General features: G+C 68.1%; 54 protein-coding genes and 1 pseudogene (1 of these 55 running past the window's edge). 24 read left to right on the forward strand and 31 right to left on the reverse strand.

The annotated features are described in order from the left end of the window. Positions 1 to 413 precede the first annotated feature (413 nt). The 3 genes from tyrS to ACYVN4_RS44510 form a co-directional block, all read right to left on the reverse strand. Positions 414 to 1694, reverse strand: coding sequence for a tyrosine--tRNA ligase (gene tyrS, locus ACYVN4_RS44500; RefSeq protein WP_460730256.1), 1281 nt, complete (start codon positions 1692 to 1694; stop codon positions 414 to 416). Between the two features lie 188 nt (positions 1695 to 1882). Continuing rightward, the gene (locus tag ACYVN4_RS44505) at positions 1883 to 2311 is read right to left on the reverse strand and encodes a DoxX family protein (protein ID WP_460730258.1); all 429 of its coding nucleotides are present in this window, start codon (positions 2309 to 2311) and stop codon (positions 1883 to 1885) included. Between the two features lie 103 nt (positions 2312 to 2414). Beyond that, the gene (locus ACYVN4_RS44510) at positions 2415 to 3086 is read right to left on the reverse strand and encodes a FadR/GntR family transcriptional regulator (protein WP_460730260.1); all 672 of its coding nucleotides are present in this window, start codon (positions 3084 to 3086) and stop codon (positions 2415 to 2417) included. Between the two features lie 217 nt (positions 3087 to 3303). Here ACYVN4_RS44510 and ACYVN4_RS44515 point away from each other — a divergent pair, with 217 nt between their 5' ends. Further along, positions 3304 to 4923, forward strand: a complete 1620-nt coding sequence (locus ACYVN4_RS44515) for a 2-isopropylmalate synthase (protein ID WP_460730419.1) — start codon at positions 3304 to 3306, stop codon at positions 4921 to 4923. Between the two features lie 240 nt (positions 4924 to 5163). Here the strand turns inward: ACYVN4_RS44515 and ACYVN4_RS44520 are convergent. From ACYVN4_RS44520 to ACYVN4_RS44540, 5 genes and pseudogenes are all read right to left on the reverse strand, one after another. Continuing rightward, positions 5164 to 5592, reverse strand: a pseudogene (locus ACYVN4_RS44520) (Clp protease N-terminal domain-containing protein); the annotation flags it as partial. 96 nt (positions 5593 to 5688) lie between these two features. Further along, positions 5689 to 6312: a DNA-3-methyladenine glycosylase gene (locus ACYVN4_RS44525; RefSeq protein ID WP_460730262.1), complete on the reverse strand. Its 624-nt coding sequence runs from the start codon at positions 6310 to 6312 to the stop codon at positions 5689 to 5691. Positions 6313 to 6391: 79 nt separating this feature from the next. After that, a complete protein-coding gene (locus ACYVN4_RS44530; protein WP_460730264.1) occupies positions 6392 to 6664 on the reverse strand; it encodes a DUF3761 domain-containing protein in 273 nt (90 codons plus the stop codon). A 124-nt stretch (positions 6665 to 6788) separates the two neighbouring features. Continuing rightward, positions 6789 to 7694 carry an RNA polymerase sigma-70 factor gene (locus tag ACYVN4_RS44535; protein WP_460730266.1) on the reverse strand — a complete coding sequence of 302 codons (906 nt, stop codon included), beginning with the start codon at positions 7692 to 7694 and terminating at the stop codon, positions 6789 to 6791. Between the two features lie 91 nt (positions 7695 to 7785). Next, on the reverse strand, positions 7786 to 8970 hold the full coding sequence (locus ACYVN4_RS44540) for an NAD(P)/FAD-dependent oxidoreductase (RefSeq protein ID WP_460730268.1): 1185 nt from the start codon (positions 8968 to 8970) through the stop codon (positions 7786 to 7788). Between the two features lie 175 nt (positions 8971 to 9145). Between ACYVN4_RS44540 and ACYVN4_RS44545 the strand changes: the two genes are divergently transcribed. Then, positions 9146 to 9865 (forward strand): DsbA family oxidoreductase, encoded by a 720-nt coding sequence (locus ACYVN4_RS44545; protein WP_460730421.1) that lies wholly within the window; start codon positions 9146 to 9148, stop codon positions 9863 to 9865. A 3-nt stretch (positions 9866 to 9868) separates the two neighbouring features. Here ACYVN4_RS44545 and ACYVN4_RS44550 read toward each other — a convergent pair whose 3' ends face one another. Next, on the reverse strand, positions 9869 to 11080 hold the full coding sequence (locus tag ACYVN4_RS44550; RefSeq protein ID WP_460730270.1) for a low temperature requirement protein A: 1212 nt from the start codon (positions 11078 to 11080) through the stop codon (positions 9869 to 9871). Between the two features lie 55 nt (positions 11081 to 11135). Further along, entirely contained in the window at positions 11136 to 11774 is a 639-nt protein-coding gene (locus ACYVN4_RS44555) for a methyltransferase domain-containing protein (protein WP_460730272.1), read from the reverse strand. Between the two features lie 121 nt (positions 11775 to 11895). Here ACYVN4_RS44555 and ACYVN4_RS44560 point away from each other — a divergent pair, with 121 nt between their 5' ends. Together ACYVN4_RS44560 and ACYVN4_RS44565 are read left to right on the forward strand one after the other, a co-directional pair. After that, a complete protein-coding gene (locus ACYVN4_RS44560; protein WP_460730274.1) occupies positions 11896 to 12594 on the forward strand; it encodes a response regulator transcription factor in 699 nt (232 codons plus the stop codon). Further along, positions 12584 to 13618, forward strand: a complete 1035-nt coding sequence (locus ACYVN4_RS44565) for a sensor histidine kinase (protein ID WP_460730276.1) — start codon at positions 12584 to 12586, stop codon at positions 13616 to 13618. Before ACYVN4_RS44560 ends, ACYVN4_RS44565 begins: the two co-directional genes overlap by 11 nt. On the opposite strand, the gene ACYVN4_RS44570 is transcribed toward ACYVN4_RS44565, so the two are convergent. The 4 genes from ACYVN4_RS44570 to ACYVN4_RS44585 are packed head-to-tail and all read right to left on the reverse strand — an operon-like array spanning position 13542 to position 16938. Beyond that, positions 13542 to 13997, reverse strand: coding sequence for a hypothetical protein (locus ACYVN4_RS44570; protein ID WP_460730278.1), 456 nt, complete (start codon positions 13995 to 13997; stop codon positions 13542 to 13544). The genes ACYVN4_RS44565 and ACYVN4_RS44570 overlap by 77 nt on opposite strands. Further along, positions 13994 to 15505 (reverse strand): molybdopterin-dependent oxidoreductase, encoded by a 1512-nt coding sequence (locus tag ACYVN4_RS44575; RefSeq protein ID WP_460730279.1) that lies wholly within the window; start codon positions 15503 to 15505, stop codon positions 13994 to 13996. Before ACYVN4_RS44575 ends, ACYVN4_RS44570 begins: the two co-directional genes overlap by 4 nt. Before the next feature lie 24 nt (positions 15506 to 15529). Further along, complete coding sequence (locus ACYVN4_RS44580) at positions 15530 to 16279, reverse strand: TIGR04282 family arsenosugar biosynthesis glycosyltransferase (RefSeq protein ID WP_460730281.1); 750 nt, start codon at positions 16277 to 16279, stop codon at positions 15530 to 15532. Continuing rightward, positions 16276 to 16938 (reverse strand): glycosyltransferase family 2 protein, encoded by a 663-nt coding sequence (locus ACYVN4_RS44585; RefSeq protein ID WP_460730283.1) that lies wholly within the window; start codon positions 16936 to 16938, stop codon positions 16276 to 16278. Before ACYVN4_RS44585 ends, ACYVN4_RS44580 begins: the two co-directional genes overlap by 4 nt. 125 nt (positions 16939 to 17063) lie before the next feature. Between ACYVN4_RS44585 and ACYVN4_RS44590 the strand changes: the two genes are divergently transcribed. After that, entirely contained in the window at positions 17064 to 18449 is a 1386-nt protein-coding gene (locus ACYVN4_RS44590) for a hypothetical protein (protein WP_460730285.1), read from the forward strand. Position 18450: 1 nt separating this feature from the next. On the opposite strand, the gene ACYVN4_RS44595 is transcribed toward ACYVN4_RS44590, so the two are convergent. Continuing rightward, a complete protein-coding gene (locus ACYVN4_RS44595) occupies positions 18451 to 19962 on the reverse strand; it encodes an amidase (RefSeq protein ID WP_460730287.1) in 1512 nt (503 codons plus the stop codon). A 92-nt stretch (positions 19963 to 20054) separates the two neighbouring features. Here ACYVN4_RS44595 and ACYVN4_RS44600 point away from each other — a divergent pair, with 92 nt between their 5' ends. Further along, on the forward strand, positions 20055 to 20675 hold the full coding sequence (locus tag ACYVN4_RS44600; RefSeq protein WP_460730289.1) for a TetR/AcrR family transcriptional regulator: 621 nt from the start codon (positions 20055 to 20057) through the stop codon (positions 20673 to 20675). On the opposite strand, the gene ACYVN4_RS44605 is transcribed toward ACYVN4_RS44600, so the two are convergent. Further along, positions 20672 to 21730: an NAD-dependent epimerase/dehydratase family protein gene (locus tag ACYVN4_RS44605; protein ID WP_460730291.1), complete on the reverse strand. Its 1059-nt coding sequence runs from the start codon at positions 21728 to 21730 to the stop codon at positions 20672 to 20674. The two genes, ACYVN4_RS44600 and ACYVN4_RS44605, sit on opposite strands and share 4 nt — an antisense overlap. A 207-nt stretch (positions 21731 to 21937) precedes the next feature. Here ACYVN4_RS44605 and ACYVN4_RS44610 point away from each other — a divergent pair, with 207 nt between their 5' ends. The 3 genes from ACYVN4_RS44610 to ACYVN4_RS44620 are packed head-to-tail and all read left to right on the forward strand — an operon-like array spanning position 21938 to position 24071. Next, positions 21938 to 22672 (forward strand): ABC transporter ATP-binding protein, encoded by a 735-nt coding sequence (locus tag ACYVN4_RS44610; RefSeq protein WP_460730293.1) that lies wholly within the window; start codon positions 21938 to 21940, stop codon positions 22670 to 22672. Next, on the forward strand, positions 22669 to 23466 hold the full coding sequence (locus ACYVN4_RS44615) for an ABC transporter permease (protein WP_460730295.1): 798 nt from the start codon (positions 22669 to 22671) through the stop codon (positions 23464 to 23466). The genes ACYVN4_RS44610 and ACYVN4_RS44615 overlap by 4 nt, the downstream gene beginning before the upstream one ends. Further along, positions 23463 to 24071: a TetR/AcrR family transcriptional regulator gene (locus ACYVN4_RS44620; RefSeq protein ID WP_460730297.1), complete on the forward strand. Its 609-nt coding sequence runs from the start codon at positions 23463 to 23465 to the stop codon at positions 24069 to 24071. The genes ACYVN4_RS44615 and ACYVN4_RS44620 overlap by 4 nt, the downstream gene beginning before the upstream one ends. Positions 24072 to 24084: 13 nt before the next feature. Here ACYVN4_RS44620 and ACYVN4_RS44625 read toward each other — a convergent pair whose 3' ends face one another. From ACYVN4_RS44625 to ACYVN4_RS44645, 5 genes are all read right to left on the reverse strand, one after another. Beyond that, positions 24085 to 25242 (reverse strand): hypothetical protein, encoded by a 1158-nt coding sequence (locus ACYVN4_RS44625; protein WP_460730299.1) that lies wholly within the window; start codon positions 25240 to 25242, stop codon positions 24085 to 24087. A 136-nt stretch (positions 25243 to 25378) separates the two neighbouring features. Next, positions 25379 to 26563, reverse strand: coding sequence for a hypothetical protein (locus tag ACYVN4_RS44630; protein WP_460730301.1), 1185 nt, complete (start codon positions 26561 to 26563; stop codon positions 25379 to 25381). A 240-nt stretch (positions 26564 to 26803) separates the two neighbouring features. Then, complete coding sequence (locus tag ACYVN4_RS44635) at positions 26804 to 27025, reverse strand: Trm112 family protein (RefSeq protein WP_460730303.1); 222 nt, start codon at positions 27023 to 27025, stop codon at positions 26804 to 26806. 10 nt (positions 27026 to 27035) lie between these two features. Further along, positions 27036 to 27536: a GtrA family protein gene (locus ACYVN4_RS44640; RefSeq protein ID WP_460730305.1), complete on the reverse strand. Its 501-nt coding sequence runs from the start codon at positions 27534 to 27536 to the stop codon at positions 27036 to 27038. Continuing rightward, entirely contained in the window at positions 27533 to 29770 is a 2238-nt protein-coding gene (locus ACYVN4_RS44645; protein ID WP_460730422.1) for a hypothetical protein, read from the reverse strand. The genes ACYVN4_RS44640 and ACYVN4_RS44645 overlap by 4 nt, the downstream gene beginning before the upstream one ends. A gap of 437 nt (positions 29771 to 30207) precedes the next feature. On the opposite strand from ACYVN4_RS44645, the gene ACYVN4_RS44650 reads away from it, so the two are divergent. From ACYVN4_RS44650 to ACYVN4_RS44660, 3 genes are read left to right on the forward strand one after another with little or no spacing between them, the layout of a single operon-like run. Further along, a complete protein-coding gene (locus ACYVN4_RS44650; protein ID WP_379367253.1) occupies positions 30208 to 31233 on the forward strand; it encodes a glycosyltransferase family 2 protein in 1026 nt (341 codons plus the stop codon). Further along, positions 31230 to 32369: a dTDP-4-amino-4,6-dideoxygalactose transaminase gene (rffA, locus tag ACYVN4_RS44655; protein WP_460730307.1), complete on the forward strand. Its 1140-nt coding sequence runs from the start codon at positions 31230 to 31232 to the stop codon at positions 32367 to 32369. The genes ACYVN4_RS44650 and rffA overlap by 4 nt, the downstream gene beginning before the upstream one ends. A gap of 28 nt (positions 32370 to 32397) precedes the next feature. Further along, positions 32398 to 32877 carry a nuclear transport factor 2 family protein gene (locus ACYVN4_RS44660; RefSeq protein ID WP_460730310.1) on the forward strand — a complete coding sequence of 160 codons (480 nt, stop codon included), beginning with the start codon at positions 32398 to 32400 and terminating at the stop codon, positions 32875 to 32877. Here the strand turns inward: ACYVN4_RS44660 and ACYVN4_RS44665 are convergent. After that, complete coding sequence (locus tag ACYVN4_RS44665; protein WP_460730312.1) at positions 32844 to 33602, reverse strand: aquaporin; 759 nt, start codon at positions 33600 to 33602, stop codon at positions 32844 to 32846. The two genes, ACYVN4_RS44660 and ACYVN4_RS44665, sit on opposite strands and share 34 nt — an antisense overlap. Before the next feature lie 341 nt (positions 33603 to 33943). On the opposite strand from ACYVN4_RS44665, the gene ACYVN4_RS44670 reads away from it, so the two are divergent. After that, positions 33944 to 34477: a hypothetical protein gene (locus tag ACYVN4_RS44670; protein WP_460730314.1), complete on the forward strand. Its 534-nt coding sequence runs from the start codon at positions 33944 to 33946 to the stop codon at positions 34475 to 34477. Here ACYVN4_RS44670 and ACYVN4_RS44675 read toward each other — a convergent pair. After that, on the reverse strand, positions 34457 to 35071 hold the full coding sequence (locus ACYVN4_RS44675) for an acyltransferase (protein WP_460730316.1): 615 nt from the start codon (positions 35069 to 35071) through the stop codon (positions 34457 to 34459). The two genes, ACYVN4_RS44670 and ACYVN4_RS44675, sit on opposite strands and share 21 nt — an antisense overlap. Before the next feature lie 219 nt (positions 35072 to 35290). On the opposite strand from ACYVN4_RS44675, the gene ACYVN4_RS44680 reads away from it, so the two are divergent. Together ACYVN4_RS44680 and ACYVN4_RS44685 are read left to right on the forward strand one after the other, a co-directional pair. Beyond that, positions 35291 to 36160 (forward strand): LysR family transcriptional regulator, encoded by an 870-nt coding sequence (locus tag ACYVN4_RS44680; RefSeq protein ID WP_460730424.1) that lies wholly within the window; start codon positions 35291 to 35293, stop codon positions 36158 to 36160. A gap of 36 nt (positions 36161 to 36196) precedes the next feature. Beyond that, positions 36197 to 37414 (forward strand): SMI1/KNR4 family protein, encoded by a 1218-nt coding sequence (locus tag ACYVN4_RS44685; protein ID WP_460730318.1) that lies wholly within the window; start codon positions 36197 to 36199, stop codon positions 37412 to 37414. 10 nt (positions 37415 to 37424) lie between these two features. Here the strand turns inward: ACYVN4_RS44685 and ACYVN4_RS44690 are convergent, their stop codons facing one another. Then, positions 37425 to 37787, reverse strand: coding sequence for a hypothetical protein (locus tag ACYVN4_RS44690; RefSeq protein ID WP_460730320.1), 363 nt, complete (start codon positions 37785 to 37787; stop codon positions 37425 to 37427). 145 nt (positions 37788 to 37932) lie between these two features. Continuing rightward, positions 37933 to 40878 (reverse strand): AMP-binding protein, encoded by a 2946-nt coding sequence (locus tag ACYVN4_RS44695; protein ID WP_460730321.1) that lies wholly within the window; start codon positions 40876 to 40878, stop codon positions 37933 to 37935. Between the two features lie 404 nt (positions 40879 to 41282). On the opposite strand from ACYVN4_RS44695, the gene ACYVN4_RS44700 reads away from it, so the two are divergent. The 4 genes from ACYVN4_RS44700 to idi all read left to right on the forward strand — a co-directional run bounded on the left by ACYVN4_RS44700 (position 41283) and on the right by idi (position 45990). Beyond that, on the forward strand, positions 41283 to 42689 hold the full coding sequence (locus tag ACYVN4_RS44700) for a family 2B encapsulin nanocompartment shell protein (protein ID WP_460730323.1): 1407 nt from the start codon (positions 41283 to 41285) through the stop codon (positions 42687 to 42689). 15 nt (positions 42690 to 42704) lie between these two features. Next, positions 42705 to 44468 (forward strand): family 2 encapsulin nanocompartment cargo protein terpene cyclase, encoded by a 1764-nt coding sequence (locus ACYVN4_RS44705; protein WP_460730325.1) that lies wholly within the window; start codon positions 42705 to 42707, stop codon positions 44466 to 44468. 65 nt (positions 44469 to 44533) lie between these two features. Continuing rightward, complete coding sequence (locus ACYVN4_RS44710) at positions 44534 to 45406, forward strand: geranyl diphosphate 2-C-methyltransferase (RefSeq protein ID WP_460730327.1); 873 nt, start codon at positions 44534 to 44536, stop codon at positions 45404 to 45406. After that, a complete protein-coding gene (gene idi, locus ACYVN4_RS44715; protein WP_460730329.1) occupies positions 45403 to 45990 on the forward strand; it encodes an isopentenyl-diphosphate Delta-isomerase in 588 nt (195 codons plus the stop codon). The genes ACYVN4_RS44710 and idi overlap by 4 nt, the downstream gene beginning before the upstream one ends. Positions 45991 to 46037: 47 nt before the next feature. Here the strand turns inward: idi and ACYVN4_RS44720 are convergent, their stop codons facing one another. The 4 genes from ACYVN4_RS44720 to ACYVN4_RS44735 all read right to left on the reverse strand — a co-directional run bounded on the left by ACYVN4_RS44720 (position 46038) and on the right by ACYVN4_RS44735 (position 50053). Continuing rightward, positions 46038 to 47285: a globin domain-containing protein gene (locus tag ACYVN4_RS44720; RefSeq protein WP_460730331.1), complete on the reverse strand. Its 1248-nt coding sequence runs from the start codon at positions 47283 to 47285 to the stop codon at positions 46038 to 46040. Positions 47286 to 47293: 8 nt separating this feature from the next. Continuing rightward, the gene (locus tag ACYVN4_RS44725) at positions 47294 to 47752 is read right to left on the reverse strand and encodes an RrF2 family transcriptional regulator (protein ID WP_460730333.1); all 459 of its coding nucleotides are present in this window, start codon (positions 47750 to 47752) and stop codon (positions 47294 to 47296) included. Positions 47753 to 47919: 167 nt separating this feature from the next. Then, the gene (locus ACYVN4_RS44730; RefSeq protein ID WP_460730335.1) at positions 47920 to 49404 is read right to left on the reverse strand and encodes an NCS1 family nucleobase:cation symporter-1; all 1485 of its coding nucleotides are present in this window, start codon (positions 49402 to 49404) and stop codon (positions 47920 to 47922) included. A gap of 130 nt (positions 49405 to 49534) precedes the next feature. After that, complete coding sequence (locus ACYVN4_RS44735) at positions 49535 to 50053, reverse strand: hypothetical protein (protein WP_460730337.1); 519 nt, start codon at positions 50051 to 50053, stop codon at positions 49535 to 49537. A 154-nt stretch (positions 50054 to 50207) separates the two neighbouring features. Between ACYVN4_RS44735 and ilvA the strand changes: the two genes are divergently transcribed. Beyond that, positions 50208 to 51422 (forward strand): threonine ammonia-lyase, encoded by a 1215-nt coding sequence (gene ilvA, locus ACYVN4_RS44740; protein ID WP_460730338.1) that lies wholly within the window; start codon positions 50208 to 50210, stop codon positions 51420 to 51422. A gap of 7 nt (positions 51423 to 51429) precedes the next feature. Here the strand turns inward: ilvA and ACYVN4_RS44745 are convergent, their stop codons facing one another. Further along, complete coding sequence (locus tag ACYVN4_RS44745; RefSeq protein ID WP_460730340.1) at positions 51430 to 51753, reverse strand: DMT family transporter; 324 nt, start codon at positions 51751 to 51753, stop codon at positions 51430 to 51432. 135 nt (positions 51754 to 51888) lie between these two features. Between ACYVN4_RS44745 and ACYVN4_RS44750 the strand changes: the two genes are divergently transcribed. The 4 genes from ACYVN4_RS44750 (at position 51889) to ACYVN4_RS44765 (ending at position 55897) form a co-directional block, all read left to right on the forward strand. Further along, positions 51889 to 52287 (forward strand): peptidase inhibitor family I36 protein, encoded by a 399-nt coding sequence (locus tag ACYVN4_RS44750; protein WP_460730342.1) that lies wholly within the window; start codon positions 51889 to 51891, stop codon positions 52285 to 52287. A gap of 152 nt (positions 52288 to 52439) precedes the next feature. Further along, positions 52440 to 53630: a hypothetical protein gene (locus ACYVN4_RS44755; protein ID WP_460730344.1), complete on the forward strand. Its 1191-nt coding sequence runs from the start codon at positions 52440 to 52442 to the stop codon at positions 53628 to 53630. A gap of 60 nt (positions 53631 to 53690) precedes the next feature. Next, complete coding sequence (locus tag ACYVN4_RS44760; RefSeq protein WP_460730345.1) at positions 53691 to 54434, forward strand: alpha/beta fold hydrolase; 744 nt, start codon at positions 53691 to 53693, stop codon at positions 54432 to 54434. A gap of 131 nt (positions 54435 to 54565) precedes the next feature. Beyond that, positions 54566 to 55897 carry an alkaline phosphatase family protein gene (locus ACYVN4_RS44765; protein WP_460730347.1) on the forward strand — a complete coding sequence of 444 codons (1332 nt, stop codon included), beginning with the start codon at positions 54566 to 54568 and terminating at the stop codon, positions 55895 to 55897. A 64-nt stretch (positions 55898 to 55961) separates the two neighbouring features. On the opposite strand, the gene ACYVN4_RS44770 is transcribed toward ACYVN4_RS44765, so the two are convergent. Next, on the reverse strand, positions 55962 to 56468 hold the 3' end of the coding sequence (locus tag ACYVN4_RS44770; protein WP_460730349.1) for an ATP-binding protein. 2310 nt of this gene lie beyond the right edge of the window; only the last 507 of its 2817 coding nucleotides appear in the window; the start codon falls outside the window, past its right edge — the gene reads right to left on this strand; the stop codon is at positions 55962 to 55964.

A 56468-nucleotide genomic window follows, 5' to 3' on the forward strand; every position in this document is an offset into this window, starting at 1 on the left:
TATTTGGCACTGACATTCATCGACACACTATTGAGTTCTCAAAGAACACACGCACACACCATCGCTCCGAGTTGATCGGATGTCCAGTGAGGCAACTTTTCCAGCCTAGCCCCTGATCTCAACAGAGTCAAGAACCAATTTATTGGCTGGAGTGTTCGCGTCCGGCGCCTTCGTCCAACCTCGTTTTCCGCTTCCGAATCCCTGCTCTGAGCTGGGCGTTTCGGTCCCGGTCGGTGTCCGTGTCGCTCTGACCTGGACTAAGTTACGCGGCGGATAACGCAAGGTCAAATCCGCTGGTCGCCAACACGTTTGCGCTGGTCAAAACGGTGGCGACCGGGCGGCTTTGCGGCCTGAGCCACCCCTTTGTGACTCAGGTCATTTCGATCTTGTTTCCGAATCAGTTGCGCAGCAGATCAGTTGGCGCGACGCACGCCGGCGAAGTTCTTCTTGCCGCGACGCAAGACCAACCACTGTCCGTGCAGGAAGTCGGCGTCCGAGGGGGTCCACTCCAGGTCGGACACCTTCTCGTTGTTCACCGATGCGCCACCCTCGTTGACCGCGCGCCGGGCGGCGCCGCGGCTCTCGCTCAGACCGGACTCGACCAGCAGGTCGACGATGGTCGAGGTCGGGGTCGCCTCGGCCACCTTGCCGTCGACCGCGGCCTCGGTCAGCGCGGCGGCGAGGGTCGACTCGTTGAGCTCGCCGAGTTCACCGCGACCGAACAGGGCCTGACTCGCCAGCTGCACCGAGCGGGTGTTTTCCTCGCCGTGCACGAGGGTCGTCATCTCGGCGGCCAACCGGCGCTGGGCCTCGCGGGCGTGCGGACGCTCGACGGTCGCCTTCTCCAACTCGTCGAGTTCCTCGCGCGAGAGGAAGGTGAACCAGCGCAGGTAGCGGACCACATCGGCGTCGGCCGTGTTCACGAAGTACTGGTACCAGGCGTAGGGGCTGGTCATCTCCGGGTCGAGCCAGAGGCTGCCGCCGCCGGTGGACTTGCCGAACTTCTTACCGTCGGCCGAGGTCACCAGGGGGACGGTCAGCGCGTGCACGTGCTCGCCGTCGACGCGGCGGTTGAGCTCCACGCCCGCGATGATGTTGCCCCACTGATCCGAGCCGCCGACCTGCAGCGTGCAGCCGTGCTCGCGGCGCAGCTGCAGGAAGTCGTTGGCCTGCAACAGCATGTAGCTGAACTCGGTGTAGGACATACCGTCCGACTCGAGCCGCCGCTTGACGGTGTCACGCGCCAGCATGACGTTCACCGAGAAGTGCTTGCCGATGTCCCGCAGGAACGAGACCGTGCTGAGCGGTCCGGTCCAATCCATGTTGTTGGCGATGATCGCCGCGTTCGGGCCGTCGCCGAGATCCACGAAGCGCTCCAGCTGGGAGCGGATGCGCCCGGCCCATTCGGCGACGGTGTCGGTGGAGTTCATGGTGCGCTCACCGACATCGCGGGGGTCACCGATCAGACCGGTCGCGCCACCCGCGAGCACGATCGGACGGTGTCCCGCGGCCTGGAAGCGCTTGAGCGCGAGCAGGGGAACCAGGTGTCCGGCGTGCAGGGAGGCCGCGGTCGGGTCGAACCCGGCATAGAGGGTGATCGGCCCCTTGGCCGCGGAGGCCCGCAGGGCGTCCAGGTCGGTGGACTGCGCGATCAGTCCGCGCCAGGTCAGTTCGTCGATGATGTCGCCGCTCACGCCTGTCTATCTTTCCGCACGTCAATAAGGAAGTTGCACAGGCCCGGGGTTGTAGTGAAACAGGTCCGGCCCGCCGATCAGAGATCGGCGGGCCGGGAAGCGAATTCGAGTGGATGACCACCGAACGCCCCGAAGCCCGCTGCCGAGTGTGATCGGCAGCGGGCAGGGGGTCTAGCGAATTTCGGTGCTCACTTCACCAGGTTGGTGAAGGTGGAGAAGGAGGCGCGGCGCTCGTAGGCGATCCAGGCGAAGATCGCGGCCAGCACCAGCGGGAAGATCGCCATGGCGGGCTTGTCGGCGATGAACGCCTGGGTGCCGGCGGCCAGCACGGTGAGAACGGACAGACCCGCGGCGGCGGGGCCGGTCACGCGGCGGACCATGAGGCCGATACCGCCCGAGACCTCCGCGACGCCGATGAAGACCAGCAGGCCGAGCGGGATCGATACGCCCGCGGCTCCGTTGTCGATCAGCGTCTGCGGCATCACGAGCTTCGGCCCGCCCGAGGCGATGACGAAGAAGAGGCCGAGCACGATCTGCAGGGTCCACAGCACGCGGTTGCGGATCTTGCTCGGGGTGGCGGTGGTGGCGACGGTCGGGGTGGCGGCGATGGCGGTCATGGTGAATGTCCTTCCGGGGCTTGTCGGTTCGGTGTCGAACTCGCTTGCTCCATAGGACGGGGACCGTCTCGCAAACTCATCGCTGCGCCGGAAAAAGTTTTGATCAGCCGTCGAAAGCTGCTTTGAGGCTGGTCAGATGGATGCGGCTGGCGGTCGCAGCGACCTCCGGATCGCGGGCGCGGATGGCGGAGTAGAGGTTTTCGTGTGCGTCGTGGTCGGCGCTGGGGGCGGACATGGGACGGATGCGCAGCATGTCGATCATGGCGTGGCGCGAGCGCGGGACGAAGGCGTTGAACAGTTCCAGCAGGATGTCGTTGTGCGCGGCGGCCACGATGGTGCGGTGGAAGGCGGTGTCGGCGTCGACCAAGTTCTCGACGGAATCACCACTTTCGGCGCGGGCGGCCAGGGCGCGCAGGATGGCGCGCAGGTCGGCGGGGGTGCGACGGCACGCGGCCAAGGCCGCTCCCTCGGCCTCGATGGCGATGCGGGCCTCGATGACGGTGACGATGTCGGAGCGGCGCAGCACCGCGTCCCAGTCCTCGGCGGCGTCCAGGGACGTGACGAAAACGCCCGCGCCCTGGCGGCTTTCGAGGACTCCCTTGCCCGCGAGTTCACGGATGGCCTCGCGCAGAGTGGAGCGGCCGACGCCCAGCTGGGCGGCCAGGGTGGTTTCGCCGGGTAGCCGGTGGCCGAGCTGCCACTCCCCCGAGCGAATCCGCTCCAGCAGAACCTCGGCCGCTTGGGCGGCGAGCGGATGCCGTTGTACCTGCGCCACTTTTGTTCGGCCTCTCTACTTGTCTGAGGAGTGAATCCCCTCTAGTCTAGGCCACATGCTTACGGGTGCGCTTCTCCTCCTTCGTCGCCGCGGCGGGGTCTGACCAGACCGGCACCCCGCTTGCGGGTCACTGTGCTGCGCCGGTCACCTCCTTCCGACGCGAAAGCGAATTGCCGTGAGCATCTCCCCGATTTGGAATCGTCAGCAGCCGTCCGTCATGCCGTCGCACCGGTATCGCGATGTGTACCACAAGGTTTCGGTGCCGCTGACCGAACGTGACTGGCCCGCCAACCGGATCACCGCCGCACCGCTGTGGGTGCCGGTGGATCTGCGGGACGGCAATCAGGCGCTGGCCGAGCCGATGGATCCCGATCGCAAACGGCAGTTCTTCGAAATGCTGGTGGCCATGGGCTACAAGGAGATCGAGGTCGGCTACCCGAGCGCCTCGCAGACCGACTTCGACTTCGTGCGGCTGATCGGGTCGGCGCGGCTGGCTCCCGAGGATGTCACGATCGTCGTGTTCACGCCCGCGCGCCGGGATCTGATCGAGCGGACGGTGGAGTCGATCCGCGGCATTCCCAATGACGTGGTGATCCACATGTACACCGCTACCGCACCGACCTGGCGAAACGTGGTGCTGGATAAGTCACGTGACGAACTGACCGAGCTGATCGTCGCCGGCGGGCGCGACGTACTGGAACTGGCCGGGGACATGCCGAACGTGCGGTTCCAGTTCTCGCCCGAGGTGTTCATGCTGACCGAGCCGGACTATGTGCTGGATATCTGCAATCGGATGACCGAGCTGTGGGACGCCACGCCCGAGCGGCCGGTGATCCTGAACCTGCCCGCGACGGTCGAGGTGGCGACGCCGAACGTGTACGCCGACCAGATCGAGTTCATGCACAAGAACCTGGCGCGGCGCGACAGCGTGATCCTGTCGGTGCATCCGCACAATGATCGCGGCACCGGGGTCGCCTGCGCGGAACTGGCCGTGCTGGCCGGGGCACAACGGGTCGAGGGGTGCGTGTTCGGCAATGGCGAGCGCACCGGCAATGTGGATCTGGCGACGCTGGCACTGAATCTGCATGCGCAGGGCGTGGATCCGATGATCGACTTCTCCGATATCGACGCGATCCGCCGCACAGTCGAGTACTGCACGCGGCTGCCGATCCACGACCGCCACCCGTACGCGGGGGATCTGGTGTACACCGCGTACTCGGGCACCCATCAGGACGCGATCAAGAAGGGCTTCGCCGAGCATCGCGAACGGTCCGCCCGACTGGGTCTGCCCGAGAGCGAAATCCCTTGGGAGGTACCGTATCTGCCGATCGACCCGGCCGATGTGGGCCGTTCTTACGACGCAGTGATCCGGGTGAATTCGCAGTCCGGCAAGGGCGGGATCGCGTATCTGCTGCAGCAGGAGTACGGCCTGGATCTGCCGCGCCGCCTGCAGATCGATTTCGCCCGGCACGTACAGCGGCACACCGATGCCACCGGCACCGAGGTGTCGGCGCGGACGCTGTGGGAGCTGTTCACCACCGCTTACGCCGCCGACGACCACACGATCCCGGCGGTCGGCGAGTCACGAATCCCCGCCGACGCAACGGTCGATGATGTGGTCGGGATACTGGCGTACAACGGGATTCCGATCGAGGTGCTGGGCGTGACCACTCAGGCGGTACCGCGCGGCGGTTCGACGGTGTCGGCCGCCTACCTGGAATATCGCGGCGTCGACGGCGTGGCCTGGGCATACGGCCAGGGCGACAGCGCTTCTCGCGCAACGGTGGCGGCGGTGATCGCCGCGAGCACCCGGGTTCGCGTGACGGTATCGGCCTAGGCCAGGCCCCGCTCACGTCGTGGCGAGCGGATCGGAATCCCACTCCCCCACCGGGATTCCGGTCCGCTGCGGGGCGGCAGTTGCGAGATGTGCCGGGTTTCAGGCGGTGTCGTCGCGGGCCGGGTTGGGGCCGTCGAGGCGGCGTTCCAGTTCCTTGACGCGGTGTTCGAGTTCGGAGATGCGTTGGCGGAGTTCGGATTCCACCGAGACTCGGCTTTCGGTGAAGACGGGGCCCGCCTGCATGAGGGCGATTACTCGGTCTCGGATGTCTTTGGGATCGGCGCCTTGGCTGATCAGGACCTGGGTGGCGACGCCGGCGTCGTTGGCGACGAGGCCGAGCAGGAGGTGTTCGGGGCCGATGTAGTTGTGGCCCAGGTGCAGTGCCTCGCGGAGCGAGTGTTCGAGGACCGATTTGGCGCGGGCCGTGAACGGGATGTGCCCGTCGATCGCGTGTTTCGCCGGGACGCCGACCGCGTGACCGACCAGCTCGCGGGTGCCGGAGAGGTCGAGGCCGAGCTCCGCCAGGGTCTGCCCGGCGACCGGGTCCGCGCCGTGGATGAGGCCGAGCAGCAGGTGTTCGGTGCCGATCCAGTCGTGGCCGAGCAGCCGGGCTTCCTCCTGGGCCAGCACGATGCTGCGGCGGGCGGTGTCGGTGAACCGTTCGAACATGGGTTTCCACCTAAGGGGGAGGTGTCGATTCGTCCACCGTAGACCCCTTCACCATCGCGGCATGCGTTTGACGGAATGAGGGGGCAGGGCCCGGGATCATGCGGGGCGGTCGAGTTGTGGGGCTCGGGGGCTGCGGCGGTAGGCGGAGACGGCGGGGGAATCCGGGAGCCACAGCCGCCACGGGCGGTCGGCGGCGAGACTCACACCGACACGCGGACCGGTGGAAACGGCTGCGGTATCCGCGATTTCGGGTCCGAGTTCGAGGCGGATCGGCGCGGCCGGATCGAACAGGTGAGTTCCGTAGTCATCCAGGGTGATTCCCAAGGCGCTGCCGACATTGCCGGGGCCGCGGGCCAGATCGGCGTCGGTCTTGGCGGCGGGACGGCGTGCGCGCACGATATCGAGCCCCTCGATGATCTCCCCGGCCCGGATGAGCACCGCGCTCGCGACACCGTCGGGGCCGGTGGTGACATTGACGCAGGTGTGCATGCCGTAACTGAAGTAGACGTAGAGCACCCCGGACGGCCCGAACATGACACTGTTGCGCGGCGTGCGGCCGCGGAAAGAGTGAGCGGCCGGGTCGGGCCAGGGTCCGGCCGGATCACCGCCGTACGCCTCGACTTCCACGATGCGCATGGCGACCGGTCCGCTGCGGAGCGTGCCGCCGAGCAGTCGCCGGGCGGCGTGCAGCGGTTCGACGGCGAGATCTCGAGCACCCACGCCGAAGCATTGTTCCGCACTGCCCGCCCGGCCGGGTCGGCGGGCGGGCGCTCGGCTAGCGCACGACCTTGCGGCTAGCTCAGAGCCATTCGGCGACGCCGCCGTGGCCCGAGCAGGTGCCGCGGCGGTGCTGGCTGAAGCTCCAGGTGCCGTCCTTGCAGTGGGCGGTGGCCCCGTCGGGAGCGGTGGCGGACTTCTCGGGGCGCGGCACGCATACGCCGTCGGAATTCTCGTATTCGCTTGTGCCACAGTAGGCATCGTGCAGGATGGGCGTGGCGGTGGCCGGTCCGGCGAGTAGGGTGCTCGCCCCGAGGAAGGCCGCCGCGGCCCAGGGCAGGATATGTCGCGCCACGCGGCGCGTTGTCTGGCTGATCACTACGAAAACCCCTGCGGAAGAACGACATCGACATCGGGGGCGGACGCCCCCGACGAGCGATGGACAGTACCGCAGCCCCCTGGGTGAAATGTCCGATTCTTTATTCGTCGACCGATCCGCCGACCGATCCATCGCCGCCCGACTGCTGCAGTCCGGCGACCTTGTCGGGATTGACCTGGAAACGGATGTTCTCGATGCGGCCGTCGCGAATGTCGTAGGTGAGCGCACCGACGCGGTATTCACCGAGGACGGCCACGATGCTGAGTTCGCCGTTGACCCAGGCGGATTCGAGGTGGATGTCGGCGCTGATCGGTTTGGCCATGGCGCCCAGCAGCCAGCGCGCCACATGATCGGGCCCGTACAGGGGCCGCCGGGCCGCGGTGACCTTGCCGCCACCGTCGTTCCACAGCGTCACCTCGGGGGCGAGCAATTCCATGAGCGCGTTGACATCTCCGCCGTGCGCCGCGGCCAGGAACTTCTCGGTGATCTCCGAGCGGGTCGCCGCGTCGGTGTCGAAGCGCGGGCGGCGGGCGTGCACGTGATTGCGGGCGCGCAGGGCGATCTGGCGGACGGTGGGCTCGGGCCGGTCCAGGAAACCGGCGATCTCGGCGTGCGAATAGCCGAAGACCTCGCGCAGCACGAAGACGGCCCGTTCGACGGGAGTGAGGGTTTCCAGGACGACCAGCATGGCGGTCGACACGGTGTCGGCCATCTCGGTCTCCTGCGCGGCGTCGGTCGGGGTGGTGAGCAAGGGTTCGGGCAGCCAGGGCCCGACATAGGTCTCGCGGGTGGCGCGGGCGGAGGTGAGCCGGTTGAGCGCCAGGTTGGTGACGGTACGGACCAGGTAGGACTTGGGATGGGTGACCGTATCCCGGTCCACCTCATGCCATTTGATCCAGGCGTCCTGCAGGATGTCCTCGGCGTCGGTGACGGTGCCGAGCATCTGGTACGCGGTGCCGAACAGCAGTCGGCGGTGGGCGACGAAGGGGTCGATCTCATCCTGCATGGGACTCATACCTACCGGGTCGGGGGAAGAGAATCCATCGGAGGGCCGGGATACCCGGTCGGCATCCCGGCGAACCAGTAACGGCGAGGGCTCATGCGATTGCGCGGGTGGCACGGCCACCGTTGGCGAACTGCACCTGCATGTTCACCCGCTTGCTCAGCTTGAAGACCGGCACCGGGCTGCCGCTCACCTGCTCCTTGTAGAAGACGGCCGCGCGGCCCTTCAGGTAGATGCGGCGCGGGGTGTCGTCGGCATTGGTGAACTGGATGACCGCGTCCTTGCGGCCCAGGCTGACCGGCTGGTGGATGTAGCCGAAGCGGAAGGGCCGCACCGTCTTTCCGCGCAGGCGACGGGTCACGCTGTCTGCGGCGTAGGCGGCGGTCGGCATGCCGCTCTGGCAGGTGCCGTGCAAAACACCGAAGGGCATGCGGACCGCGGCGGCGTCACCGACCGGCACGATCTCCGGGTGCGAGACCGAGCACAGGGTGGGGTCGGTGATGATCAATCCGCGCTCGTCCACGGCGATTCCGGCCTGGGCGGCCAGCGGCGAGACCTTGACGCCCGCGGTCCACAGGGTCAGGTCCGAGGCGATGATCTCGCCGGTGGTCAGGCGCACGGCGTCCGGCAGCACCTTGGCGACCTGCACGCCGATCCGGCGGACGATGCCGAGCCGGTCCAGGGCACGGTTCAGGTGGGCGCGGGCCCGGTCGCCCATCATGTGGCCGAGTTCCTGCGTGCTGATGACGGTGACGGTCAGGTCCGGGTGCGATTCGGCGATCTCGGTGGCGGCCTCGATGCCGGTCAGGCCGCCGCCGACCACGGTGACGGTGCCCGCTGCAGCATTGATCTCGGTCAGCCGCTGCGAAAACCGTCGGGCCTGGCGAGGGTCGTTCAGGGTCCAGGCGTCCTCGTCGGCGCCGGGGACCTGCGAGGTGTCGGTGGTGCTGCCGAGGCCGTAGATGAGGGTGTCGTAGTGCAGTTGCGCGCCGTCGTCGAGAGTGACGGTGCGGGCGGTGACGTCGATGGCGGTCGCGGCGGCCCGGTGGAAGACGATGCCGGTGCCGTCGATCATCTCGGGGATGCGGTGGTGGGCCAACTCCTGCCCGGCCGCGATCTGGTGCATGCGCAGGCGCTCGGTGAAACGCTCCGTCGGGTTGACCAAGGTAATGCGGACGTTCAGCTTGCGGGTGCGGTGGGCCAGGCGGATCGCGGCCAGCATGCCGGTGTAGCCCGCGCCGAGGACGAGGATTTCGTGGGTCTTGTTGGTGGCGTTCATTTTCGGCTCCGTGGGGGTGTTCCTGCTGGGTCGGGCATGAGACAGGACAGCCCGCCGGAACGTGACAACCCGGCATTGTGAACTGGGTCACAGCGGAACATTCGGGGGCGGTAGCCGGTTGGCATCAGGGTGGCCGGGCCCCCGGCCTGCGGAAACAGCGTCGGAGTGAGGTGTGATGGCCGTACAGGTCGAGATCTGGACCGATATCAACTGCCCGTTCTGCTACTTGGGCAAGCGGCGGTTCGAGGAGGCGCTCGCGGAGTTCCCGCATCGCGACGACGTGACGGTGGTGCACCGATCCTTCGAACTGGATCCGACGCTGCCGCGCGAGCACAGCGATGCGGTGGTGCCGCACATCGCCGAGAAGTACGGGATCAGCGAGGCGCAGGCCGCCGCCAACGAGCGGGGCATCGGGGCGCAGGCCGAGGCGATGGGGTTGACCTATCTGACCTCGGGACGTGACTTCGGCAGCAGCTTCGACATGCATCGACTGCTGCACTTCGCGCTCGAGCAGGGGCGGCAGGAGCAGCTGCTGGATGCGTTGTACGCGGCCAATTTCGCCGACGAGCAGCCGCTGTTCGGCGACAGCGAGCGGCTGGTTCAGGTCGCGAAGTCCGCCGGATTCGACGAGGCGGCCGTGCGGGCGGTGCTCGACGATCCGGATGCCTTCGCCGACGCGGTGCGCGCCGACGAGGCCGAGGCGGCGCGGCTCGGGGCACGCGGGGTGCCGTTCTTCGTGCTGGATCGCAAGTACGGGGTGTCGGGCGCGCAGCCGTCGGAGGTGTTCGCGCAGGCGCTGCAGCAGGCGTGGAGCGATCACGCGCCGGAACTGCAGATCGTGGCCGACGCCGACGTGTGCGGGCCGGACGGTTGCGCGGTGCCGCAGCGGGATTGACCGTTACGACGGCCGCTGATTGCGGGTGATCATGCGGCCGACGGCCGAGATATCCGGGCGCACGTAGGAGCTGTCCTCCCCCGCGCGCACGGACATCAGGTCGTCGGCGATGACGAACCCGTAGGCGACCACCACCAGCACCACGAACTGTCCCCACGCCACCCAGATGATGCCGACCGGGGCGGTGGCGAGCACGCACAGCGCGCCCAGCAGCCGCCACCAGGCGCGGGGTAGGTGCAGGGCGAGCCGGAAGGCGCACTGGCCCAGGAAGAACAGGGCGACGCCGCCCGAAAGCGCCAGTGCGGCAGGCTTACCGGCGGGCTGGTTGCCGTGCGCGATGGTCATGGCGATGCCGGCGGCGGTCAGGATGATGCCCAGCAGCACGATGTAGAGCGAGTATCCGTACGCCAGCACGGCGGGACGGGCCCGGACCGGACCGGGAATCGCCGAGAGCGCGTGCTCGCCGCGCTCGTCGTCCATGCCGAAGTAGGCCCACCACAGCACATATCCGAGGGTGAGGCCGAGCCCGACCGTCGCGATCAGCCCGACGGTGAGGTTCTGGCCGGTCAGGTTCGCGCCGATGGCCACCACCGATTCGCCGAGCGCGATGATGACAACCAGGCCGTGTCGTTCGCAGAAGTGGCTGGCGCGCACCACGAATCCCTCGACGCGGGTGATGTAGGGCGTGATGATCTGCAGCACGATGGCGCTCCCCCAGAGCGCCGAACGCCACCAGCCGTCAGCGATGCCACCGACCAGCACCAGCACCGCGGTCAACGTGTTGAGCGGCCCCAGGCGCAGCATCGCGGTGCTGGCGCTCGCGCCGCCCGCGGTCGCGAACATGAGCGTGTGCACCAGGTTGACCACGATGTAGCCGATCCCGAACACCAGCCCGGTGCCGCCGAACGCATCCGGAATCGCGATGGCGATGACGAAGAACCCGAACATCCCCAGCAGCAGGAAGGTTCGCCGCGAGCTGCTGTTCGGCGCGACCTCGTTGGTCAGGAACACGTATCCGCTGTACATCCACCAGATGATCCCGAACATCAACGCCACCTCCCCCAACTCCCGCCAACCCGGGTGATGGGTGAACACGTGCGTCAACTGCGTGATGGTGAAGACGAAAACAAGGTCGAAGAACAGTTCCAGAGTCGAGGCCCGAACCTGCCCACCCTCCGCCTCGATCTCCGCCGATCCGGACATATCGCTGGTCACGCGCAAATCCTAGAGCCGCCCCGCCCCAACCGCCGACCCGCCGCGCCCCGTCCCCTCACCGGGTGAGCCAGGCGATCCCGTGCTCGGCGACCACCACGGTCGTGATGACCCGCAGATCGGCTACGGCGGCGAGGTCACCGACGTGCTCGATGCCGATCGAATCGGTTCCGGCCGGGGCGAATTCGACGACGGCGATGCCGTCGGGGGCGAGCAGATCACGGGTGCGGCGGAGGACCCGGGCCGGGTCGCCACCGAATCCGACGACACCGTCGGCGAGCAGGGCGTAGGCCCAGCGCCCGGTGGCGGGCAAGCGGTCGAACAGGTCGCGGTGCAGCGCGGGCACGCCACGGGACCTGGTCGCGGCCACGGACTTCGACGACAGGTCGACGCTGAGCACGGCGATGCCTTGCCGCATCAACCGGTCCGCGAGCCGTCCCGAACCGCAGGCGAGATCGATGGTCGGACCGTCGCAGCAGCAGGTCATCACGTGGTCGATCTGCTCGCGCGCGGCGGCGGGATCACGTGTTCCGGGCAGCGCCCCCGACCGCGCGGAGCGCAGGCGAACTCGGTCGCGGCGGCGCTCCGGACCGCCGGGGCGGTAGGCGCCAGACCACGGCGTATGCGGCCCGAGAGGCACGGATTCGTCGATCCGTCGACCACGAACGGGTTCGGGCTTACCGGTCGCGGAGTCCATGGTTCGACGGTAGGTCCGCGGATGCCGTCCTAGGCAGCTGCGGCCATGACGAAACTGTGACGGCGGTGGGCGAAATGGCTTGGACCAGGTGGTTCGGGGTGGGGGCGGCCTAGGGTGGGGTATGCGGATTCTGGTGGCGGATGATGATGCCGTTGTGCGTGAGGTGGTGCGGCGGTATTTGGAGCGGGATGGGCTCGAGGTGATCGAGACCGCGGATGGGCCCGCTACGGCTGCGGTGCTGGAGCGCAATGACATTGATCTGGCGGTGTTGGATGTGATGATGCCGCCGCCGGATGGGATCGATCTGACGCGGGCGGTGCGGGCGGGGGCGCATCCGGAGACGCCGATCATTCTGTTGACCGCGCTCGGGGAGGAGGACGACCGGGTGATCGGGTTGCAGGCGGGGGCCGATGATTACGTGACCAAACCGTTCAGTCCGCGGGAGTTGGCGTTGCGGGTGGCGTCGGTGTTGCGGCGCACTCATCCACAGCCGGTGGTCGCGGAAACGCTGTCCGGGGACGGGGTGGAGTTGAACCGGGCCTCGCGGACGGTGATCGCGGACGGCATGAAGGTCGAGTTGACCGCGCGCGAGTTCGATCTCCTGGCCTTTCTGCTGGCGCATCAGCGGCGCGTGTTCAGCCGCCAAGAGCTGCTGGCCGAGGTGTGGGGCTGGAATTTCGGTGATCTGTCCACCGTCACCGTGCATGTGAAGCGGTTGCGGGCCAAGCTGGGTGCCGCACACCGGATCGAGACGGTGTGGGGCCGCGGGTACGCCTGGGGCCGCGCCGAAATCGCGGAGGAGGCGAGCGATGCCGACTGATACGCCCGGACTGATCGGGTACGCGTTGGCGAGCACCCTGCCGGTGGTGGTGCTCGGGGCCCTGCTGCTGCGCTACACCCGGGGCCGCGCCATGACGACGAGCATGGCCGTGCTGGTGCTGATTCCGACCGTGGCCACCCTGTGCGGTGTGGTCGCGGTGAGCGGCCTCATGTTCGGGGCCGAATTCGAGCGCACGGCAGTGGTTTTGGCGGTGGTCACCGCGGTGACCGTGCCCGCGGCCATTCTGCTGGGCCGCGAGCAGGCGCGGGCCACGGTGTGGGAGCGCGAGATGATCGAGCAGGAGCGCGCCGCCGAACGGTCGCGGCGCGAACTGGTGGCGTGGGTGAGTCATGACCTGCGCACCCCGCTGGCCGGTATCCGTGCCATGGGCGAGGCCCTGCTCGACGGCGTGGTGTCGCGGCCTGGTGATGTGCAGCGGTACGCGGAACAGATTGTGCGCGAGACGAATCGGCTCTCCTCGATGGTGGACGACCTGTTCGAGATGTCGAAGATCAACTCCGGCGCGTTGCGGCTGGAGATGGAGCCGGTGGATCTGCGCGAGCTCATCGACGAGGTGCTGGCCGCCAATCAGCCGACCGCACAGCGCGCCCGGATCACCTTGGCGGCAACGCAACCCGAGGACAAACTGGTGGTGGCGGGCAGCGATCGCGCGCTCGGGCGGGTGCTGACCAATCTGGTGGCCAATGCCATCGCGCACACCCCGCCGGGCGGGCGGATCGACATTTCCGCGGGCGCGGACGACGGTCAGGCATGGACCCGGGTCGACGACACCGGCCCCGGCATCTCCGATACCGATCTGCCGCGCATCTTCGAGGTCGCCTACCGCGGCAGTGCCGCCCGCTCCCCCGGCGCGGGGGAACTGGGCAGCAGCAGCGGCATGGGCTTGGCGATTGCGGCGGGCCTGGTGGCCGCGCATCACGGCGATATCAGTGCCCGGAATCGTTCCGAGGGTGCGCGTTTCGAGATCCGGTTGCCACTGCTGGAGACCGCCGGGCGGAGCTGAGCAGGTAGGCGGCGACCCCGGCCCACACCACGGCCAGCGTGATCAGCAGGCTGACCGTGTAGTCGCGGTGCAAGATGGTGTCGTTGCCGGGCACCGCGCCCTCGCGGCCGAGCAGCGGGAGCGAGACCAGGAACAGGGCGAGACTGCAGAACGCACCGACCGCGTAGGCGGGCCACCAGCGCGGTGGGAGCACGTAATGGCCGAGGACACCGACGAGGGCGGCGGCCGGGCCGAAGATCAGGTTCTCGACGAGGATGGCACCGATGAACCACACGGCCACGGACTTCAGATTGGTGGTGCTCATCTTCAGCAGCAGGTCGACGCCGTAGTAGGCGAAGCCGATTCCGCACGCGCCCAACAGGATCCGGGTGATCGTCATGACAGTTCCTCGATCGACTTCAGCCATTTGGTCTGCAGCACGCCCGGGCGGTTCGGCGCGATCAGGCGGCACGGGTAGCCGTGATCGAGGGCGAGATCCTCGCCGTTGAGCCGCAGGGCGATCAGGGTGGAGGCATCGGTGACGAAGGTGTGCGGGAGCACCGAGGAGCCGTAGATGCCGGTGGTCTCCAGGGACACGAAACGCACGTCGCCGCCGCCGTATTCGCCGACCTGGGCCAGCAGGTCGCGCAGGCGGACGCCGGACCAATGCCCGGTCGCGCTCCAGCCCTCGACGCACGCGATCGGCAGGACGCTGTCGTGCTGCGGCAGCGCCTCCAGGTCGGCGCGGGAGAAACCGTGTTCGCGGCCACCGACTTTCACGGCAAGGGCGTACTGCGGGGAACGCGCGGTCTCGGTGACGGCGGCGGCCACGGCGGTCCGGTTGATCGGAACACCTTGCGGGCCTTCGCCATCACGCGGGGCCAGCAAGGCGACGCGGCGCAGCAGGGGAACGGACTGCCCGGCGACCACCAGACCGGTGACCACGGCACCGAGACCGGCCGCGGTGAGCACCGCCCGCCGCGAAACACCCGAACGACGCGGCTCGCTCGATTCCGGCTGTGCACCAGCCGATTCCGGCTCCGAGACCGGCCGGGTCAGCGCCTTCCGCACCACCGGGAGTTTGACCGCCAGGTGCACGACGACAGCGCCGAACGCCACATACGCCATGGCGTGATGCGTGGTGGTGAAGAAGAACTTCCACGGATAGAACTGGGCCGTATTGAACAGCCCCGTCACGATCTGGAACAGCACGGCACCGATCAACACCGCCACCGACGCCCGCTCCAGCGCCTCCGGAAGCGCCCGCCGCACAGACGGTTTCAGGAAGAAGCGGGGATACACCGACCACAGTTTCACCAGCAGCAGCGGAATCATCATGACCCCGACCGTCACGTGCGTCCCCTGCGTGACCCGGTACAGCCACACCGGATGCGCGGGCCACCAGAACCAGTCCGGCGGATGCTGAATCAGATGACTGATCATCCCGGTCACGAACAGGATCAGTATCCCGACCCCGAGCGCGATCCCCACCCGGGCCGCCACCGCCGTAGACCGCGCGGGCGAAATCCGCGCGGCCAGCACGGGCGGCAACAAGGAGACCTCCCCCGTCATTCCGGCGTGCCTTTGGCCGGAATCTTCTGGCGCGGTGTGGATCCCGGCCACAAGCACGCCGGGATGACGAGAAGCGTCCCCCGCCGCTGGGTTGGCGGCGGGGATGTCGGCCACTACGTCGGGTCGGCCGGCCATACCCGATCGGTCGCCGTTCGGATCGTTGCGGCCGGAGCCGAGTTGATCCTGGCCGGAACCGGACTGACTTCGGGCGGAACCAGACTGATCCCGGTCGTAGCCGGGCTGGCCTTGGCCGGGGCCGGGCTGGCCAGGGGTGGTGCGGTCGGACGCGGGGCGGTCGGACGCGGCGTCCGCGGCTTCGACGTCGTCGGTATGCACCGCGGGCTCCTTTCGGGTCGAAACTCAGAGAGGTACAGGGGTTCTGGCTGTCACCAGGTCGGTGACGGAGCGGGCGAAGCGGCCTCGGGAGATGGCGGCTACCGCGATGGCGTCGTCGTAGGTGTCGACGTCGGTGAGGGTCGGCAGGGCGTGCACGCGACAACCGCTGTGGCGCAGGGCAGTTTCGGTGAGTTCGCCGGTACGACTGGTGGACATGGGGATGTCGGTGAGGAGTTGAGCGGGACGCGGGTCGGTGAGACCCAAAGCCCACCAGCCGCCGTCGGAGGCGGGGCCCAGCACGGTGTCGCCGGTGGCGACCAGCCGGGCGGCGGAGCGGGTGAGCAGGTCGGCGTCGGCCTGTGGGGTGTCCATGCCGATCTGCAGGACCGGCACACCGAATTCGGCGGCGTCGCGGTGGGCGTTGGCGAGGCGTTCGCCGAAGCTGTCGCCGCGCTGCGGGACCACGGTGACCCCGCGCAGGGCCGCCGAGAGTTCGATGGCGCGTTCGGCCCGGTCGATATCGCCGGTCCAGGCCACCACCCGATGCCGAATCCCGCTCTCGCGCATCGCGTCCAGGGTGTCGAGCAGGGCGCAAGCGGCCAGATACGCCGCGTCGACCGGCGAGAAGGGCGGTGCGAGACGGGTTTTCGCGAAACCGGCGATGGGTGATTTGGCCACCACCAGCAGGGTGGCGGGGACGGTGTCGGCCGCGCCGAGCGGGCCTTCCGCGCCCGGTCGCGGGAACATGATCTCGGTGGGTTCGCCGATATTCATCGCACGCTCCAGAAGTCACGGGCGGCCCGCACGGTGCCGAGCCAGGAACCGGAGACCTTGGACTCGCCGTGAGTCCGCGGCCGATAGGTGATGTCACGTTCGAGTACCAGCCACCCGGCGCGGGCCGCACCGGTGAGCAGGGCCAGTGGATAGCCGGAGCGGGCGTGCAGATGGCCGAGCGCCTGCAGCCGGTCGCGGCGCGCCACCCGCATGGCGGCGATATCGTGCACGGGCAGCCCGTAGCGCCGCCGCAGCCGGAAGGCGAAGGCCCAGTTGCCGATTCGCGCATGCAACGGCAGCGCGCCCGGCACGGCCCGGCGGCGGCCGACCACCATGTCCACGCCGGGACCGAATTCGGCCACCAGGCGCGGTAGTTCGCCGGGATCCAGCGAGCCGTCACCGTCGAGGACGGCGACCAGCTCGGTCTCGGCGGCGTCGACACCGGCGTGCACGGCGCTGCCGTAGCCGGGGGTCGATTCGGACACCACGGTCACGCCGGCGGCGCGCGCCACCTCGGCGGTGCCGTCGGTGGAACCGTTGTCCACCACGATCACCCGGTAGCCCATCGGAATTGCTGAAAGTACGCCGGGAAGGGCTTCGGCTTCGTCCCGGCAGGGGATCACCACGGTGACCCCGGGTTCGGAATCCCAGTCGGTCATGGCCTCGACCGTACGGCCAAGCGGGCCGATTCGACCCCGGGACACGCATGACGAAAGTATGACAAGAGCTGGCACAATGGCGATCCGGACAGTTCCGGCGGGGTTCTGGGCCTAGGGTTTCGAGCATGGCGAACGCTTCGGCGACCAGGGTCGCACGCTACGTCTCCACCCGCGTCGACGGGTATTGCGCCCTGGCGGCATTTCTTCTCGTGCTCGCGGCCTTCCTGGTTCCGCGAATCGAAGGCAAACAGTGGAGCGATCGGCTCTATGCCGGAGCCGCACCGATCTTCGGGGGCTGGCTGCCGCACGTCGGCTGGGGCACGATTCCCGCGGTCGCGATCGCGGCGGCGGTCGTGCGGTTCGGTCCGGACCTGGCGCGGCGACTGTCTTTCGGCCGATTACTGGCCGCAACCTGGGCGACCGCGGGCGCGTGGGCGTTCGCGCTGGCCATGGTGGACGGCTGGCAGCGTGGCTTCGCAGGCCGTCTCACCACTCGCGACGAGTACCTGCACGAGGTCGGCGGGGTGCACGACATCGGGGCCATGCTGCGCGGATTCTCCGGGCGCATCCTGGATTTCCAGCCGGACTCGTGGACGACGCACGTGTCCGGGCATCCGCCGGGGGCGCTGCTGGTGTTCGTGGGGCTCGACCGGATCGGGCTGGGCGGGGGCGCGTGGGCCGGATTGTTGTGCGTGCTGGTGGGGACGAGTGCCGCGGCGGCGGTGCCGTTCACGTTGCGGGCGTTGGGATCCGAGCATCGGGCCCGGGCCGCGGCACCGTTCCTGGCGTTGATGCCCGCGGTCATCTGGATCGCGGTCTCCGCGGACGGGCTGTTCGCGGGAGTGGCCGCGTGGGCGGTGGCGCTACTCGCGCTGGCCACCCGGCTGGAACGGGGCTGGATGCTCGCCGCGGTCGGGTCCGGCCTGCTCTTCGGGTTCACCCTCTTCTTGAGTTACGGCCTGGTGCTGCTGGTGGTTCCGGCCGCGGCCGTGCTGCTGGCGCGCTCGTGGCGACCTGCGCTGCCCGCCCTCGCGGGTGCGCTGGTCGTAGTCGCGGCCTTCGCGGCGGCCGGATTCTGGTGGCTCACCGGTTATCACCTGGTGGTGGAGCGCTACTACCAGGGGATCGCCAGCACCCGGCCCTACTCCTACTGGGTGTGGGGCAATCTCGCCGCGACGGTGTGCGCGGTGGGTCTGGCGACCGCCGCCGCGAGCTGCCGGGCCCTGGTCGAGCTGGAGTTGCTGCCGCTGCATCCGATTCGAGAGTGGTTGCCCCGCTGGCGATCCCACGTCGATCCGGCGGCACTGGTGGCGGTCGCCGGGGTGGCCGCCATCCTGATCGCGGACATCAGCGGCCTGAGCAAGGCCGAGACCGAACGCATCTGGCTGCCGTTCGACGTGTGGGCGCTGGCCGCGACCGCACTACTCCCCCGCCACAGCACGCGCTTCTGGCTCGTCGTGCAGGCGGCGGGGGCACTACTGATCAATCACCTGATTCTCACCAACTGGTAGGTCAGCGGGCCGGAACGGACTGCGGGACAAGAGCATCCGCCGGACGGCGATCCGCCCACGGCCGCGCCGTCTCCAGTTCGGCCGCGAGTTGCAGGAGCAGGAACTCGCTGCCCGGGGCGCCGACGAACTGGGTACCGAGCGGCAGACCGGCCGCGGTCCAGTAGGTGGGCACGCTCATGGCCGGGCGGCCGGTGATATTCGCGAGCTGGGTGAAGGGCACGGCCGCCAGATTGGCGGTCACCAGATCGCGATAGAAGTCCGTGCGCGCCAACACGTGTCCGACACCGACGCGCAGCAGCGGCGGCAGGAACGTACCGGCGAGCGCCGGGGTACGGTTCTGCCCGATCCGGATCGGCGGCTCGCCCAGAGTGGGGGTCAGCAACAGGTCGTAGCGCTCGTGGAAGGCGGCCAGGGTGCGGGTGTAGTCGTTCCAGCGGGCGTGCGCGCGCAACAGATCCGGGGCACTCACCGTCCGCCCGACCGCGGCCAGCACCTGGGTGTCGGTATCGAAATCGCTGGGGGACGAACCGGTTACCCGGCAGGCCTGCTCGATTCTGGTGGTGACGGAGGCGGTCCAGACGGCCATGAAATCGAAGGCCAACTGACGCCCGTCGATAGCCGGGCCGGCGGGTTCGACGGTGTGGCCCAACTCGGCGAGCAGTCCGGCCGCGTCGGTGACCGCGCGCACCGCCTCGGCGTCCACCGGTGTGCCCAAAGGGGATTCGCTGGTGAATCCGATGCGGAGGCGGCGCGGGGGCTCGGTCACGGCGTCGCGGAAGGGGCGGTCGGGCCGGGGTACGTGGTAGGGCGCGCCCGGGTCCGGCGGGCTGAGGATGTCGAGCATGACGGCGGTGTCGCGGACACTGCGCGACAGCACGCCCTCGGAGACCGCGCCGAACAGTGGATCCCCGACCGCCGGTCCGCCGGGCACCAGACCCCGGCCCGGCTTGAGTCCGAAAAGTCCGGTGCAGCCGGCCGGAATTCGAATCGATCCGCCACCGTCGCTGGCCCCCGCGACCGGCACGATGCCCGCCGCCACGGCCGCCGCGGAGCCGCCGGAGGAGCCGCCGGGCGTGCGGCCGAGATCCCACGGATTGCGGGTCGCGCCGAAGGTGCCGGTCTCGGTGATGCCCTTGCTGCCGAATTCGGGGGTGGTCGTCTTGCCGAAGATCACCAGTCCGGCCGCGAGCCACCGGTCCACCGTGAGACTGTTGCGCTCGGCGGGCACCGACCGCAGCGGGCCGGTGCCGCCCGAGGTCGGGTAGCCCGCGAAGTCCTGTCCGAGGTCCTTGATCAGGAACGGCACGCCCGCGAGCGGACCGGTGTGGTCGGAGCGGGCCGCGAGACGGGTGCCGACCTCTTCCATCAGCAGACTGATGGCATTGAGCGAGGGATCCACCCGCGCGCAACGGTCCAGCGCCAGCCGCAGCAGTTCGGTGGGATGAACCTCGCCGCGGGCGACCAGTTCGGCCAGCCCGACCGCGTCGTAGCCGAGGTATTCGTCGTCTCTCATGGTGTCTCCTCTCGCGCGGACGCCGCGCCACCCGGCCCACGATAGCCGTACCAAGTGGTTACGTAACCACTCGGAACGGTAAAATTTCGGCCATGGCCGAGAATCAGGACGTGGCGGGCGCGAAGATCGACGGGCGGGCCCTGCGATTTCAGCACCGCCGCCCGGAATTGCTCGCGGCGGCCACCGAATACGTGCTCGACCACGGCGTACACGAACTGTCGATCCGGCGGGCCGCGGAGGTCCTCGGCGTCAGCCACGCCACCCTGATCCGGCATTTCCACACCAAGGACGCGCTGATCTCCGAGGTGCTCGAACACATTCGCGCGGATTTCGAGCAGCGGCTGCTGGCCGAGGAACTCCGGACGGTGGACTCCCCGGCGGAGCTGCTGCGCGCGGCCTGGCGGCACCTGTGCCGGCCGCGCGAGCAACGTCAGTTCCTGGTGCTGTTCGAAGTGGTCGCCGTCGCCGCGCGCAGCCCCGAGCATCCACGGTCCCGGCTGGTCACCGACTGGCTGACGGTGATCGAACGCGAGCTGGCGCGGTATCGATGGCCCGCCGAAACCGCCTCCCGCACAGCGACGTTCATCCTCGCCCAGGTGCGCGGCCTGCAGCTGGACCTGCTCACCACCGGGGACCGGGAGCGCGTGGACGCCGCCTTCGAGATGACCGTGGACCTCCTGATGCGCGAGTACCCCGGGGCCACCGAGGGCTAGCGCCAGGTGGGGGCTCCGGCTCCGGCGGTGGCCCGCAGTGGGGCGGTGGCGAATTCGGCGAGGCCATTGTTCGGGGTGGTCTCGGCGATGAAACCCAGTGTGCGGCGGGCACGTTCGGGGCTGGCCACGATGTGGCGGACATCGCCGCTGCGGTAGTCGCCGGTGACGACAGGCTGCTTGCCGCCGCATGCGTTCGCCAGGATCGCGGCCACCTCACCGATGCCGACCGGATAGCCCGAGGCGATATTGAGCGGGGTGAACGCACCCAGCGGATGCTCGAGCGCGGCGACATTGGCGGCTGCGATATCACGGACGTGGATGAAATCGCGTGCCTGCGTGCCGTCTTCGAAGACGCGCGGGGCCTCCCCCGCCTCCAGCGCGGAGCGGAAGATGGCGGCCACCCCGGAATACGGTGTGTCCCTGGGCATATCGGGCCCGTAGACGTTGTGGTAGCGCAGCGCGGTCACGGTGCCGCCGGTGGCCGCCGCCCAGGCCAGCGCGTAATGCTCCTGCGCCACTTTGGAAGCGGCGTAGATGCTGCGGGGGCGCAGCGCAGCGTCCTCGTCGATGGGGGCCCAGGCCAGCGGGCGGCCGTCGGGGCCACGGTGGTCGAAGCGGCCGTGGTCGAGGTCGTTGCGGGTGCGCGGGGCCGGGTCGACGGGCACACCCGCGGAGTCGATGTAGCGGCCCTCGCCGTAGACGACCATCGAGGACGCCAGCACCAGGTGGCGGCAGTGCGCGCGTTCCATGGCCGCGAGCAGCACCGCGGTGCCGAAGTCGTTGTGGCTGGCGTAGGCGGGCGCGTCCTGGGCGCTGACGCCCGCGCCGACCACGGCCGCCTGATGGCAGACCACGTCGATGCCGTGCAGCAGTTCGTCGAGTCCGTAGGGGTCGCGCACGTCGACGCGGGCGATGCCCGCGGGCGGGACGGCGGCGGAACCGTGGGCGGCGGCGAGCATGAGGTCGGCGGCGACCACCTCGTGCCCGGCGTCGAGGGCCGCGCGGTGAATGTGCGAACCGATGAAACCGGCCGCGCCGGTCAGAAGTACACGCATGGGCCGATTCTGGGTGGCCGGGCGACGGAATGCGCCCGGACTGGCCGAGCTCGCGTGGTTCGTCACGATTTGGTCAGACGAATGCGGCCTCGCGGGCCGTTCGACACGCCCGAATCGCGACACGAAGGCGGGGTCTTGCCACCGCGAGCGATCGGGCGCAGAATTCATCACGTAGTGAATTCAACACTCGATGAATTGAGGGTGACCGTGACGGCACCAGCCACGACTAGCGATGCCATCGCCATCGAACATCTGGAAGTTCGGCGCGGCGGGCATCAGGTTCTGCAGGACATCAGCCTGACCGTGCCCCGGGGCAGCATCACCGGGCTGCTGGGGCCGTCGGGGTGCGGGAAGACGACGCTCATGCGCAGCATCGTCGGCACGCAGATCATCGAATCCGGGACGGTCAACGTGCTCGGGGACACCGCCGGGTCGCGGGGGCTGCGGCGGCGGGTCGGGTATGTGACCCAGGCGCCGAGCATCTACGACGACTTGACCGTGGCCGACAATGTCGCGTACTTCGCGGCACTGTACGGGGCCTCGCGCGACGGGGTCGAAACCGCTTTGGCCGCAGTGGGTCTCACCAGCCATATGGATCATCGGGGCAACGAGCTGTCCGGCGGGCAGCGCACCCGGGTCTCGCTGGCGTGCGCGCTGGTGGCCGATCCGGAGCTGCTGGTGCTCGACGAGCCGACGGTCGGGCTCGACCCGGTGCTGCGCGCCGATCTGTGGGAGCAGTTCCACGCGCTCGCGAAACAGGGTCGGACGCTGCTGGTTTCGAGTCACGTCATGGATGAGGCCGAGCACTGCGATCAGTTGCTGCTCATGAGGGAAGGCCGGTTGCTGGCCCAGCTCTCCCCTGCCGAATTACGTTCCGACACCGGCGAATCCAGTCTGGAGAGCGCCTTTCTCAAGCTTATCCGGATGGGAGAAGAGCTGTGAGCACGACCTTTTCGACAAACGCCCGTCCCGCGGGACCGCGTCCGCTGGGCTGCTACACCGCCACCACCGTGCGGATCTTGAAGCAGTTGCGGGCCGATCGGCGCACGGTCGCCATGATCGTGCTGGTGCCCGCGTTGCTGATGACGCTGCTGTATTTCGTCTACAAGAACTATCCGCAGCTGCCGCATCAGCCGCGCCTGTTCGACCGGATCGGCATCACGATGCTCGGCATCCTGCCGTTCGTGGTGATGTTCCTGATCACCGCGATCGCCATGCAGCGCGAACGGGTTTCGGGCACGCTCGAACGGTTGATGACCACGCCGTTGGCCAAGCTGGATCTGCTGGCCGGATACGGGACCGCGTTCTCCATCGCGGCCGCGGTGCAGGCTGGGGTGGCGTGCCTGGTGGCGTTCTGGCTGTTGGGGTTGAACGCAGCGGGCAGTCCGATGCTGGTGGTGCTCATCGCGATTGTCGATGCGGTGCTGGGTGTCGCGCTGGGGCTGCTGGCCAGTGCGTTCGCGCGCACCGAATTCCAGGCCGTACAGTTCATGCCCGTGATCGTGCTGCCGCAATTCTTCCTGTGCGGGTTGCTGGTTCCGCGCGGGCAGCTGCCCGGCTGGCTGGAGGCGATCAGCAATGTGCTGCCGCTGAGCTACGCGGTCGACGCCCTACAGCAGGTGTCCACGCACACCGGGGTCACCGGCCAGATGTGGCGCGACATCCTGATCGTGGCCGCCTTCGCCGCTGTCGCACTGGGATTGGGCGCGGCCACCCTCCGGCGGCGGACTGCGTGACGGCGGGCAATACCCGAAGCGGACGCCGCCCCGGCAACTCCGGCACCCGGGCGGCGATCCTCGACGCCGCCCGGACCCGTTTCGCCGCAGTCGGTTTCGACAAGGCGTCGATCCGCTCCATCGCCACCGCCGCCGCCGTCGACCCCGCCCTCGTCCACCACTACTTCGGCACCAAACACGAACTCTTCGCCGCCGCACTGGAACTCCCCATCGACCCCCAGGAAATCCTCGACCGCTTCGCGCTGGTACCCGTCGAGGAACTCGGCGAAACGATCATCCGCACCGTGGTCACCATCTGGGATTCCGAGATCGGCGTCCCCACCATCGCCGTCTTCCGCAGCCTCCTGGCCAGCGACGACCCGGCCCTGGCCCGTACCTTCCTCCTGGACATCGTCCTCAAATCCATTCGCCCCCGCGTCGATTCACCCCCGGGCACCGGCGCCAAACGCGCCGCCCTCGCCGCCTCCCAGCTGGCGGGCCTCCTGGTAACCCGCAAGATCCTCCGGGTAGAGCCGATCGCCTCCATGCCCATCGAAGAACTCGCCGCCACCGTAGGCCCCACCCTCCAGCGCTACTTCACCGCCGACCTCCCCCTGGAGCCCTGAAGGCCATGAACAGCTACTGCTGCGGCGTAGGCCCCGGCTGCTGCACCGAGCTTTCGGGCACCAGCACCCAACCCGGCGGGACTTGCGGCCAACCCGATTGCGCCGGAACGGGACTCTGCGGTGGCCGACCCCAATTCGGGGGCGGAGCGTACGGGGTGCGGTAGCGCGGTTTGGTCGCGGCGGAAGCGACAGCCAGTACCGTCACGAGCAAGGCCAGGGCGGTGGCGGCGAAGAGTAGCCACGCGCTGACGCCGAGGTCACCGAATCCCACCGGACCGAACAATTCACGGTCCACCAGATCCAATGAGAGCAACAGCCCCGTTCCGAAGAGCGCTGCGGCACTGGCCGATCCAATGATGCGGCCGCGTCCGGTAAAGGACAGCACGGCCGCTACCAGAGCCACGACCGCGCCCACCGCTACGGGCAATCCGACCATTCGCGTCGTGCCATCGAATGTCCGCCACATGGTCGTATTGCCGAGCAAATGGCCGAACGAGGAGGCCACCGCCAGTCCGGCAAGCACAACCAGAAGCATGCCCACCACGATGTCCAAGGCACCCGCACGAGGCGTCAGTGGTCGGCCGGACCTGTCGACCGGCGCCGTCCTCTGCGCCGCCCCGGAGCCAACGAGCACCCCGACCAGCGCGGCCATGGAAACGATTGCGGCGAACGCGAACACCCAGTAGCCCGACTCCAGACGCACCGTGAGTCCGCGAGCGGTGTTGATCAGGGCGGAGCCGACAAGGACGAGCAGTGCCGCCGCCGACCCGACCGCCGAACTCGCCGCCGATACCGTGATAGCGCGTGCGGGCGGGTAGCGCCTCGCGAGTCCGGTGAGCAGCAGAATGCCGCCGAGCGTGGCGAACACCGCGGCGACGATCATCGCGATGCCGAGTAGCTGCTGCGTCTCAGCGGGAAAGTTCCGCATACCGCTGCTGGTGAATTTCCATGGCTGCCACACCTGGTGATAGGTCAGGAGATCACCGGGCTTCGACGGAATGGGCCGATGGTTGTACTGCGGCTGGGTGGGCCGATGGTCGTATTCGACCAGGGTCAGGAATGAGCCGACCACGAACAGCACTGCGAGCAGCAACAGCAACCCACCGGCCGCCAGATCCAATCCCCGGCGCTCGACCGGAACCTGCGCTGCCCCAGCCGGACCCGGCCACACCGGTCCACCGTGAGTTTGCGGCGCGAACGAGTTCGGCGAAAAGCCGTTCGGGTCATGCGGATTCTGGGTTGGGCCTGGTCCCCCGAAAGTGCTCACCCGGGAACCCTAATAGATCCCTTGGAATCGGGCCGCGACGCTACCGCCCCTGCGGGGGCTGTTGCCAGCCCTGTTCGGGCTGTGGCCAAACCGGTTGAGGCGGAGCCGGATTCTGCGGCCCAGCCTGTGGGACCTGTGGCGGCTGAACCCAGGTCGGCGGCGGAGTCGCGAGGGATGGGGCGGGTGCCCAGCCTGGATATTGTTGGGGGACCGGAGCGTACGGGGTGCGATAGCGGGGTTTGGTCGCGGCGGCCGCCACCGCGAGCACCGTCACGATCAGGGCCAGCGCGGTGGCCGCGAACAAGAGCCACGCGCCGACACCGAGGTCACCGAATCCCACCGGACCGAACAGTTCCCCGTCCACTTCGTCGAGCGAAAGTAGCAGTCCGGCTGCGAACAAGGCTGCGGCGCTGAGTGATCCCATCGTTCGACCGCGGCCCGCGAACGACAGTGCGGCAGCGATCAGCGCGGCGACCGCACCGAGAACGAGCGGGGCACCGAAGAACTGAATGTGGTCGTTCAGTGACGACCACATGGTTGTGCCCCCGAGTAGGTGGCAGAAAGTGGCAGCCGCCATCAATCCGGCGAGCGGGATCAGCAGCGCACCGACGACGATCTCCAGGCCACTCGCTCGGCGTGTCAGGGGTCGGCCGTAGCCGTCCAATGGCGTCGACGCGGGTGCCTTCTTTCCTGCGACCAGCACTACGACCAATGTCGGGAGCGCCACGACTGCAGCCGCGACGAACACCCAGAAGCCGGCCCCCAACCTGATCGTGGACGTATCCCCGCCGATCAGAAACGAATTCGCGACGTCGACAACGAGGGTCACGGCCAGACCAATTGCCATGCTCGCGGCCGCCACGGTGATCGCGCGGGCCGACCGCAGACGCGCAGCGAGTCCGGTCAGAGCGAGCACAGCGCCGATAACCGCCACCACCGCCACCAGAACAATGGCGATGCCCAGCAACTGCTGGGTGCTGTCGGGCGTATCCGGGACACCGCTACTGGTGAATTCCCATGCCCGCCATTCCTGGTGGGCGGGAGCGGCGAATGAACCATCCGGCTGTTGGGTGTACTGGTGGTAGAAATCCACACGGAACCGCGTCAGATCCAGGAACGAGCCGACCACGAACAGCACCGTGAGCAGGATCAGCAGTCCACCGGCGACCAGATCCACACCGCCGCGCGCTGATGGAACCTGCGCTCCGCCAGTCGAACTCGGCATACCCGGTCCGCCCGGATTCGGCCACTGCTGCCCGCCCGGTGTCGCGAATCCCTGGGGCGCTTGCGCATCCGGCCACGGCGATGCCACTCCGGGCGGCGCCGATTGGGTGCCACCCGGATGGGGCTGGGCGAATGGGTTCGGCGAATAACCGCCTGGGCCATACGGATTCTGAGATGGATCTGGTCCCCCGAAAGTGCTCACCCGGGAACCCTAGTGGAATCCCGGACGCGAGGTCGGGGGTCAGTTCTGGGTGAGGAAGAACGTGTGGTCTTCGTCGGTGACGTCTACGGCCTCGTCCACGAGGAGGACGGGGATGCCGTTGTCGACGGGGTAGGCGCGGTGGAGGCGGGGGTTGTAGAGGACGGTGTCGCCTGCGGGGGTGTGGGCGAGTTGCAGGGGGCCCTTGTCCTGGGGGCAGGCGAGCAGGCTCAGCAGGGTGGCGTCCAGGGTTTCCTCCGACATGGGAGGGAATCTACCGGTCGGCACTCGCGGGGGTGGAATCGGTGGTGCGGCGGAAGCTGATGTGGCGGTGGCCGAAGAAGGTGATGACGGCTACCAGGCCCATGACCACGACCGCGGCGGGTTTGGCGGGGGCGTGCAGGAGGGAGACCGACAGTTGCAGCAGGATCATGTTGAGCACCATGCCGACCAGGTTCACGCCCACGAAGGCGATGAAGTCGCGCAGGATGTGGCCGCGGACTCGGAAGACCAGGGTGCGGTGCATGACGAAGGCCACGACCATGCCGACGGCGTAGGCCAGCGCCACCGACAGGGCGGCGGCCACGTCCTTGGACACCATGTTGCCGAGGATGCTCAGCCACATGATGGTGAGCACCATGCCCATCAGCGTGTTGAAGCCGCCGACGAGGGCGAAGGCGACTTCCTGCCGTCGCACCAGCCGCAGCAGCGGCCCGGCGGGTGCGGCAGGGTCGGGGTGCGCGGTGGAATCGAGCGCGGGTGGGGCGTCGGTCACTGTGCCGAGCCGACCAGGTGACGATCCGGATCGTCGTCGAGTTGCTCGATCGCGGGCGCGCCCTGACCACGGCGACGATTCCGAACGTAGAGCCACTGCAACAACCCTACGCCCACCAGTCCGGCTGCGGCGCTGCCGATTCCGATCTTCCAGCCCGGCGGCCGCCAGCTCAGCTCCAGTTCGGCATTCGAGGTGCCCGCCGGAATGTCCACGGCCACGAAGACTTTCGACACGGTGTGGAACGGGATGGTCTTGCCGTTGAGGGTGACCCGGTAGCCGGGCCAGGCCAGGCGGGCGAAGGTGAGCCGGCCGCCGGTCTCCGAGGACACTCGCACCTTGCTGGTGCTGTCGGTCTCCTCGATGGAGGTGGCGGTCACGTCGTGGGCGTCGCCGATGCGGCCGTTCACGCCGGAGATGGGCCCGCCGTCGCGCTCGAGCACCCAGATGTACTTCTCGTGCCCGGGCACATCCACGAAATGCCAACCGTCGGGCGCGGGTTGGTTGCCCGCGTCCGGGAACATGGCCTTCTGCAACACGACTCGGTCGATGAGCATCAGGTCGGCCAGGGTGCGCCCGGTGGTGGGTTCGGGGCCGAACAGTCGCCGGTAGGAGTCGGGGCAGACACTGGAATCCCATTCCATGCACAGCATCTGCATGAAGTAGAAGTAGCCGTTGGGCGTGTACCCGTTGACGTAGCCGTCGCGCTCCAGGTGCTTGGCGTAGTTGCCCCACACCAGCGACCCGTACGCGCCGTCGAGATTCTTCTCGGCGGCTTGCACCAGTCCGCGATTGGCGAGCTGCAGGGTGGTGCCGCCCTCGAACTTCGGGAACGCGGCCATCGCTTCGGTGCGGTTGGCGGGCAGGTTCCACGACATCGGCGTCGGCTGCACCCACCACACCTGGAACCAGGCGATGGGCACCATGGCCGCGATCACCAACGCTGTCGCGGCGGACACACCGCGGGTGCGACCCAGCCACACCACGCCCAGCCCGAGCGCGATCACCACGGCCGCGGAACCCAGATGCCAGGCGACATCGTGCGGGTCGGCGGAGAAGGTCCGCACCCACAGCGCGAGCACCAGCACCAGGGCCGCGATGATCCGATTCTTGCGATCGCGCAGTGTGCCGAAGCGGCCCAGCAGCACGCACACCAGCACCAGCAGTCCCAGCGCCAGCATGGGCAGCACGCGGGCGGGCCAGCGCAGCGGGCCGACGACGCCGGGTCCGGCCGTCCACATCAACGCCATCAACGCGAACAGGGCGATGGCGACGAACTGCTTCCAGTGTTTCTGCGCCGCTTTCCAATCCACGAAGGCCAGCGCCGGGATCAGGAACCAGGCGATGTAGGTCATGGGCAGCGGCTGGACGTAACCCCACCAGGAGGTGAAGGCGGGCATGGTGGTGGGCAGGCTGGGGTTCAGCGATTCCGACCACGGCACGGTCAGGAACTGGTCGTTATTGATCTGCGAGTTGCCGCGCGCGGTCACCTGCGCCGACAGCATCGAGGGCAGGAAGGTGAGCAGACCCGCGAGACCCGCGGACACCGTCACGGCGATCAGCCGCAGCAGCGGAGCGAGCGCCTCCCGGGTCCGCGTCCGCAGGTCGCTGCCCTGGCACACCAGGTAGCCGACGGCGACCGCGAGCAGCATCAGCACGGCCTCGACCGACGGGAACACGTACTGCACCGAGATCGCCAGGTACAGGTAGACGAAGACCGGGATGGGCCCGCCCTTGCCCCGCAGATACCGCTCCGAGGACGCCCACGCGTGGACCATCCAGGCGGTGCCGGACATGGCGGTGAACCAGCTGGCCTCGTCGAAGAACAGGAAGAAACCGGTGAACGGCATGGCGACACCGGCGACCGCCGCCCACTGCGGGCGCGATCCGTACACCAGGCAGACGCGATAGACGCCGAGCCCGGTGATGATCGCGAAGATCAACTTCACGATCGTGGCCAGCACGACGAGATTGGGCACCGAGGGCGCGATCAGATCGATCAGCAGCTGCGGCGGATTGAAAAGTCCCGCTTCCTCATTGGTGTAGTTGCCGGTCATCCACTGCTCGGGAATCAGCAGCGGGAAGTGGCCGTCGCGGAAGGCGCGACCGAAGAACACCCACAGTCCGCTGTACTGGGATTCGGTGTCGTCGGTGAAGAAGTGGCGGGGGTTGGCCAGGATGACGGCGAGATAGCCGAGGGTCACGCCGAGCGCGGTGATGGCACCCCAGCGGTACACCTCACGCCGCGCGCTACGGTCGGACACGACCGGACGATCCGACGGCTGCGCCGCCTCTGCGTCCTGCCCGGATTCGGTGGCCCCGACCACCTTGGAAACTGAGCTTTCCACCACGAGTTCCAGACCCTACAGGGCGGCGCTGTCGATGACACTTACGCAGCCCCGCGTCGACCCTCGCCGCAACCCTGTGTCTACCGGGCTTACGCGAACCTGCGGCAGACTGCGAGGTACGCAATGATGGGTTCGGTGATCACCCTTCGCGCCGATTGCCGCGACCAGCAGCGTGTTAGAGTTCAGCGCGGCTCGGGCCCTGTTTTCCGGCGAGGAGTTCCGCCACACACCGTCATCGAAAGTACATTCAGCTGATGCCGATTCCGTCCGCCCGTACGCATGCGAGCGACCCCAGCGTGACCTCCGGCGGCGAGCGCCCCGTGCGGGTGCACGCGGTGTCCGTCGTGGTGCCCGTGTATCGCGGCGAGGACACCATCGCCACCTTGGTCAGCGAGCTGGACAAGCTCGGTGAGCCGAACACCACACCGCAGGGCGCGCGTTTCGCGGTCGAGGAGATCGTGCTGGTGCACGATCACGGTCCCGATCGCTCCGATGTGGTGCTGCGCGAACTCGAGGAAACCTACCCGCAGGTGCGGGTGGTGTGGTTGAGCCGCAACTACGGTCAGGATGCCGCCACCATCGCGGGCATGGCCGAGGCGCGCGGCGACTGGACCGTCACCATGGACGAGGACGGCCAGCACGATCCGGCGTTCATCCCCGACTTCCTGGACACGGCGTTGAACGAGCGCGCCGATCTGGTGTATTCCAAGCCGGTCAATACCCGTCCGCACGGCTTCCTGCGCAACATCACCTCGCGCGGCGCGAAGTTGGTGCTGGCGACGCTGTTCGCCTTCCCCGACTCGACTCGTTTCGAGAGCTACCGGCTCATTCGCGGCGATATCGCGCGGCAGCTGGCGCAGGTCGCCTCCAACGGTGTCTATCTGGATGTGGCGCTCACCTGGGTGGTGGGCGATGTCGCGCAGGTGCCGGTGCAGTTGCGCGCCGAGGGTCGTGAGGAGTCCGGCTACAACTATCGTCGCCTGTTCTCGCTGTTCTGGAAGATGGTGCTGTGCAGCGGAACTCGCGGCCTGCGCGTGGTGAGCATGCTGGGCGTGACACTGGCGCTGGGCGGGCTCGGCATGGCGGGCTGGGTGGTCTACCACCGACTGACCAACAGCAGCGGCGATCCCGAGGGCTGGGCGTCGCTGATGACGGTGCTGCTGCTGTGCTCGGGCGCGATCCTGTTCTCGCTGGGCCTGATCGCCGAATACCTCGGCGTCGCACTGCATGTGCTGGTCGGCAAGCCGCTCTACCTCACCGTTCAGACGCCGACACCGCGCCCCGAGCAGCTGCGTGATCGGCACGACGGCAACACCATTCGGTTCGAGAACGAGGGAGTCCCGCGCGCGTGAGCAGTGACCGCATCATCTTCAGCCGCCCCTTCCGCGCCGCGGGCGAACTGCCGAACGTGGAGGCCGTGCTGTCCTCGGACCACAGCCATGGCGACGGCCCCTTCACCGCGAAGGCCACCGCGAAGCTGCGCGAGATCACGAGTGCGCCGCACGCGCTGCTGACCACCTCCTGCACGCACGCGCTCGAAATGGCCGGGCTGCTGCTGGAACTCGGGCCCGACGACGAGGTCATCGTGCCGAGTTTCGCGTTCACCTCCAGCGCGACGGCCATGGCTATGCGCGGCGCGACCGTCGTGTTCGCCGATATCGACGACGCGACCGGCAATCTGGATCCGGAGTCGGTGGCGCGGGCCATCACGCCGCGTACCAAGGCCGTCATGGTCATCCACTACGGCGGTGTGGCCGCCGATATGGAAGGGCTGCAGCGGCTGGCGGATTCGCACGGATTCGCCATCATCGAGGACAATGCGCACGGGCTGGGCGGCTACTACCGGGGTCGTCCGCTGGGCACCATCGGCACGGTCGGCGCGCTGTCGTTCCACGACACCAAGAACGTGCACTGCGGTGAGGGCGGCGCGGTGCTGCTGACCGACGAGATCCTCATGGCGCGTGCGGAGATCATTCGTGAGAAGGGCACCGACCGGGCGCGGTTCCTGCGCGGCGCGGTGGACAAGTACTCGTGGCAGGACATCGGATCCTCCTACCTGCCCAGCGAATTGAACGCGGCGGTGCTGGACGCGCAGCTCGCCGAGTTCGACACCATTCAGCGCAATCGGCACCGGGTGTGGGATCACTACGCGGCCGCGCTGCCGGAGTGGGCCGCCCGCAACGACGTTCGGCTCATGTCGGTGCCGGAGGATCGTGAGCACACCGCGCACCTGTACTACCTGCGGGTGCCGACCGAGGATCGCCGCGACGACCTGATCCGGCATCTGTCCCAGCACGGCATCGTGGCCCCGTTCCACTATGTACCGCTGGACTCCTCCCCCGCCGGGCTGAAGCTGGGCCGCACCCCGTTCCCGTGCACCCGCAGCGCCGAGTTCTCCGCGACGCTGGTGCGGCTGCCGCTGTGGCCGGGGCTGACCGAGGAGCAGTTGGCCCGGGTCGTGGACGGTGTCACCAGCTTCACCGTCTGACCACCCGTTGTCTGACTAACCTCGGGGCATGAGCTCTCTCGCCGACAGCACCGCCATCACCAATCTGATCGCGAAGTACGCGGAACTGGTCGACGACGGCGATTTCGCCGCCGTTGCCGCCCTGTTCAGCCATGGGGTGTTCATCGGCAGCGGCACCTCGATCGAGGGCCCGGTAGCCATCGAGAAGATGTTCCGCGCCTTGGTGATCCGCTACGAGGACGGCACCCCGCGCACCCATCACGTCACCACGAACACCGCGATCGAATTCGACGACGCGGGCGACTCCGCGACCGCGCGCTCGTATTTCACCGTCTTCCAGGCCCTTCCGGACCTGCCACTCCAACCGATCGCCACCGGCCGCTACCACGACCGGTTCGTACGCGCGGACGGGTCGTGGCGTTTCGCGGAACGGACCGTCCACACCCTGCTGACCGGTGACCTGAGCCACCACCTCAGGGTGCGGACGGATCTGGTTCAGGCGGACCGTCTTCCGAACACACCGGCGTAGGCCAGCGCGCCGAGTGCGCCGCCGATCAGTGGGAAGACGATGAACGCCCACAGTTGACCCCAGGCGTCCTCCTGGAACGGCGCGGAGGCGAGGCTGCGCGCCGGATTGATCGAGGCATTGTCGACCGGGATGGCCACCAGATTGGTCACCGCCAAGGTGATTCCGATGGCCACGCCCGCCAGCGCGGTATCGGCCACCTTGTCGGTGACGGCCAGCACCACCAGCACGAGCAGCGCTGTCAACACCACCTCGACGACAATGACCGACCCGAGCCCGTACCCGTCCTTCGCAGCCGCTCGCTGCGGCCCGTACTCACCCCACCCGTTCGCGGCGAGCCCGTCGACATCCCGGTGATAGTCGGGCAATCCGGCGGCGACGGCGTATACCAGCAGACCCCCGACGAGGGCCCCCACCGCCTGCGCCACCACATACAGCCCCGCCGTCACCGCAGTGATCCGCCCCAAGAGCAAATGCCCCAGTGTCACAGCGGGATTGATATGACATCCGGATACCCGCCCCAGCGTGTAGGCCAGGCACAACAGCGTGAATCCGAACGCCAGCGACACCCCCAGCGCCCCGACCCGCGACCCGGCGAGCACGGCGGTCCCCACCCCGCCGAACACCAGCAGAAAGGTTCCCACCCCCTCCGCCGCAACTTTCCGCATCAGCGAAACTTCGCCCCGATCAACATCTTCCGCAACCACACCGCCAGCAGTACGCGCCATGACCACCCACCCCTTCGAGGTAAGCATCATCGAAATATGATGTTGCATAAGGTTTTCCGACCAACACCCCAACCACGACCCGACCCGCCCTCCGGTTCACCGATTCCCGGCGAGGACCGACGCCCCCTGCCGTACCGCCGGATTCTCGACCGAGCACACCGAGCGTACGTGCGGCTGTCCGGTTAAGTTGAGTCCGAATGGCCACGTGCTCAACGGATGTGGCCGCCGTATGGGAGGGACCGAGCATGACCCAGCCGGGGGGATACCCGACTTTCTATCCGAGTGGGGCAGCGCAGCCCGCGCAGCGGACCCGCCCGTCGGGGTGGTGGATCGTTGCCGGGGTGCTGGTGATCGTGGTGGGGTTCGCCGGCGCGATCGGGGTCGGGGTGAGTGGATTCCTGCGGATGACGCACGCCGTGGATGGGTTTCAGCGGTTCGAGGTGCCCTGTTCCACCGACGTGAATCTCGAGGCGGGCCATGACTACACGGTCTATTTCGAATACGCCGGTGCGTCCTCCGAAGATGTCCCGGGGTCGACGCGGGGCCGCCTGAAGGATCCCTCGGGCCAGGTCGTGACCTGGAAACCTTACGGCTCGAGCGAGACATATCAGTTCGGCGCGCGCGAAGGGCGTGCGGAGTATTCGTTCCACACCACGCAGGGCGGCACGTACCATCTGGACACCGAGGGAGATCCGGGCGAGACCCTGGCCATCGGCGACGGCCTCGGCTCCTCCATTGCGACAACCGTGGTGATCGCCTTGCTCCTCGGCCTCGGCGGCTTCTTCGTGGGCATCGCGACCATCCTGATCGTGGTCGTGCTGCGCAGCCGCACCCGGCGACAGCCGCTCGCCGGATCATTCACGCAGGGAGCGTAGTTCGTGTAGCGGTGTTGAGGATTCGCGGCCGGTGGCCAAGTGCGGGCGATCGGCGGGGAGTTCGGTGAGGGGTGCGGTCTCGTGCAGGGAGGACAGGGATCGTCGGGCCAGGGCCTGGTAGACCTTGATGCCGTTGGCTTTCCAGAGGAGGGTTTGGGCGTCGAGGGGGCGGGTGGCGGTGATGGGGTTGCCGACTGCCAGGTGTTCGGCGGGGATGGTGGTGTTGGCGCGGACCAGGCTGCAGGCGCCGACGAGGGCTCGGGTGCCGACGCGGGCGCCGTCCATGACGACCGCGTTCATGCCGACCATCGCGCCGGATTCGATGACGCAGCCGTGCAGGATGGCGCCGTGGCCGATGTGGGATTCGCTCTCCAAGAGCAGTTCTCGGCCGGGGAAGGAATGCAGGACGCAGCCATCCTGGACATTGGATCCGGCGCCGATGACGATCGGACCGAAGTCGCCTCGAAGGCTGGCGGCCGGGCCGATATAGCAGCCGGTCTCGATGATGACATCGCCGATCAGTACCGCGGCCGGGTGGACGAATGCACCCGGGGCGACGACCGGGATCACTCCGTCTATGGCGTAACTGGGCATGCTCGCTCCGGGTCGGTGGGAGGGTTCGAAGAGGAGGGTCGGCACCCGTCCCGGGTTTCCGCGGGTGTCCGGACGAAGCGGAAGAACCGGGACGGGTTGCCGCCGTTTGGGCCCATCACGATCTTCGGGCAAGGCGGTGACCTGGTCAATTCTCGGATTATCTTGGTGCTGCCCAAGTTTCGGCTTGGGTCTGGGGCGAACTACGGTGGGGTCGTGGGGATGACGTTCGATGATCTGCGAGTGTTTCTGGCGGTGTGCCGAGTCGGGAATCTGAGCGGGGTGGCACGGGAGTTGGGATGCACGCAGCCCGCGGTGAGCCAGCATGTGAAGCGGCTGGAGAAGGCCACGGGGGTGCGGCTGCTGGAACGGCATTCCGAGGGAGTGACGCCGACCGCCGAGGGGTGGGTGCTGTACGAGGCCGCCAGCGAGGGGATGGCCGGGCTGGATCTCGCGGTGCGGCGGCTCGACGAATTCGCGCGCGGGGAGGCCGGTTCGGTGCGGGTGCACACCGGCGCGACGACCATCCGGCATTTCATGGCGGGGGCGATCGGCGAGTTCCGGGAGCGTTTCCCGCGTGCCACGCTCGAATTCCGGACCACCGTGTCCAGTCGGCAGAGCTTCGACGCCCTCATCGACGGGTCGGTGGACCTGGCCTGGGTGACCATCGGCGGACCCGTCGCCGGTATCGAGTTCCGCCCGGTCACCGAGCTGCCGTGGGTGCTGGTGGTGCGCGGCGACGACCCGCTGGCCGACCGCACCACCGTCTCCCCCGCCGACCTGGCCGATGTCGCGCTCATCCGCCTGCCGGAGCATTCGGTCTCCCGCCGCCATCTCGATGCCGCGCTGACCCGGCTTGGAGTCCGGCCGCGATCGGAAACCGGTGCGACGGACTGGAACACCGCGGCGCTGCTGGCCGGGCTCGGGACCGGGCACGCCCTCGTTCCGGCGCTCGGCTATGACGGCGGTGACGTGCGCCTGCTGCCGGTGCCCTTCGTCCCGCCGCTGGCCGTCGGCTGGGCGGCCCGGCGCTGGGCCGGTCTGCCGCCCCTGGCTCGCGAGTTCGCGGGTCTCGTCGAGGCAAATTGTTGATCTTGATCTGGACCAACCGGCACGCCCGATCCGGTCATGCAGCATACTTCTAGCAAACATCGCGGCGCGACGACAGCGGGGATCGAGATGACGGGTGGCGTGGACCTGACCGGGGTCCTGACGGAACTGATCGACGGCTTCATCGCGCAGCGCGAGCGCCGCGCCCGCCTGATGCCCGAGCTGTACGCGCCGCCGACGCGGCCCCGGCCCGGCGCCTCGGAGGCCGATCTGGCCGCCGCCGAGGAACGGCTGGGCCGTCGGCTCGACCCGGTCCACCGGCAGCTGCTGGAGGTGGCCGACGGGTGGCCGGAATTCGATGGGAGCCGGAACCTGTTGGGCACGGCCGATATCGGACGGTCCGCCGCCTGGGGCTCGGCGCAGGAGATGATCGAGATCTACGCGGAGACGGCCGGGGACACGATGTTCGGCTGGCCCGCCGATCCCGCCGACGCGGTGCCGATCTGCGAGTACTCCCATTCCACGGCGTTCGTCGTCATGACCGACGGCCCGGACCATGTCGCCGGGCAGGTCCGCGACTTCAGCTCCGGATCGAACGCGGTCTTCCACACCGTCGAGACCTGGCTGCGCTGCGAGCTGGAGAACGAGACCAACTGGCTGGACGGCGAGTCCCACGGTCCGCACGGCCGCGCCTGGCGGCGACCGATCACCCCCGAGAGCCCCGGCATCCCGGAGATCGTGGCGAAACTGGGCGAGTCACGCCGGGCCTTCCGGGCCATCCGCCCGATCTGGTTGCCAGCTCCGGGACCGGATTGCGACCCGGGCGCGAGCGCGGACCGAATCGACGCACTGACGCGGGAACTGCCCCTCCCGGCCGAGCACCGGCTGCTGCTCTCGTGCACCGACGGCTGGCCGAGCTTCGCCCCGGTCGCCCATTCGGTGAACGGCTTCGGCGCCGTCGACCTGCTCAGTGTCGCGGAACTCCAGGAGGGCGGCCGCTGGCGCGCGGCCGTCGCCAAGGCCCGGGTGGCCGCGCAACGGCTGGAAACCGCCACCGGCGAACCGGTTTCGGTGCGCCTCGATCTCACCCCGCTCGCGGTCAGCATCGAGGACGGGCCCCGAGCCTGGGTCATCGGCACCGACGATTCCGGCCGGGTGCTCCAATGGCCGTCCTATCTGATGACCGAGCAATTCCCCAGCATCCGCGAGTATCTGCTGCATCTGGTCGACGAGGCCGAACGACTCCTGGACATGGCGCGCACCGACGCGCTGGACACCGAGCACACCCCGCGCTGACCCGGGCGACTCAGCCCTCGGCGCGCTGCAGGTAGCAGTTGGTCTCGATCAACGCGCTCGCATCGAACTGCCCCGTCCAGCCCGCGGGCCCGACCACGCGGACGGTATCGGTCCACGGCGCATACGGTTTGCCGTCGGCGTCGTGGCCCGGATACGCCACATAGCCCCAGTAGCAAGCGATTCCGGCCGCGGGCGGCGTGAGCACCCATCGCCCCGCCGCGATATCGGTGCCGACCGCGAGCTGCCGAACCTGCTGCGAAGCAACCACATTCGGATCGCCATTGCTCACTTCACCGGGTACGGCACCCGCCGCCCCGGTCGCCATCGCGACGGCCGCCGCCCCGCTCGTGGCCGCCACGAACACGCGCTTCATCCCCACCCGATCCCCTCGACATCGAAAACCCCGCCACCCCGAACAAGACAGCAGCGCACTCTAACAATCCGTCAGCGCCCCGCAGTAGCCCTACGGATTGGTCATCGAATCGGTCATCGGTGCTGCCCTGTCCGGGGGCTGCCGGTCAGGCGAAGAGGCGCGCGGCGAGTTCCGGCGTGAGCACCTCGTAGGACTCGATGGCGCGGTTGTACCACCAGGTGTTGTCGTCGGGTTCGGAACGGCCCGCGGCCTGGACGGCCCGGGTGGAGGGACGGTAGGTGGAGCTGCGGGGGATGTCGTCGACGACGTAGACGATGTCGGGCCGCTGGTCGGCGGGCAGGACCCGGACCGCTTCGGTGACATCCTTCGGGGCAAGCGTGAAGCCGCCGCGCACACTGACGGCCGCCACCGCGAGCACGCGGTCACCGGCCGGGAGTGCGAAGGCCACTTCCATGTCGACGGCCGTGATGTCGTTGAGCGCGTCCACGATCGGCTGGGTGTAGACGGGGCCGCGCGTGGTCGGGATGACGGTGTCGCGGCGGTCCATCAGCCAGTAGTCGCCGTCCGGGTCTCGCCGGAAGAGGTTTTCGGTGGGCATCCAGGAGTCGCCGGGGGCGAAGACTCCACGCAGCCCGCCCGCCGACAGTTCGACCGCGTCGGAGACGGTGCCGATCAGCAGCCCCACCTCGTTGTCGGCGCAGCGACGTGCGAAACCGGTGTCCTCGACCTGGATCTCGTCGGTCAGCGGGTCGTAGCCGATCAACTCGACCTTGGCGGTGCCGGGCACCGGACGCCCCTTGGAGCCGACCTTGACGCCGGAGACGTTGGCCAGCACCACATCTCCCTCGATGGAGGCGTAGAACTCCAGCACCCGGGCCGGTTCGAACCGCTCCTGGGTGCGCCGCCACAGCCCGCGCGGCATACCCGAGCCGATGAACAGCCGGATGGGGTGCGGGTGCCCATTGGGGAAGGTGTCCGCGTCGAGGATGTCGCGCAGCATGGTCCAGGTGTAGGTGACCACGGTGACGCCGTAGCGGTGCACCTCCTCGGCGAAGCGCGCCGGATCCAGCGAGCGGGCCAGCGCGATCCGGCTGCCGCCCGCCACCGCGCCACCCAGGCTCACCAGCAACCCGGACGAATGGTGCAGCGGCGCAAGGCAGTACACGGTGTCGTGGCGGCCCAGGTCCGCAGCAGAGGCGGTGCCGAAGGCCGAGAGCGCCCAGCGGTGGTTGGTGACGTACTTGACGTCGAACTTGTCGCCCGTACCCGTCACCAGGATGAAGGCCAGCTCGCGCGCCAGACCCGGGTCGGGCCGGTACCAGGCTGGCAGGGTGACCACGGTGGGGTCGATCTGCTCCATGTCGACCACATCGGTCCCGGCCGGAATGTCGAGGCCACGCGCATCGCCACCGCCGAGCACCAGCACCCGATGCCCGGTGGCGGCCGCATTGGCCAGGTTCTCCGGATCGGTGAGCAGCAGCTTGGCTCCGGTCAGCTCCGCGACCTTGGTCAGTTCGCTGCCGGGCGCGAGCAGCACCGCGACCGCACCGAGCCGCGACAGCGCGGCGACGGCGGCCAGCGCGCTGGGCCGGGTCTCCATCACGACGCCGACCCGGGTGGCCGGGCGCACGCCGACCGAGATCAGCCCGCGCACCACATTGTCGATGCGCTGGTTGACCGCCTCGGCGGTGTGCACGCGGTCGTCGAACAGGAACAATTCCCGCTGCGGTCCGCGCCGCGCCTGCTCGGCGAGCAAGCGGCCCAACGAGATTCGGGTGTGCGGCTGGATCATGCCCAGGCGGGTCAGCCGCGGCAGCGCGCGGGCGGCCTCGCCGGTGAGTTCGACGGTGCCGCGCAGGGTCTGCCCGGCGACGCCCTCGATGGTCTTGCCCAGGCTGGTCCCCGCCTCGGCGAGGCTGCCCAGCGCGTGCACCGCGCGGGTGATCCCGGTGCGCGGACCGTTGCGCACCACCTCGGTGCTCATGCGCTCGACCTGCGCGGGCAGTTCGGCGCGGCCGCTGAGGTAGTTCACCCAGTCGCGCACCACCGGCCAGGTCTGGCGGGTCGCGGTGGAGCCCGACACCAGCCCGAAATGCCCTGCGACAATGCTGGCTTCGTACACATCGGAGTTCGGGGCGGCCCGCACGATGCCGCGCACGGCGGCGGGCTGGCCGATGTCGTCGACCTCGCCGACGAAGGCCAGGATCGGGCAGGTGATCTCCGCCAGCGAGATGAGTTGATCGCGGATAACGAACCCGCCCAGCATCATTCGATTGTGCTTGACGAACTGTTGCAGCAGGTCGGTCAGCGCCGGACCCGGGTAACCGAGCCAACCGTCGGCCTCGAGGAAGCGGCGCTGCCGTTCCTTGGGCAGCAACGCCTCCCGGTTGTGCAGCTGGCGCAGGAAGTCGATGCGGGCGCGCGCGGTCTTGACCGGGTCCAGCGCCTGAAAGCCAAGGCGCACCATGGAATCGGTGATCGGCAGCCGGTTGAGCACATGGTCGGTGAGGAAGTCGGCGGCATCGGAGACCAGCCCGTGCGGCAGCCCGAAGGGCATGCCCGCCACGGCATCCACCGGGCTGCCGAAGGTCACGATGGACTCGACACCCTTACCGGCGCGGTAGGCCGCGACCTGGTAGGCGAACATGCCGCCCTGCGAGTACCCCATGACATGCACTGCGCGCCCGGTGATTTCGGTGACGGAGTCGATGGCACTGGAGACGGCCAGCACGTGGTCGGCGAGGTCGCGGTCCATGCCACCCTCTTCGGTGGCGGGTGAGCCGAAATCGACCACCCAGCAGTCGATTCCACCCTCGTGCAGAATGCCGACCGCCCCGTCGGCGGCATTCACGTCCCAAATCTCGGCGGTCACCATGATCGGCGGCACCAGCACCACGACCGGACGATCGGCGACGGTGTCGTCCGGGAAGTAGTGCCGCAGGCGGTACATCCGCTTGCGCTCCACCACCTCGTAGGGCGACGATTCGATCTCGTGCACCAGTCCCCCGAACCGGAGCACCTCGAGTCCGTTCTGTGCGGTCGCGACCAATCGCTCGATCGGACCCACGACGGACCTCGTATTGAATTTCACGGCTTCACTCCCAGACTTTTCCTGGCCTTGACCAGCGTCACCCGCCCCGACGCGTCCCGATGAGCTTGCCATAGCACCACCCTACTGCGCTGGCGCTGTGACCAGCACCATGCGGGCGACACGCCAGGAGACGGACGGATCGGGTGTCACGGGACGAACCATGCAGGCCAAAGCAAACCGGCCGTTCGGGGTTTACGCGATACAGCAACATTCCAGGCATCATGTTTTGGCATTTCGGTACGTCGAGGTGGCCGGAGTTCTACCATCGGTAGCGCTGGAACGCACTGTCGCGCATGTCAATTCACTCACTTGTCTAACTCACGCAGGCCCTGACCCGGCCTGCTGTTTCGCCGTGGACTCCACCGCCCTCAGTCGCGGTGGCCCTTCGAGGTGAGGACCGCAGCATGACCATCGAAATGCCCCTGCAAACCGAAAACGGCCAGCGCAAAACCCTCAGTACCGCTGCCGCCCACCAGCTCGCGCACACCACCAAGTCCGAACCCCAGATGCAGGGCATCAGCTCGCGCTGGCTGACCCGCTCCCTGCCTTGGAGCCAGGTGAAAGGTGGTGTCTACCGGGTCAACCGCCGCCTGACCCACACCGTCGGCAACGGCGAGGTGGAGTACATCATCAACGGCCCGCACGCCCGGGTCATCCCCCTCGAACTGCAGGAGCTGCCGCAGCTGCGCGGCTTCGACGACGAGGAGATCCTGGCCACCGTGGCCGGACGCTTCGAACAGCGGGATCTGCCCGCCGGCACCGTGGTCGCCGAATTCGGCAACCCGATGGACCAGGTGCTGCTGATCGTGCACGGCAAGCTGTCCAAGATCGGCACCGGCGAGTACGGCGAGACCACCAAGCTCGGCATGCTCGGCGGCGGTGACTTCTTCGGCGACGAGACCCTCACCGATCCCGATGCCATCTGGCCGGTCACCATCAAGACCGTCACACCCACCACCATCCTGGTGCTGAGCCGCGCCGCACTCGGCCAGCTCTCGGAGAACATTCCGGCACTGGCGGAACACCTTTCCGCCGTGGCCGAGGCGCCGGCGCTGCCGCAGAACAAGTACGGCGAGGCCGAGATCGTCATCTCCTCCGGCCACTCCGGTGAGCCCGTCCTCGACGGCACCTATGTCGACTACGACTCGCAGCCCCGCGAATACGAGCTCAGCCTGGCGCAGTCGGTGCTGCGGGTGCACACCCGTGTCGCCGATCTGTTCAACGACCCGATGGATCAGATCGAGCAGCAGTTGCGCCTGACCATCGAGGCCCTCTACGAGCGCCGCGAATACGACCTGGTCAACAATGCGGACTTCGGTCTGCTCAACAACTGTGACCTCAAGCAGCGCATCTACTCCGAGTCCGGCGCACCCACCCCGGACGATATGGACGAACTGCTGTCCATGCGGCGCAGCACCAAGCTGTTCCTGGCCCACCCCAAGGCGATTGCCGCCTTCGGTCGCGAATGTTCCAAGCGCGGACTGTATCCCGACCCGGTGGAGGTGGACGGCCACCGCGTGCCCGCCTGGCGCGGGGTGCCGATCTTCCCGTGCGGCAAGATCCCGGTCAGCGACACCCAGACCACCTCGATCCTGGCCATGCGTACCGGCGAGAAGGATCAGGGCGTGATCGGCCTGCACCAGACCGGAATTCCGGACGAGTACGAGCCCAGCCTCAATGTCCGCTTCAAGGGCATCGATGATCAGTCGATCATCTCCTACCTGGTCAGCTGCTACTACTCGGCCGCCGTCCTGGTCCCCGACGCGCTCGGCATTCTCGACAATGTGCTGGTCGCCCGCAAGTCCGACTGAGCGGGGTGCGCAGCCATGTCGGTGCTCTCCCGCGCCGCGGCCCCGCCTGCCACCTCCGAGGTGGCGGCGGCCGTCGCCGCCCTGCTGACCAATCTCGACACCACCGCACCGGTGACCCTGCTCGCGGCAACCGAAGCAATTGCCGCACTGGATGATCCGAGCCTCGGCGCCTCCGACGCCGCCGAGGCGCACGGCCCCCGACGGCTACTCGGCCCCGCCGGCCTCGGGGCCCCGAGCCTCCGTGTGAACCTACCCAACCCCCAGGTGATCACGGAGCTCGCGGGACAGGCATCGCGTCCGCCGTCGCCTGCCGGCGGCGCGGTGCCGACGCCCCAACCCCCCACCTCCCCACCCGCCCAACCCCTCCGCCCCATCCCCCGCGCTTTCGGCTCGGGATGGCAACCCTCCCCACCGGTGGAAACCCACTCCGCGCAGGAAACGGTCGGCGTTCCGCCCCGGCGAATCGCGAACGGCCCCAGTGGAATCGGAACCTCCTCCGCGAACCGCAAAGCGGGCGGGCCGGGTGGATCCACACCCGTCGCGCCCACTCCCCCGGCCGCTCGCGCCGACACGGTTGTCCGTGCCGACGCACTCACAGCGGCACTCGCCACCGGAGTGACCGCGGCCCCACAAGGCGTGAGCCCGGTGGATATCGCGGCACTACTGCCGGATCCGCGGCAGTCGGCCGGGACCGTGTCGGGTTCGTCCGGAATCTCGGGATCCACTGCGGCACGGCGGTTCTCGCACGGTCCGAGTGGGATCGGGACCGGGTCGGAGCGGCGGGCCAAGGGATCGGTGATTCCTGCGCTCTACTGTCCACCGCCGGTGCGGGACGATCCGGTGCTGGCGGAGGCGGTGAATGTCGGGATTCTCGGGTGGGCCGAGCAGATCGGGCTGTACGAGGGGCGGCTGGATGATCTGCGTAAGGCGGACTTCGGGCGGCTGATCATGCTGGCGCATCCGGACTGCGACGACGCGGACAAGCTGCTGGCGGCGGCGAAGTGTGCGGTGTCGGAGTGGTCGGTGGACGACTACTACTGCGAGGAGGACGCCAGCGATATCGCGCCGGACGGTTCCCAGTCCAGTGCCGAGGCCGAGCTTGGGCCGCGGCTCGAATTGGCCGCCGCCGCCATGGATCCGGTGCATCTGCCGGTCCGCTACCAGGTGAAGGTGGAGGAGGCGATGCAGAGCGATCCGATTCTGCGAGCCTTCCGCACCTCCTTCGACCACCTGTCGCAGTTCGCCACCCCCACCCAGGTGGCGCGGCTGCGGACCGAGATCGCGGGCTGGTTCATCGCACTCGGTGCGGAGGCCGGCTGGCGGACCGCCGGGCGGATGCCGCCGGTCTGGGAATACCTGCTCAACCGGCAGCCGCACAGTTTTCTGCCTTGCATGGCCCCGATCGACGCGGTCGGCGGCTATGAACTACCGGCCGCGGAGTACACCGATCCGCGGGTGCGACGGGTGGTCACCACCGCCGCGCTGGCCAGCCAGATGGTCAACGACCTCTACTCCATGGCGCGCGAAGATCTCTCCAACGGCAGGGAATTCAATCTCCCGACCGTGCTGGCCGCCGAGGAGAACTGCACCCGCCAGGAGGCCGTGCAGCGCACCGCCGAGGTCCACGACGAACTGGTGCATCGCTTCGAGGCCGAGGCGGGCCTGCTCGCCGCCACCGGTTCCCCGGAGTTGCTCCGCTTCCTGACCGGCCTGTGGGCCTGGATGGGCGGCAATCGCGCCTGGCACGCCGACAGCCGCCGCTACAACGAAACCCCTTGATCCACCGTCTGTTCCGTGCGCAGTACTTCCAGCGTCATATCGCCCATTCGAGAGGATGACCTGCCATGACCGCGCTCCACCCCCAGCCCGACGCCGTTCTGAAGACCGAATATCAGAAGTCGGTCGCGTCCTACTGGAACAACAACCCCAACGATGACCGCGTCAACACCAAGCTCGGCGAGGTCGACGGGCTGTATCACCACCACTACGGCATCGGCGAGCCCGACCTGTCGGTGCTGGAAGGTCCCGAGGAGACCCGGCAGGACCGTCTGGTCAAGGAACTGCACCGGCTCGAGACCGCCCAGGCCGAGTTACTGCTGAACGAACTCGGCGATGTCCGCCCCGGCGACCGGCTGATGGACGGCGGATCCGGGCGCGGCGGCACCAGTTTCATGGCCAATCAGCGCTTCGGCTGCCAGGTGGACGGCGTCACCATCTCCGAATACCAGGTGGGTTTCGCCAATGAGCAGGCCCGCGAGCGCGGCGTCAGCGAGAAGGTGCGCTTCCACTTCAAGAACATGCTCGACACCGGTTTCGACACCGGGTCGCGGCGAGGCATCTGGACCAATGAGACCACCATGTACGTCGACCTTTTCGAGCTGTTCGCGGAGTTCTCGCGGCTGCTCGAGCCGGGCGGGCGCTACGTGTGCATCACCGGTTGCTCCAATGACGTGTTCGGCGCGCGGTCCGCGTCGGTGAGCTGGATCGACGCCCACTACGGCTGCAATATCCATCCGCGCAGCGAGTACTTCAAGGCGCTGGCCGCCAACAACCTGGTCCCGGTCGCGGTCACCGACCTCACCCCGGCGACCATCCCCTACTGGGAGCTGCGCACCCACTCCGAACTCGCGACCGGCGTCGAGAAGCCGTTCCTGACCTCGTACAAGGAGGGCAGCTTCCAGTACCTGATGATCACCGCGGATAAGGTGGGCCGGTGACCGGCTCACCTGACACCTCTCACCCCGTCGACGTTTCGGCCGCCGGACCGGCGGTAGACCGTGAGACCCTGCTCGTCGAGCTCGTGGACGAGCAGGGCCGGGCGCAGGGATCGCTGTCGGTGGCGGCGGCGCACACCGCGCCCGGGCGGCTGCATCGGGCGTTCTCGGTGCTGCTGTTCGACGCGGCCGGGCAGGCGCTGCTGCAGCAGCGGGCGGGCGTGAAGACGCGGTTCCCGCTGCTGTGGACCAATACCTGCTGCGGGCATCCCGAGCCGGGGCAGGCGGTCGTCGAGGCGGCGGCCAAGCGGTTGCAGGAGGAGCTCGGCATCACCGCGGAGCTCACCGAGGTCGGCAGCTTCACCTATCAGGCGACCGACCCGAACACCGGGCGCGTCGAGTTCGAATTCGATCACGTGCTGATCGGGACGCTCGATCATGCCGCGCCGGAACCCAATCCGGACGAGGTGGCCGATATCGCCTGGGTCCGGCCCGACACCCTCGCCGAGGATGTCGTGGCCGAACCCGCGCACTACACCCCGTGGTTGGGTGGAGTGCTCGCGACCATTGCGGTCGCGTCCGCGTAGGCGGGAGCTGGGCCCGCCTTCGCGAAATCCGGTCCGGTAGGCGCGGTCTACGCCGGGACCGGGGTCTGCTCGGCGTCCAGCAGCCAGTCGTTGGGTGCGAAGAGCTCGAAATGGACTCGGTCGGAAGGGATTCCGGCGGACATGAGCTGGGCCCGGACGTACTGCAGGAATTCGGTGCCGCCGCACAGGTAGTAGTCGGCGTCCGCGGGCAGGTCGACCCGGGTCACGTCCAGCAGGCCGTGGCCGTCGGCCCGGTACCAGGCGCGCAGGTAGACATCGCTCAGGCGGGTCGCGAGGTCGGCGACGGTCTCGCGCAGCGGATGTGACGTGGTGGAGCGGTCGGCGTGCAGGATGACCGTGCGACGCATGGGCGTCTCGGCGGCCAGGTATTCGAGGATGCCGACCATCGGGGTGACGCCGATGCCCGCGGAGATCAGCACGAGCGGCGTCCCGGCCTCGGTGTCGATGGTGAGATCACCGGCGGGCAGGGTGATTTCGAGGCTGTCGCCCGTGTGCACGGTGTCGTGCAGCCAGGACGAGACCTCACCGTCGGGCGTGTTTTCCTCGGCGAGCACCCGGCGCACGCTGAAGGCCAGGCGGCCGTCGCCACCACGGTTGACCAGGCTGTACTGGCGCAACTGCCGGGCACCGTCGCTCAGCCGAGCGCCGACCGAGATGTACTGTCCCGGAAGGAATCCCGGCAGCGGTCGTTCCGCGTCGGCGGATTCCACTACGAAGGTCACCACCCCGGACGCATCGTCGAGGCGTTGCACCACGCGGGTTTCGCGGAACACGTCACCGGGTTCGACCCCGGCCGCGTCGTAGAGCTCGCGCTCGAAATCGATGAGAGTCGTTGCCATCAGCCAGTACACGCGATCCCAGGCCGCCGCGATCTCCGGTGTCACCGTGTCCGCGCCCAGCACCTCGACGATGGCGGCGAACAGATGCTCGTGCACGATGCGGTACTCGGGTTCGGTGACGCCGAGCGAGACGTGCTTGTGCCCGATGCGGGACAACAGTTCTCGGGGATGCGGGAGTGCCGGATCGACCAGGTGCGTGGCGAAGGTGGCGATGGAGGCTGCCAGGGCCTTCTGCTGCGCGCCCTGGCGCTGATTGCCGCGATTGAAGCGGTCGCGCAACAGGTCCGGGTGCGCGGCGAACATCTTCGAGTAGAACAGCGGGGTGATCTGATCGATGTGCGCGCCCACCACGGGCAGGGTCGCGCGGATCACCTCGGCGTGCTCCGGTTCCAGTTCGACAGCATTGTCGAGGGCAGAATCCGGCGCGGGCCTCATGAGGTCTCCTAGGTGTCGATGAGTGCGGCTACCGGGAATACCGGCATATGCAGCAGATCCACGGTGCGCTGATCCACCAGATCGGCGAGCACGTACCGGTCCAACTCGGCATAGAAGGCGTTCTGCGCCGTGGCGAGCACGCCCCGCAAACGACAGGCATTCGCGAGTGGGCACGGATTGTCGCCCGCGCAATCGATGACTTCGTTATCGCATTCGAGCTGGCGGACAATGACGCCGATGGTGGTGGTGCGACCGGCCTCGGTCAGGAAGATCCCGCCGGTGCGCCCGCGCTGGGACTCGACGTAGCCCAGTTCGGCGAGGCGCGAGACCGCCTTCGCGACATAGTTCTCGGAGGCGTTTACCTGTCGCGCAATAAGTTTGACGGTGACCCGTTCCTCGGCCCCACTGCTGACCGTCAAGCGCATGAGCGCCCGCAAGCCGAGATCTGTGAACCGGGAGAGCTGCATGAGATCAACGGTACTTAATACGTTTCCGAAAAGCATATTTTCGCGCTGTGCTCTTTAATACGTCATTTCGTGGGGATTATGTTGTTCGAAACACATTGGGGCCGGGACATTTATCACTTGCCAGCAAATCCCTGGCAGCGGCCGGCACCGCTGCCAGGGATCGTGCCTCAGGCCGTGACCATGAGCTTCGTGCGGGTGGCCAGTCCGTAGTAGATGACCAGGGCCAGGCCGCATCCGATGAACCAGCTGTACTCGGCGGCGGTGTGCATGCCGTAGACGTCCTTGGCCAGCACCGGGAATACCGCCGCGATGGCACCGACCACGGTGGCGATCACCGCGACCGGGTTGAATCCCTTGGTGTACCAGTACTTTCCGGTCTCGGCCATGGTGAACAGCTCGTCCACCACGATCGTCCGCTTGCGGACCAGGTAGTAGTCGGCGATCAGCACCCCGAACAGCGGGCCGATGAACGCGCCCAGCACCTCGAGGGTGTAGTGGATGACGTCCGGGTTGTTGTACAGGTTCCACGGCGTGATCAGCACCGAGCCGACCGCCGCGATCATGCCGCCCATCCGCCAGCTGATCTTCTGCGGGCTCACGTGCGAGAAGTCGAAGGCCGGGGAGATGAAGTTGGCGACGATATTGATGCCGACGGTCGCGATGGTGAAGGTGAGCGCGCCCAGCACGATGGCGAAGGTGGAGTCGATGCGCGAGACGGTCTCGACCGGATCGGTGATGAGCTGGCCGTACACCGGGATGGTCAGCGACGCGGTGATGACGACCAGCAGCGAGAAGGCCAGGAAGTTGACCGGCAGCCCGAGCAGGTTGCCGCGGCGCACGGCGGCCATGGACTTGCTGTAGCGGGAGAAGTCGCCGAAGTTCAGCATGGGCCCGCAGAAGTAGGACACGACCAGCGCGATCGCGCCCAGGATCACCGGCAGGGCATCCCAGCCGTGGTACTTGACCGAACCCAGCTGCAGGTTGATCGAACCCCAGCCCGCCTTGTAGATCAGGTAGCCGCACAGGAAGAACATGACGACATAGACGGCGGGACCGCAGAAGTCGATGAACTTGCGGATCGATTCCATGCCCTGCCAGAACACGGCGGCCTGCACGATCCACAGCACCAGGTAGGCGCCCCAGCCGAGCAGCGACAGCCCCAGGAAACCGTAATCCTTCGATACCGCGTACGGCGCGAGGCTCGGGAACAGCTTGACCGCCACCACGATCAGCGCCGCCGAGGCCAGATACGTCTGAATCCCGTACCAGGCCACCGCGATCAGACCGCGAATGATGGCCGGAATATTCGCGCCCTTCACCCCGAAGGCGCTGCGGCACATGACCGGATACGGCACGCCCGCACGCTGGCTGGGCGCGGCCACCAGATTACAGAGGAAATATACGATCGTGATGCCGATGAGCAGCGCGGCCAACACCTGCCAGCCGGCCAGGCCGAGCGCGAAAAGGCTGCCCGCCGTGACGTATCCGCCGACGCTGTGCACATCCGACATCCAGAAGGCGAAGATGTGGTACGCGCCCCAGGTCTGCTTCTTCAGCGGGGCGAGATCATCATTGGTGAGCCTGGGGTCGTACGCTGGAGTGGATTTCTCCGCCGCGGACGCTGCCGCGGCGGGAGTGACAATATCGGTCATGGGGGTTTCCGATCCGAAAGCCGATGTAGTGAGTGGGCTCAAGGTAGGAACGAGCCGTTCCCCACGGATTGCTTTTCGGTTTCCGGATCATTTCGTGAGCCGTATATCTTTCGCGTGACAGCTTTCCCGCTCACATCATGGCGGCATTCACACGTCCGGGACCGGTGGTCAATCCGGGACCGAGGCAGCCCATCACCATCTCCGGGGTCATCATTTCGTACTCGGCGCTCACCCGGACCCAGTTGCCGAGCCCGAAACCGTCCACCACCTGCATGGGACCGACCGTGGGCTGGGCCATGCCGACCGGCCAGGGACCCCAGAGCGTACTGGCATCGCCGTTGTCCCACTTGATCCATACGGTCAGCGGGCCGTCGGCGGGATGCATGCAGTCCGCCCACGCGACGTGCTCACCGGTGAAGGTCGCGCCGGTGATACCCGGGTAGCCGGTACAGCCCCACAACCGGCCGACCGAGGTGAAGGTGAGCAGGGTCGGGGTCATGGTGATGGCGCCGTTGACGGCGGTCCAGCGGAAGTCGCCGCCGCTGCAGCTGCCGATCGATTCGGCGTGCGCGGGCGGGGCAGACAGCGGGGCGAGCCCCGCGACCGCCGAAACGGTCAGGGCCGTCAATGCTTTCACGATCGTCGGCACAGCTTCCCTCTCTCGAAGAAATAGGCGCTGAACTGCGGTGATCGCTGTGAACATAATCCCGGCCGCGGGTCGCGCCCGGGATTGCCGGTCACACGCCGTGTCTGATTTCCGCCGCCCGGCGACAGTCAGGTGAATCCCTGGCAACATGGCCGCCATGGATCTCATGGCGCGGATCGAGGCGGCGGCGACCCTCCTGGCACCGGTGATCCGGCGAACTCCCGTGGTGGCGTCGCGGGTGTTGTCGGAGCGCACCGGCCACGAGGTGTTCCTCAAATGCGAGAACCTGCAGCGCACCGGCTCGTTCAAGCCACGCGGGGCCTACAACCGCATCGCGAACCTGTCCGAATCCGAGCGCTCGCGCGGGGTGGTGGCGGCCAGCGCGGGCAATCACGCGCAGGGCGTGGCCTGGTCGGCGACCTCACTGGGGATCGAGTCCACGGTGTTCATGCCGGTCGGTGCGGCACTGCCGAAACTGGTGGCCACCAAGGCCTATGGCGCGACCGTGCATCAGACCGGCGACACCATCGACCAATCCCTCACCGCCGCCCGGGAATTCGCGGAGCGCACCGGCGCGACCCTGGTGCATCCGTTCGATCACATCGACATCGTGGCCGGGCAGGCCACCTGCGGGCTCGAAATCCTGGACCAGCTACCGGATGTCGGCACCGTACTGGTGCCGACGGGCGGCGGCGGACTGCTCGCCGGGGTGGCCGCCGCCCTGCAACGCCTGAAGCCCGAGGTCCGGGTGATCGGCGTGCAGGCGGCCGAGGCGGCAGCCTGGCCAGCATCGCTGGCGGCCGGAAAGCCGGTGGCGCTGGAACAGATGGCCACCATGGCCGACGGCATCGCGGTCGGACTGCCCGGGGAGGTGCCCTTCGAGCACATTCTCGAATGCGCTCCGACCATCGTCACCGTCGACGAGGAGGCGCTGTCGAAGGCGTTGCTGCTGTGCATGGAACGCTCGAAACTGATCGTCGAGCCCGCGGGCGCGGCGGCCGTCGCCGCCCTGATGGCCTGCGACGCAGCCGAACTCGCCCTCGAAGGCCCGGTCTGCGCCGTCCTGTCCGGCGGCAATATCGACCCGCTGCTGCTGACCCGCGTCATCGGCCACGGCCTCGCCGCCGCGGGCCGCTACCTCGCCGCCCGCATCACCATCTCCGACCGCCCCGGCAGCCTGTCCCGCCTGCTCACCGAGCTGGGCCGTACCGGCGCCAGCGTGGTGGACGTGGTCCACTCCCGCACCGAATCCTGGCTGGCCATCTACGAGGTCGAGGTCCTGCTCACCCTCGAGACCCGCGGGCCCGCCCACCGCGACGAGGTTCTCACCGCCCTCGCCGACGCGGGATACGTAGTGCGCGTGGAGGATTGATCCTGGGTCAGTGCGCCCCACCCAGCTCCAAGGCCAGCACACCCAGAATGACGAGCACGATCCCGCCGATCTGCACCGCCGTGATGTGTTCGTCCAAAAACAGCGCCCCGATGGTCGCCACCGCGACAACCCCGACCGCCGACCAGATCCCGTAGGCCACCCCGATGGCCATCCCCCGCTTCAACGCCTGCGACAAGAAGTAGAACGCCGCCCCATACCCGATCACGACAATGATCGACGGCACCAATTTGCTGAACCCCTCCGAAATCTTCAGCGAAACAGTCGCCGTCACCTCGCACGCGATCGCCAACGCCAACAGCACCAAGGTCATGGCCGAAGGATAACCACCCCCCGCGCCGTGACTTGGCCACCTGGCTCGTTAGTCGGCCGTTGGTGAATTGTTGGTGGGCGTGGCGAAGGTCGGGGTGCGGCCAGCAGGCCGTGGTCCGAGGAAAGGGGAGGATTCATGACGATTACTCAGCGGGGCAAGGGGATTCGCGGAGCCGTGGGGGCGGCCGTGCTGGCCTTCGCGACCGTCGCCGGTGGGGCGATGGTGGCGGCCGGGCCCGCTTCGGCGCAGCTGGCCTACGACTGTCCCGGTGGCGTGTTCTGCGCTTGGGACGGCACCGGCGGCACCGGCAGCATGATCGTGCAGGTCGACAACAGTTGCGTGCTGCACGATATCGGCAATGGCGGGGTCGGGGACCGGATGAAGTCGTACTGGAACCGGACCGGGAAGACGGTCGGGATCTACGACTGGAGCGGGACCGAGTGGTTGCAGCTGGCCATGGTGCCGGACGGCGGCCGGGGCACGCTGCCGGTGAGCGCGCAGAACCGGGCCGACGCGGTGAAGGTGTGCGCCTGATCCTGGATCCACCTGTGCGACGTGACCAAAAGTCGCGTCGCACAGTCATAGCCCGCACGAATACCTCCCATCCGGTTTGCCGTGGGCAATGCCGGACTATAGGGTGCTGCCGTCGTATCACCTGACTGAGCAGTAGAAATGGGGGGTGGGGGATGACGACGGACAGTTCGGCGACCGAACCGGCCGAGCAAACAGCGGCGCAGGTCGAGGTCGCCGGTCGGCGGCGCTGGTGGCCCTGGCTCGTTCCGGTGGTCGTGGCCGCGGTGGCGGTGGCGGCCGTCGCGGGCTGGCTGGTCAGCCGGCCGGAGGCGAAGTCGCCGCAGGCATTGCTGCGGGACGAATTGCAAACGGCGCAGGTGACATTGATCAACGCACCGGGTGTGCACTACACCGGACGCCTCACCGGCTCGGACGGCAAGAGTGCGGGATTGGATCTGCGCGTCACCAATACCGGTGACGTCTCGGGCACGCTGGATATCGGCAACGGTAACCTGCTGAACTTCCTCAGCATCGACGGGAAGACGTTCCTGCGCGGCACCCGCGCCGCCTGGCTGGCCTTCGGATTCACCGCGGACCAGGCCACCAATGCCGACGGCGAACAGCTGCTCGAACCGGCGAGCGTCTACGACGTGCGACTGGCCGACGCACTGCGGCCCTCTACCCTGGGCTGGCGGCTGGATCCCAACGCGGACAAGCGGATACCGGTCACGCCGGGGTCGTCGACGACCATCGACGGGCATCATTCCCAGGGCATCGTCAGCGACACCGTCACCACCTACGTGAGCTCGGGACGACCGCAACGGATCGTCGACCCGAACTTCGACGTGCAACTCGAGCTGATGAGCTCCGACGACGTCGCACATTTCTACAGCGACCTACGGCCCACCGTGAGCGCCCTCGACGACGCCTCCGACACCGAAACCAACGTCACCAGCGAAGGCAGTTGGAGCAACCCGTGCGGCCCGACCTGCGCGTCCATCTCCACCCTGACCAGCAGCCCACATCCGTTCGTGTCCATCACGGCTCCCGGCTACACGCCCCCGGTGGACGACATCTTCGTGTCGTATCAGACGACCATCACCATCAACGGTGCCGCCACCCAGCGCCCGGACTGCTCCGGCGTCCTTCAGATGCCCGGCAACGGCACCACCACCCTGTCCTGCACATTCACCTCCGGCCCCGGCAGCCGCGTCGAAGCCACCCTGACCACGCGCCCGGTCCTGGGCCGAGCCCGCGCCGACGCCCTCGCCGCCACCCTGGACACCAACGCGAAACACAGCCGGGACAAGGCGAACTGCACCATCCCGTCGCTGCGCGGCCAACCTTCCGGCACCGGCTGCTGACCCACCCTGTGAGCAGAGTCTCGCTCGACCGGATCGGGGTGCCGGGCAGACACTGAGATCGTGGACGCTCTCGTGATGCAGCGGTGGGGAGACGGCCCGGAAGTCGCACTGGTGCACGGTGGGGCGGGGCCGAAAACGACGTGGGCCGGGCTGGATTCACTGGCCGAGCGGTGGACGCTGCTGCTGGTGTACCGGCGCGGCTTCCCGCCCAGTCCCCCGGTGCCGAACCTCGGGCAGGATTTTCTCATCGACGCCGAGGATCTCGCGGTGGTCTTCGACGAGTACCGGCCGCATGTCGTGGCCCACTCCTACGGGGTGCTCGGCACGCTGCTGGCTACCGTCCAAAACCCCTGGGCCGTACGATCATTGATGCTGATCGAGCCGCCGCTGTACTTCGTCGCCCCCGACGATCCCGCAGTGGCCCGGCTGCGCCGCCTGGGCGATCAGGTCCTCACCGACGGGCTCGATACCGATCCGGCCGCCCTGCGCGAATTCCTGGTCCTGTCCGGCTCACCCGGCATCGACCCGGGTCCCCTGCCCGCCGCCGCGGCGGCCGCGGTCCGGCGTGCACAGCACGGCCGACTGCCGAGCCAGGCCCACCCCGATCTGGATGCCTTGCGGAGCAGTGGAATTCCCACCCTGGTTGCCTCGGGCGCGCACACTCCGGCCTTGGAGACGCTGTGCGACGCCCTCGCGGCCAGACTCGACGCGCACCGCGTCGTAGCCCCCGGTGCCGGGCATTTCGTGGCCACCGCACCGGGTTTCGCGGATCGCCTGCAGACCTTCCTCGCCACCGGGGCGTGAGCCCGGCCGCATGCGACGGTCGTTCATTCGGCGTATCGGCGTCGATGGCCGTTCATCTCTCTTTCTCCTGGCGCTGCGAGCATCCCCGCGACACACCAGCTGGAGGAATTGTGAATCATCGTTCTACCGCCGTGAGCAGAGCTGCCGCACTTGCCGTTTCGGCCGCCCTGCTAGGTCTGGCCGGGCAGCCGCTGGCTGCCGCCGAGCCGTCCGAGGCGCGTGAGATCAAGCATGTGCTCGTCATCGATCTCGAGAACGAGGACTTCGACAGCTCGTTCGGCGCGAACTCGCCCGCGACGTACCTGAACAAGACCTTGGTGCCGAAGGGTCAGCTGCTGAGCCACTACTACGCCATCGGGCATTTCAGCACCGACAACTACCTCGCGCAGATCTCCGGGCAGGCGCCGAACACGGTGTCCGGCAACGACTGCATCACCGACACCAAGACCTTCGCCTCCACCTACACCGACGTCACCCCGGGTGCACCGACGGCCGACCAGAAGCGCTTCCCGGGCCAGGTCGACGGCAGCGGCTGCGTGTACCCCGCCGCGGTGCAGACCATCGGCAACCAGCTCGACGCCCGCCACGGCGATGACGACCGCAAAGAAGACGACCGCAAAGAGCGTGCGGGCTGGCGGATGTACGCGGAAGACATGGGCAACGACGCCACCCGCGACTTCGGCACGCCGGATGCGCTGGGCGGCACCGACTGTGCCCACCCGGTCGCCAACGGCTCCTTCCCGAACAAGGCCACGGTGACCGATCAGTACGCGATCCGCCATGTGCCGCCGCTGTTCTTCCACAGCGTGACCGACAATGCGGACTACTGCGCCCAGCACGTCGTGCCCATGGGCACGGTGACCTCCGGTGCGAGCGGCGACAAGTTCAGCGGTCATCTGGCCGCGGATCTGGCGCGCAAGGAGAGCACTCCGGCCTTCGCGATGGTCACCCCGAACACCTGCAACGACGGTCACGACGCCACCTGTGTCGGAACGAATGTGGAGGGCGGTCACACCGGCGGTCTGGTCGCCGCCGACCTGTGGCTGAAGCATTGGATGCCCATGATCCTGAACTCCCCCGCCTACAAGGACGGGCAGATGCTCGTCGTCGTCACCTTCGACGAAGCCTCCACCAGCGACGCGACCGCCTGCTGCAACGAGCAGCCCGGTCCCGACAACGCCAACCCCGGCTTCCCGCCGCTGCTGGCCCAGCTCGGCGGCAAGCCGCCGACGGGCCCCGGCCAGTACCCCGGCGGCGGCAAGGTCGGCGCGGTGCTGTTGAACTCGAAGCTGATCGCACCTGGCAGCGTCAATGACACGCCCTACAACCACTATTCCGCGCTGCGCAGCTACGAGGACCTGCTGCGCATCACCACCGGCGGCTCCGACGGCAAGGGCCACTTGGGCTTCGCCGGTCAGTCCGGCCTGCGCGCCTTCGGTGACGACGTCTTCAGCCGTCGGTAGTCCAGGCGCGCTGTAGCTTTCGTCGAATGCGGCGATGGGGTGGCAGCCCGGTGCAGCCACCCCATCAGAGGTGAACGAGCGCAGTCATCGGAGCCAGTCCCAGTGCGGCGAGGGCGGTCTCGGCCCGGGCCGCATCAGCGCCGCCCGCCAGGATGCCGGTCCGGGCCGATTGGTAGCGGCAGCCCGCGGCATCGAATGTGGTCGCGGTGGCGAGCAAGCGGTCACGGTCCTTGTCGAGCAGGGCTTCGGCCCGGTCGATGATGGCCGTGGCCACCGGGTTTCCGAGCACGGCGAGGCGGGCCGCGGCGAGATCGGCCGGGGCGTCCGGGGTTCCGGACAGGGCCGACGCCTCGGCATGCAGAGCCGCATACCAGGGGAACCAGGCACCGGTGACACTCGCGCGAGCCTGATCCAGTGTCAGGTCGGTGCGTTCGAGAGCATCGATCGGCTGGCCGTGGTGCAGCATCAGCAGCGCGTCGAAGACCGCCTGATAACCCTCGGCGTCGGCGGCGGGCGTACCGAGTTGCTGTAGCACACCGGTCCATTCGCGTTCGGCGTCGAAATCATCGCG

The sequence above is a fragment of the Nocardia heshunensis genome (assembly GCF_054782115.1).

What these genes read in the sequence shown, in the direction of transcription:
- ACYVN4_RS44540 (WP_460730268.1), bottom strand. Translation starts at nt 8,970, where the DNA reads ATGAACGCCACCAACAAGACCCACGAAATCCTCGTCCTCGGCGCGGGC.
- ACYVN4_RS44545 (WP_460730421.1), top strand. Translation starts at nt 9,146, where the DNA reads ATGGCCGTACAGGTCGAGATCTGGACCGATATCAACTGCCCGTTCTGC.
- ACYVN4_RS44605 (WP_460730291.1), bottom strand. Translation starts at nt 21,730, where the DNA reads ATGCGTGTACTTCTGACCGGCGCGGCCGGTTTCATCGGTTCGCACATT.
- ACYVN4_RS44630 (WP_460730301.1), bottom strand. Translation starts at nt 26,563, where the DNA reads ATGCCGAGTTCGACTGGCGGAGCGCAGGTTCCATCAGCGCGCGGCGGT.
- ACYVN4_RS44665 (WP_460730312.1), bottom strand. Translation starts at nt 33,602, where the DNA reads ATGGCGCGTACTGCTGGCGGTGTGGTTGCGGAAGATGTTGATCGGGGC.
- ACYVN4_RS44725 (WP_460730333.1), bottom strand. Translation starts at nt 47,752, where the DNA reads ATGCAGCTCTCCCGGTTCACAGATCTCGGCTTGCGGGCGCTCATGCGC.
- ACYVN4_RS44560 (WP_460730274.1), top strand. Translation starts at nt 11,896, where the DNA reads ATGCGGATTCTGGTGGCGGATGATGATGCCGTTGTGCGTGAGGTGGTG.
- ACYVN4_RS44565 (WP_460730276.1), top strand. Translation starts at nt 12,584, where the DNA reads ATGCCGACTGATACGCCCGGACTGATCGGGTACGCGTTGGCGAGCACC.
- ACYVN4_RS44635 (WP_460730303.1), bottom strand. Translation starts at nt 27,025, where the DNA reads ATGTCGGAGGAAACCCTGGACGCCACCCTGCTGAGCCTGCTCGCCTGC.
- ACYVN4_RS44730 (WP_460730335.1), bottom strand. Translation starts at nt 49,404, where the DNA reads ATGACCGATATTGTCACTCCCGCCGCGGCAGCGTCCGCGGCGGAGAAA.
- ACYVN4_RS44595 (WP_460730287.1), bottom strand. Translation starts at nt 19,962, where the DNA reads ATGAGAGACGACGAATACCTCGGCTACGACGCGGTCGGGCTGGCCGAA.
- ACYVN4_RS44705 (WP_460730325.1), top strand. Translation starts at nt 42,705, where the DNA reads ATGTCGGTGCTCTCCCGCGCCGCGGCCCCGCCTGCCACCTCCGAGGTG.
- ACYVN4_RS44690 (WP_460730320.1), bottom strand. Translation starts at nt 37,787, where the DNA reads ATGAAGCGCGTGTTCGTGGCGGCCACGAGCGGGGCGGCGGCCGTCGCG.
- ACYVN4_RS44755 (WP_460730344.1), top strand. Translation starts at nt 52,440, where the DNA reads ATGACGACGGACAGTTCGGCGACCGAACCGGCCGAGCAAACAGCGGCG.
- ACYVN4_RS44580 (WP_460730281.1), bottom strand. Translation starts at nt 16,279, where the DNA reads ATGAATATCGGCGAACCCACCGAGATCATGTTCCCGCGACCGGGCGCG.
- ACYVN4_RS44535 (WP_460730266.1), bottom strand. Translation starts at nt 7,694, where the DNA reads ATGCAGGATGAGATCGACCCCTTCGTCGCCCACCGCCGACTGCTGTTC.
- ACYVN4_RS44660 (WP_460730310.1), top strand. Translation starts at nt 32,398, where the DNA reads ATGAGCTCTCTCGCCGACAGCACCGCCATCACCAATCTGATCGCGAAG.
- ACYVN4_RS44700 (WP_460730323.1), top strand. Translation starts at nt 41,283, where the DNA reads ATGACCATCGAAATGCCCCTGCAAACCGAAAACGGCCAGCGCAAAACC.
- ACYVN4_RS44750 (WP_460730342.1), top strand. Translation starts at nt 51,889, where the DNA reads ATGACGATTACTCAGCGGGGCAAGGGGATTCGCGGAGCCGTGGGGGCG.
- ACYVN4_RS44570 (WP_460730278.1), bottom strand. Translation starts at nt 13,997, where the DNA reads ATGACGATCACCCGGATCCTGTTGGGCGCGTGCGGAATCGGCTTCGCC.
- ilvA (WP_460730338.1), top strand. Translation starts at nt 50,208, where the DNA reads ATGGATCTCATGGCGCGGATCGAGGCGGCGGCGACCCTCCTGGCACCG.
- ACYVN4_RS44600 (WP_460730289.1), top strand. Translation starts at nt 20,055, where the DNA reads ATGGCCGAGAATCAGGACGTGGCGGGCGCGAAGATCGACGGGCGGGCC.
- ACYVN4_RS44685 (WP_460730318.1), top strand. Translation starts at nt 36,197, where the DNA reads ATGCAGCATACTTCTAGCAAACATCGCGGCGCGACGACAGCGGGGATC.
- ACYVN4_RS44675 (WP_460730316.1), bottom strand. Translation starts at nt 35,071, where the DNA reads ATGCCCAGTTACGCCATAGACGGAGTGATCCCGGTCGTCGCCCCGGGT.
- ACYVN4_RS44680 (WP_460730424.1), top strand. Translation starts at nt 35,291, where the DNA reads ATGACGTTCGATGATCTGCGAGTGTTTCTGGCGGTGTGCCGAGTCGGG.
- ACYVN4_RS44555 (WP_460730272.1), bottom strand. Translation starts at nt 11,774, where the DNA reads ATGGACTCCGCGACCGGTAAGCCCGAACCCGTTCGTGGTCGACGGATC.
- ACYVN4_RS44590 (WP_460730285.1), top strand. Translation starts at nt 17,064, where the DNA reads ATGGCGAACGCTTCGGCGACCAGGGTCGCACGCTACGTCTCCACCCGC.
- ACYVN4_RS44585 (WP_460730283.1), bottom strand. Translation starts at nt 16,938, where the DNA reads ATGACCGACTGGGATTCCGAACCCGGGGTCACCGTGGTGATCCCCTGC.
- ACYVN4_RS44745 (WP_460730340.1), bottom strand. Translation starts at nt 51,753, where the DNA reads ATGACCTTGGTGCTGTTGGCGTTGGCGATCGCGTGCGAGGTGACGGCG.
- ACYVN4_RS44710 (WP_460730327.1), top strand. Translation starts at nt 44,534, where the DNA reads ATGACCGCGCTCCACCCCCAGCCCGACGCCGTTCTGAAGACCGAATAT.
- ACYVN4_RS44505 (WP_460730258.1), bottom strand. Translation starts at nt 2,311, where the DNA reads ATGACCGCCATCGCCGCCACCCCGACCGTCGCCACCACCGCCACCCCG.
- ACYVN4_RS44515 (WP_460730419.1), top strand. Translation starts at nt 3,304, where the DNA reads ATGCCGTCGCACCGGTATCGCGATGTGTACCACAAGGTTTCGGTGCCG.
- ACYVN4_RS44720 (WP_460730331.1), bottom strand. Translation starts at nt 47,285, where the DNA reads ATGAGGCCCGCGCCGGATTCTGCCCTCGACAATGCTGTCGAACTGGAA.